General features: G+C 63.5%; 46 protein-coding genes and 1 riboswitch (1 of these 47 running past the window's edge). Of the genes, 16 read left to right on the top strand and 30 right to left on the bottom strand.

From position 1 onward, the window contains the following. Positions 1-17 precede the first annotated feature (17 nt). The 3 genes from ABD884_RS17645 to ABD884_RS17655 all read left to right on the top strand — a co-directional run bounded on the left by ABD884_RS17645 (position 18) and on the right by ABD884_RS17655 (position 5,255). The gene (locus ABD884_RS17645; RefSeq protein WP_345048648.1) at positions 18-410 is read left to right on the top strand and encodes a GntR family transcriptional regulator; all 393 of its coding nucleotides are present in this window, start codon (positions 18-20) and stop codon (positions 408-410) included. After that, positions 407-1,492 carry a DUF1648 domain-containing protein gene (locus tag ABD884_RS17650; RefSeq protein ID WP_345048651.1) on the top strand — a complete coding sequence of 362 codons (1,086 nt, stop codon included), beginning with the start codon at positions 407-409 and terminating at the stop codon, positions 1,490-1,492. The genes ABD884_RS17645 and ABD884_RS17650 overlap by 4 nt, the downstream gene beginning before the upstream one ends. A gap of 76 nt (positions 1,493-1,568) precedes the next feature. Continuing rightward, positions 1,569-5,255, top strand: coding sequence for a TM0106 family RecB-like putative nuclease (locus tag ABD884_RS17655; protein WP_345054999.1), 3,687 nt, complete (start codon positions 1,569-1,571; stop codon positions 5,253-5,255). 46 nt (positions 5,256-5,301) lie between these two features. Here ABD884_RS17655 and ABD884_RS17660 read toward each other — a convergent pair whose 3' ends face one another. From ABD884_RS17660 to ABD884_RS17675, 4 genes are all read right to left on the bottom strand, one after another. Next, entirely contained in the window at positions 5,302-7,035 is a 1,734-nt protein-coding gene (locus tag ABD884_RS17660; RefSeq protein ID WP_345048654.1) for an MFS transporter, read from the bottom strand. Positions 7,036-7,357: 322 nt separating this feature from the next. After that, positions 7,358-8,428, bottom strand: a complete 1,071-nt coding sequence (locus ABD884_RS17665) for an alkene reductase (RefSeq protein ID WP_345048656.1) — start codon at positions 8,426-8,428, stop codon at positions 7,358-7,360. Between the two features lie 169 nt (positions 8,429-8,597). Then, entirely contained in the window at positions 8,598-9,533 is a 936-nt protein-coding gene (locus tag ABD884_RS17670; protein WP_345048658.1) for a hypothetical protein, read from the bottom strand. A 6-nt stretch (positions 9,534-9,539) separates the two neighbouring features. Continuing rightward, on the bottom strand, positions 9,540-10,169 hold the full coding sequence (locus ABD884_RS17675; protein WP_345048660.1) for a DUF6318 family protein: 630 nt from the start codon (positions 10,167-10,169) through the stop codon (positions 9,540-9,542). A gap of 299 nt (positions 10,170-10,468) precedes the next feature. On the opposite strand from ABD884_RS17675, the gene bioB reads away from it, so the two are divergent. The 6 genes from bioB to ABD884_RS17700 all read left to right on the top strand — a co-directional run bounded on the left by bioB (position 10,469) and on the right by ABD884_RS17700 (position 15,992). Continuing rightward, positions 10,469-11,497 (top strand): biotin synthase BioB, encoded by a 1,029-nt coding sequence (gene bioB / locus ABD884_RS17680; protein ID WP_345048662.1) that lies wholly within the window; start codon positions 10,469-10,471, stop codon positions 11,495-11,497. A 140-nt stretch (positions 11,498-11,637) separates the two neighbouring features. Further along, positions 11,638-11,745 (top strand): biotin synthase auxiliary protein BsaP, encoded by a 108-nt coding sequence (bsaP, locus tag ABD884_RS26350; protein ID WP_486303894.1) that lies wholly within the window; start codon positions 11,638-11,640, stop codon positions 11,743-11,745. Further along, a complete protein-coding gene (locus tag ABD884_RS17685; RefSeq protein ID WP_345048664.1) occupies positions 11,742-13,052 on the top strand; it encodes an adenosylmethionine--8-amino-7-oxononanoate transaminase in 1,311 nt (436 codons plus the stop codon). Before bsaP ends, ABD884_RS17685 begins: the two co-directional genes overlap by 4 nt. Before the next feature lie 8 nt (positions 13,053-13,060). Then, positions 13,061-14,227: an 8-amino-7-oxononanoate synthase gene (locus ABD884_RS17690; protein ID WP_376953409.1), complete on the top strand. Its 1,167-nt coding sequence runs from the start codon at positions 13,061-13,063 to the stop codon at positions 14,225-14,227. After that, entirely contained in the window at positions 14,224-14,904 is a 681-nt protein-coding gene (gene bioD, locus ABD884_RS17695) for a dethiobiotin synthase (RefSeq protein ID WP_345048671.1), read from the top strand. The genes ABD884_RS17690 and bioD overlap by 4 nt, the downstream gene beginning before the upstream one ends. Beyond that, positions 14,901-15,992, top strand: coding sequence for a cytochrome P450 (locus ABD884_RS17700; protein ID WP_345048674.1), 1,092 nt, complete (start codon positions 14,901-14,903; stop codon positions 15,990-15,992). Before bioD ends, ABD884_RS17700 begins: the two co-directional genes overlap by 4 nt. On the opposite strand, the gene ABD884_RS17705 is transcribed toward ABD884_RS17700, so the two are convergent. Then, positions 15,976-16,233, bottom strand: coding sequence for a hypothetical protein (locus ABD884_RS17705; protein ID WP_345048676.1), 258 nt, complete (start codon positions 16,231-16,233; stop codon positions 15,976-15,978). The genes ABD884_RS17700 and ABD884_RS17705 overlap by 17 nt on opposite strands. A gap of 2 nt (positions 16,234-16,235) precedes the next feature. Continuing rightward, entirely contained in the window at positions 16,236-17,642 is a 1,407-nt protein-coding gene (locus tag ABD884_RS17710) for a glycosyltransferase family 2 protein (RefSeq protein ID WP_345048677.1), read from the bottom strand. 234 nt (positions 17,643-17,876) lie between these two features. Between ABD884_RS17710 and ABD884_RS17715 the strand changes: the two genes are divergently transcribed. Continuing rightward, on the top strand, positions 17,877-18,344 hold the full coding sequence (locus ABD884_RS17715) for a very short patch repair endonuclease (RefSeq protein ID WP_345048679.1): 468 nt from the start codon (positions 17,877-17,879) through the stop codon (positions 18,342-18,344). Here ABD884_RS17715 and ABD884_RS17720 read toward each other — a convergent pair. The 13 genes from ABD884_RS17720 to ABD884_RS17780 form a co-directional block, all read right to left on the bottom strand. After that, the gene (locus ABD884_RS17720) at positions 18,286-18,519 is read right to left on the bottom strand and encodes a PLDc N-terminal domain-containing protein (RefSeq protein ID WP_028266259.1); all 234 of its coding nucleotides are present in this window, start codon (positions 18,517-18,519) and stop codon (positions 18,286-18,288) included. The two genes, ABD884_RS17715 and ABD884_RS17720, sit on opposite strands and share 59 nt — an antisense overlap. A gap of 62 nt (positions 18,520-18,581) precedes the next feature. Next, positions 18,582-19,772, bottom strand: a complete 1,191-nt coding sequence (locus tag ABD884_RS17725; RefSeq protein WP_345055000.1) for an McrC family protein — start codon at positions 19,770-19,772, stop codon at positions 18,582-18,584. A gap of 91 nt (positions 19,773-19,863) precedes the next feature. Next, positions 19,864-22,095 carry an McrB family protein gene (locus tag ABD884_RS17730; protein ID WP_345048683.1) on the bottom strand — a complete coding sequence of 744 codons (2,232 nt, stop codon included), beginning with the start codon at positions 22,093-22,095 and terminating at the stop codon, positions 19,864-19,866. A gap of 56 nt (positions 22,096-22,151) precedes the next feature. Beyond that, on the bottom strand, positions 22,152-24,083 hold the full coding sequence (locus tag ABD884_RS17735; protein WP_345048686.1) for a DUF5107 domain-containing protein: 1,932 nt from the start codon (positions 24,081-24,083) through the stop codon (positions 22,152-22,154). A 152-nt stretch (positions 24,084-24,235) separates the two neighbouring features. Then, entirely contained in the window at positions 24,236-24,973 is a 738-nt protein-coding gene (locus ABD884_RS17740; protein WP_345048690.1) for a copper homeostasis protein CutC, read from the bottom strand. A 51-nt stretch (positions 24,974-25,024) separates the two neighbouring features. Then, positions 25,025-25,441, bottom strand: coding sequence for an acyl-CoA thioesterase (locus ABD884_RS17745; protein WP_345055002.1), 417 nt, complete (start codon positions 25,439-25,441; stop codon positions 25,025-25,027). A gap of 95 nt (positions 25,442-25,536) precedes the next feature. Continuing rightward, positions 25,537-27,642, bottom strand: coding sequence for an ABC transporter ATP-binding protein (locus ABD884_RS17750; protein WP_345048692.1), 2,106 nt, complete (start codon positions 27,640-27,642; stop codon positions 25,537-25,539). Next, entirely contained in the window at positions 27,639-29,372 is a 1,734-nt protein-coding gene (locus ABD884_RS17755) for an ABC transporter ATP-binding protein (RefSeq protein ID WP_345048695.1), read from the bottom strand. The genes ABD884_RS17750 and ABD884_RS17755 overlap by 4 nt, the downstream gene beginning before the upstream one ends. Positions 29,373-29,554: 182 nt before the next feature. Then, entirely contained in the window at positions 29,555-31,594 is a 2,040-nt protein-coding gene (locus ABD884_RS17760) for an MFS transporter (protein WP_345048698.1), read from the bottom strand. A gap of 11 nt (positions 31,595-31,605) precedes the next feature. Continuing rightward, positions 31,606-32,088, bottom strand: coding sequence for a MarR family winged helix-turn-helix transcriptional regulator (locus ABD884_RS17765; protein ID WP_345048700.1), 483 nt, complete (start codon positions 32,086-32,088; stop codon positions 31,606-31,608). Positions 32,089-32,285: 197 nt separating this feature from the next. Then, entirely contained in the window at positions 32,286-33,938 is a 1,653-nt protein-coding gene (locus ABD884_RS17770) for a thiamine pyrophosphate-binding protein (protein ID WP_345048703.1), read from the bottom strand. Further along, positions 33,935-34,999 carry an agmatinase gene (speB, locus tag ABD884_RS17775; RefSeq protein WP_345048706.1) on the bottom strand — a complete coding sequence of 355 codons (1,065 nt, stop codon included), beginning with the start codon at positions 34,997-34,999 and terminating at the stop codon, positions 33,935-33,937. The genes ABD884_RS17770 and speB overlap by 4 nt, the downstream gene beginning before the upstream one ends. 184 nt (positions 35,000-35,183) lie before the next feature. After that, a complete protein-coding gene (locus ABD884_RS17780; protein ID WP_345048708.1) occupies positions 35,184-37,916 on the bottom strand; it encodes an exo-alpha-sialidase in 2,733 nt (910 codons plus the stop codon). Between the two features lie 218 nt (positions 37,917-38,134). Here ABD884_RS17780 and ABD884_RS17785 point away from each other — a divergent pair, with 218 nt between their 5' ends. Then, positions 38,135-40,108 (top strand): APC family permease, encoded by a 1,974-nt coding sequence (locus ABD884_RS17785; protein WP_345048711.1) that lies wholly within the window; start codon positions 38,135-38,137, stop codon positions 40,106-40,108. A 101-nt stretch (positions 40,109-40,209) separates the two neighbouring features. Here the strand turns inward: ABD884_RS17785 and ABD884_RS17790 are convergent, their stop codons facing one another. The 3 genes from ABD884_RS17790 to ABD884_RS17800 form a co-directional block, all read right to left on the bottom strand. Beyond that, positions 40,210-40,551, bottom strand: coding sequence for a P-II family nitrogen regulator (locus ABD884_RS17790; RefSeq protein ID WP_028266245.1), 342 nt, complete (start codon positions 40,549-40,551; stop codon positions 40,210-40,212). Then, positions 40,548-41,960 (bottom strand): ammonium transporter, encoded by a 1,413-nt coding sequence (locus ABD884_RS17795; RefSeq protein ID WP_345048714.1) that lies wholly within the window; start codon positions 41,958-41,960, stop codon positions 40,548-40,550. The genes ABD884_RS17790 and ABD884_RS17795 overlap by 4 nt, the downstream gene beginning before the upstream one ends. A 248-nt stretch (positions 41,961-42,208) precedes the next feature. After that, a complete protein-coding gene (locus ABD884_RS17800; RefSeq protein WP_345048716.1) occupies positions 42,209-42,784 on the bottom strand; it encodes a helix-turn-helix domain-containing protein in 576 nt (191 codons plus the stop codon). A 293-nt stretch (positions 42,785-43,077) separates the two neighbouring features. On the opposite strand from ABD884_RS17800, the gene ABD884_RS17805 reads away from it, so the two are divergent. After that, the gene (locus ABD884_RS17805) at positions 43,078-44,448 is read left to right on the top strand and encodes a sodium:solute symporter family transporter (RefSeq protein ID WP_345048719.1); all 1,371 of its coding nucleotides are present in this window, start codon (positions 43,078-43,080) and stop codon (positions 44,446-44,448) included. Between the two features lie 158 nt (positions 44,449-44,606). Beyond that, positions 44,607-44,726, top strand: a riboswitch (SAM riboswitch). Between the two features lie 15 nt (positions 44,727-44,741). After that, positions 44,742-45,065 (top strand): hypothetical protein, encoded by a 324-nt coding sequence (locus tag ABD884_RS17810; protein ID WP_051423103.1) that lies wholly within the window; start codon positions 44,742-44,744, stop codon positions 45,063-45,065. 57 nt (positions 45,066-45,122) lie between these two features. On the opposite strand, the gene ABD884_RS17815 is transcribed toward ABD884_RS17810, so the two are convergent. After that, positions 45,123-45,377 (bottom strand): hypothetical protein, encoded by a 255-nt coding sequence (locus ABD884_RS17815; RefSeq protein WP_345048723.1) that lies wholly within the window; start codon positions 45,375-45,377, stop codon positions 45,123-45,125. A 203-nt stretch (positions 45,378-45,580) separates the two neighbouring features. Here ABD884_RS17815 and ABD884_RS17820 point away from each other — a divergent pair, with 203 nt between their 5' ends. Further along, complete coding sequence (locus ABD884_RS17820) at positions 45,581-46,744, top strand: VIT1/CCC1 transporter family protein (protein ID WP_345048725.1); 1,164 nt, start codon at positions 45,581-45,583, stop codon at positions 46,742-46,744. A gap of 47 nt (positions 46,745-46,791) precedes the next feature. Then, positions 46,792-47,706: a matrixin family metalloprotease gene (locus ABD884_RS17825; RefSeq protein ID WP_376953385.1), complete on the top strand. Its 915-nt coding sequence runs from the start codon at positions 46,792-46,794 to the stop codon at positions 47,704-47,706. 302 nt (positions 47,707-48,008) lie between these two features. On the opposite strand, the gene ABD884_RS17830 is transcribed toward ABD884_RS17825, so the two are convergent. Beyond that, a complete protein-coding gene (locus ABD884_RS17830) occupies positions 48,009-49,535 on the bottom strand; it encodes a purine-cytosine permease family protein (protein WP_345048727.1) in 1,527 nt (508 codons plus the stop codon). A 108-nt stretch (positions 49,536-49,643) separates the two neighbouring features. Here ABD884_RS17830 and ABD884_RS17835 point away from each other — a divergent pair, with 108 nt between their 5' ends. Beyond that, positions 49,644-51,164, top strand: coding sequence for a PucR family transcriptional regulator (locus tag ABD884_RS17835; protein WP_345048729.1), 1,521 nt, complete (start codon positions 49,644-49,646; stop codon positions 51,162-51,164). A 168-nt stretch (positions 51,165-51,332) separates the two neighbouring features. Here ABD884_RS17835 and purU read toward each other — a convergent pair whose 3' ends face one another. The 6 genes in view from purU to ABD884_RS17865 are tightly spaced (at most 24 nt apart) and all read right to left on the bottom strand, a layout consistent with a single transcriptional unit that may run on beyond the window. Then, positions 51,333-52,232, bottom strand: coding sequence for a formyltetrahydrofolate deformylase (purU, locus tag ABD884_RS17840; RefSeq protein WP_345048731.1), 900 nt, complete (start codon positions 52,230-52,232; stop codon positions 51,333-51,335). 2 nt (positions 52,233-52,234) lie between these two features. Further along, positions 52,235-53,626: an L-serine ammonia-lyase gene (locus ABD884_RS17845; protein ID WP_345048733.1), complete on the bottom strand. Its 1,392-nt coding sequence runs from the start codon at positions 53,624-53,626 to the stop codon at positions 52,235-52,237. Continuing rightward, positions 53,626-54,270, bottom strand: a complete 645-nt coding sequence (locus ABD884_RS17850; RefSeq protein WP_345048735.1) for a sarcosine oxidase subunit gamma — start codon at positions 54,268-54,270, stop codon at positions 53,626-53,628. Before ABD884_RS17850 ends, ABD884_RS17845 begins: the two co-directional genes overlap by 1 nt. Then, positions 54,263-57,220, bottom strand: coding sequence for an FAD-dependent oxidoreductase (locus tag ABD884_RS17855; protein WP_345048739.1), 2,958 nt, complete (start codon positions 57,218-57,220; stop codon positions 54,263-54,265). The genes ABD884_RS17850 and ABD884_RS17855 overlap by 8 nt, the downstream gene beginning before the upstream one ends. Next, positions 57,217-57,531: a sarcosine oxidase subunit delta gene (locus ABD884_RS17860; protein WP_028266232.1), complete on the bottom strand. Its 315-nt coding sequence runs from the start codon at positions 57,529-57,531 to the stop codon at positions 57,217-57,219. The genes ABD884_RS17855 and ABD884_RS17860 overlap by 4 nt, the downstream gene beginning before the upstream one ends. A gap of 24 nt (positions 57,532-57,555) precedes the next feature. Beyond that, positions 57,556-57,671 carry the 3' portion of a sarcosine oxidase subunit beta family protein gene (locus ABD884_RS17865; protein ID WP_345048741.1) on the bottom strand. Its footprint extends 1,105 nt past the window's final position, so the window shows 116 of its 1,221 coding nt (coding positions 1,106-1,221); the start codon falls outside the window, past its right edge; the stop codon is at positions 57,556-57,558.

Raw genomic sequence — 57,671 nt, forward strand, 5'->3', positions numbered from 1 at the left:
GACAGGAGGTGGGAGAGATGATCCTCAACGTCGACCTGGCCAGCGAGGTGCCGATCTACCAGCAGCTTCGCGATCAAATCGTGGAAGCGATCGCCGAGGGCGAGCTGACCGAGGGCAGCTCGTTGCCGGCCACCAGGACGCTCGCTGCGGACTTCGGGATCAACTTCCACACCGTGAACAAAGCCTATGACCTCCTGCGCCAGCAGGGCCTGATCCGACTCAACCGAAAAACCGGCGCGGTAGTGACCCCGGTGGTCGCGCATCCGCCGTTTCCCGCGGAGTGGACCGCAAGGGCACGGACCCTCCTGGCCGAGGCCGTCGCCAGGGGATTGCCGGCCGACGAGGTTCTCAAAAGCTGCCAATCAATACTCGATTCATTCAAAACTACGCAGCCGGAAGACATGCCATGACCCTTGCAATCGCCCTGAGCTCCGCGTTGGCGGCACTAGTGCTCGCCATCGCCCTGATGCTGCCCTCGATCAACAGCCCGACCGTGCCTTTCGGGGTTCGGGTACCGGCGCAGTTTGCCGAGGACCCGGCGATCGTCAAGCAGACCCGTATCTACCGATGGCGGGTCCTCTTCAGTGGGATCGTCGCCGCCGGAGTCTGCCTTGTCATGTACAGCCTGACCGGTGAAACGCTGCTCCTGCCGTTGTCGGTAATGCTGCTCGTCGGCTTCTGGTACGGCTGCTTCTTTCTGGCCAACCACGAGATCCGGTCCGCCAAGGCTGCCGGGGGCTGGTTCCAAGGCCTGCATCAAGGCATCGCGGTGGACACAGGGCTGCGAACCGATCCGCCGCGGTTTCCCTGGCTCTGGCTGGCGCCGGCATCGATCGTCACGGCCGCCACCGTGGTGATCGGCGTCATCATCTACCCGTCAATGCCCGAGGTACTTGCGGTGCACTACGGTGCGAAGGGCATGCCTGACCGATTGGCCGCCAAAACGGTCGGCACCGCCTTCTCCCTGGTGTTCCTTCAGATCGGCGTGACCGCACTTCTCGTGGGTATCGCGGCGGCCGTCTTCTTCGGCAGCAAGCCCGACATCGACCCGGCGCACCCGGTAGCTTCGGCGCGCTGGCACCGCCGGTACATGTCATTGGGTGCCAAAGCATTGCTCGGACTGGCCGCGATGATTGACCTGGCGATGCTGGGATCATCACTGCTGATGTGGTCCGGGACTGTCACTTCGTGGGCGCCGTTGGTGATCGTGCTCCCGATCCTGGCAGCCGTCGCGGTAACCGTCGTTGTCCTGGCCAGGAACAACCGCGAGCGGGACGCAGGCGAAGAGGACACCGGCCTGACCCACCGAGAGGACGACAAGTACTGGCGAGGCGGCCTCTTCTACATCAACCGCGAAGACCACGCGTTGCTGGTCCCGCGTCGCTTCGGTCTGGGGTGGACCCTCAATTTCGGCAATCCCCGGGCAGCGATGCTCCTTGCCGGCGTGATTGCGCTGCTAGGCCTGGTGATCACGCTGCGTTTCGGCGGCTGACCCCAGCTGCGCGGCTGCTATCTTGTCGGGCCCCACTGATAGCTTGGCTTCATCAGCTCAACGGTCTGGGGGCACGGTGTTTTTTCTCGATTCAGAACATGCAGGGCATGCGCAGGACCTGGTGTTTTCCGCCAGCGACCTCGTCACCGCCTCCACCTGCGAGTACCAGTTGCTGCGCACCTTGGACGAGAAGCTGGGCCGCTCATCGAAACCCGCCTTCGAGGTCGACGAAATGCTGGAGCGCACCGCCGTACTGGGCGATATCCACGAGCACAGGGTGCTCGACCGTTTCGTGGCGGAGTTCGGGTGGTGGGACCCGCTTGCGGGCACCGGAGTGTACGACGTCGTTCCCGCCAAAGCGATGGATCGCGCCACCTTGCAAGCCAAGCATGCGGAGTCCATCGAGGCGTTGCGCTCCGGCGCCGAGGTGGTTTTCCAGGCGGCGTTCTTCGATGGTCAGTTTCACGGGCGCTCGGATTTTCTCGTCAAGCAACCCGACGGGAGATATGCGGTTTTCGACACCAAGCTCGCCCGCCATGCCAAGGTCACGGCCCTGCTGCAACTGGCTGCCTACGGCGAGCAACTACTCAAAGCGGGGATTACTCCGGCCCCGGATCTGGCCCTTGTCCTTGGGGCCACCATTCAGCGGGACGCTGCGGGAACGGACGGCCATGGCGGCTTCGACTACGTGCACAGCAACCACCGACTCTCCGATGTGCTGCCGGTGTTCCGCGAACGCCGCGACCGTTTCCTGGCTCTGACGAACGCCCACCGATCGCAGCCTGAGCCCATCCAATGGGGTGCGCCCGGGATGACGGCCTGCGGCCGCTGCGACTACTGCAAGGAACAAGTGCGCCTGCACCGGGACCTGCTGATGGTGGCCGGAATGCGGATCACCCGCCGCAAGAAGCTCATGGACAACGGCATCTTCACCATCGACGCCCTCGCGGGGATGCCCGACGCCGCCGATTCCGCGACGCGACGCCTGCAGGAACAGGCCCGTCTCCAAATTGGAACGGCCACACCCTCCGGCACCGTCAACTACACCGACAAGACCGGCACAGCCAAGAGCATCAGCTATTCCGTCCTGGAGTCCAATTCCCTAGCCCGGCTCCCCCGGCCCGATGCCGGAGACATCTTCTTCGATTTCGAAGGAGATCCCCTGTGGCAAGACCCTGTGACCGGCCGCGGGGGCCTGGAGTACTTGTTCGGCGTGGTCGAAAATCCCACGGAACCGGGCAGACAGCCTGTATTCAAACCGTTCTGGGCGCACTCCCGGGCTGAGGAACGGCAAGCGTTCATCGACTTCCTTGACTACGTGGAAGAACGGCGAATGAAATATCCGGACATGCGGATCTACCACTACGCCGCCTACGAGAAGACCGCGCTGCGCAATCTCTCGGTCATACACACCGTGGGCGAAGCCGCCGTGGACAACCTCCTTCGCGAAGGGGTGCTGGTGGACCTCTACGACACCGTGCGGCACAGCATCCGGATCTCCGAAGACTCCTACAGCATCAAGAAACTCGAACCTCTGTATATGGGCGAGCACTTGCGCTCGGGTGACGTGACCGACGCCGGAGCCTCCGTGGTTGCCTACGCCAACTACTGCACGGCCCGGGACGCGAGCCGGGAGAATGAAGCGGAAACAATCCTCGCGGGCATTTCCGACTACAACGAATACGACTGCCTTTCCACGCTTGAACTGCGGAATTGGCTTTTGGGCCTCGCCGCGGAGCGCTCCATTGAACCCGGTCTTCCCGCTGTTTCAGATCCCGAACTACCGGCCGAGACCGAACCGGCCAAGTACCAGGCTGCGCCCGAAGAAACAGCACTCCTGGATTACCTTGCACAATTGCCGGACGAGGCACTTCGCAGCGATGACAATCGGGCGGTGGCCATGGTGGCGGCCGCTGTCGGCTTTCATCGACGGGAAGACAAGCAATTCTGGTGGGGACACTTCGACCGCCTGGACCGCCCCGTCTCCGAATGGGAAGACGCTAGGGACTGCTTCATCGTGGAAGGCGGTGAAGTGCTGCAGGACTGGGCCAAGCCAACGCCACGCAGCAATCCCGCACGCAAGGTGATGCTCTTCGGGCACGCTGCCGACGGCTCAGGCTTCGCGCCCGGCAAGAAGTATTTCCGGATGTACGGGCCTCCACTCCCCGACGCCTTCCTCGGCAAGAACGAAAGCACCCTCGGCAGATCGGGAATGTCCGGCACGGAGGTGATCGAAGCCGGCGATCTCGACGCCCTGGATGAAGGCCTCAACCCAGCGGATTCCGGCGACGGTGCCTTGGAGGGGGCTGATGTGGTGACCATCTCGGAGCGGTTGCCCAAGGGAGCATCCGAATACTCCCAGCTGCCCATGGCCCTGACGCCCGATGCTCCCATCAACACGGATGGGCAAAGAAAAGCCTTGAGCGAGCTCGCGCTCAGGGTGCGTTCCAGCCTGCCAGGGTGGCCGAAGGATCCAGCCTTGGACCTGCTGCGCCGGGTGCCGCCGAGGCTTGCGACACTCACGGAACTGCCCGCCGTCGAACCCGGCGACGACGGATATATTGACGCCATTACGGCGGCCGTTCGGGATCTGGACCAGTCGTACCTCGCCGTCCAGGGGCCTCCCGGGACCGGCAAGACCCACGTGGGCTCGCACGTTGTCGCGCGGCTGGTGCGCGAGGGGTGGAAGGTGGGCGTTGTTGCACAATCCCACGCCGTGGTGGAGAACCTGCTCCAAGCTGCAGTGAAAGCCGGGGTGGACCCCGCGCTCATCGCCAAGGAAATGAAGCACGGGGATCCCGTCCCGTGGGCCCAGCAAAGCAAGGACGACATTGAGCGGCTGATTGGATCCCCTGCAGGTTGCCTGATTGGCGGTACCGCGTGGACCATGACCGGGCGGACCGTTGCAGCCGGGTCACTGGACCTGCTGGTTCTCGATGAAGCCGGTCAGTTCTCCCTCGCCAATACCCTCGCCGTGAGCCGGGCAACAAAGAGGCTCCTGCTCCTCGGCGACCCCCAGCAACTACCCCAAGTCACCCAAGGCAAGCACCCGGAACCGGTGGATGAATCTGCCATCGGCTGGCTCGCCCACGGCCAGCACACACTGCCCCCGCATCTCGGGTACTTCCTGGCGACCTCGTGGCGGATGCACCCGGATTTGTGCGCCGCAGTGTCCGAGCTGTCCTACGATGGCCGCTTGCACTCAGCGCCGGCCGCCTCCACGCGCCGGCTGTCAGGAGTTCGCGCCGGCGTCGAATGCGTCTACGTTCCCCACAGCGGCAACTCCACCAGGTCGCCCGAAGAAGCAGCAGAGGTAGTCCGGCAGGTCAAGGAACACCTCGGTTTGGAGTGGCTGGACCCGAGGGAATCACCTGAGGGGCGGCCGTTGCTCGAAAAAGGCATCCTCGTGGTCGCGGCCTATAACGCCCAGGTCCAGCTCATCCAGCGCGAACTGAAGGCTGCTGGACTTCGAGCCGTTCGAGTGGGAACAGTGGACAAGTTCCAAGGCCAGGAAGCTCCCGTGGTGATCGTCTCCATGGCGGCGTCCGCTGCCGCGGACGTACCGCGCGGCATGGAGTTCCTGCTCTCCCGCAACCGGATCAACGTGGCGGTGTCGCGCGGTCAGTGGCGTGCCGTCGTCGTGCGCTCACCGGAGCTGAGCAACTACCTGCCCACCCGGCCGGAAGGGCTGGAGCAATTGGGCGGTTTTGTGGGCTTGTGCCACCGTCCCCGCCCAACTAGCTCGCATTTGTTGTCGTTATAAGGGCTCAGAACGACAACAAATGCGAGTCAGTTGGGCAACCTGGGCTTCATTCGGGACCACCCCGACGTTCCGTGTACTCATACTTCCCGCCACGCAGTGCCGAGGCAAAGGCGGCCACCAGACAGGCGGCAATGGCAAAGGCGAACGCCACGGCCAGCCCTTCGGCGAACGGCCCGGAGATCAGGCTTGGAAAGAAGGAACGGCCGGTGAGAAATGCCTGGTCCTTGGCCGGAAGAGCGCTGAGCACCTTGGGTCCGAGCAAGGCCTCCACGGGGTTGTATCCCAGCAATGAGGAGAAGAGCACAGATACCGGGGGCAATTGAGCGACCTTAGCGGCGTCTGCGGCGGCGACTCCGTGCGCCGTCAGGCCCGAACTCAACGTCTGCGGCAATGTCCGGGCAAGTCCGGCGATCATGAGCGAGAAGAAGATCCCGATCGAGAGCACCATGGCCGAGTTCTGGAAGGTGGTGCTCATGCCCGCGCCCACGCCTCGGCGGTTAGGCGGCAGCGCGTTCATGATTCCGGCCCGGTTGGGTGCGGCGAACAGCCCCATGCCCAGGCCGTTGACCAGCAGGGCCAGCGAGAATGGCAGGTAAGTGAAGTTCACCGGCAGCACCAGAAGCCACAGGAAGCTGGCTGCCGCCACCACCATGCCCAAGGTGGCCAGCAGCCTGGCTCCGTGGCGGTCGGAAAGCCATCCGGAAAGCGGTCCTGCGATCAGGAACCCCGCGGTAAGGGGCAGCATGTAGATGCCTGCCCAGAGCGGCGTGGTTTCAAAGCTATAGCCATGCTGGGGTAGCCAAATTCCTTGCAGCCAGATGATCAGGATGAACATCAGCCCGCCCCGCCCTATGCCGGACATCAGCGATGCCAGGTTTCCGGCAGTGAATGCCCGGACGCGGAACAGCGCCAGATGGAACATGGGCTCGTCCACTTTCCTCTCCACGAGGCAGAACACCACCAGCACCGCGGTGCCTCCGATCAGCGCCGCGAGGACCCACGGGTTGGTCCAGCCCATGGTGTGGCCGCCGTACGGTTGGATGCCGTAGGTGATACCTACCAGCACGGCCACCAGACCCACCGCAAATGTTCCGTTGCCCCACCAGTCGAGCTTGGCCGGCTGCCGGATCCCCGTGTCATGCAGGCTCAGGTACGCCCAGACAGTGCCGGCCAACCCCACTGGCACGGAGACAAGAAACACCAAACGCCAATCCAACGGAGCCAAAAGTCCTCCGATGATCAGGCCCAGGAATGATCCTGCAATGGCGGCCACCTGGTTCAGACCCAGGGCCAGACCGCGCTGGTCGACCTTGAAAACGTCGGTGATGATCGCGGCAGAATTTGCCATCAGCATGGCGCCGCCGACTCCCTGCAGGACGCGCATGATGATCAGCCAAAGGACACCCGAAGTCCCGGAGAGCCACGTTGCCGACAGCAGCACGGAGAACACCGTGAAGACGGCCAGACCGGCGTTGTACATCTTCACCCTGCCGTACATATCGCCCAGCCGGCCGAAGGTAACCACCAACACCGCGGTAACCATCATGTAACCCATGACAAGCCAGAGCAGCAGGCTCGTGTTGCCCGGAGCCAGGGGGTCGACCTGGATGCCGCGGAAGATGTCGGGCAGCGCGATCAACATGATCGAGGAGTTGATGGTCGCCATCAGCACACCCAGCGTGGTGTTAGTCAGAACTGTCCATTTGTAGTGCGGGCTGGCGACCGCATGCTCGATCCGGGCCTGGCGCTTGTCCCTGATGATTTGGGTCTTAGTCGCCACCACAACCACCCCTTCCCGGCACAAGGCCGCTTCGGGACTGTTACTTCACTAAAAACCTTAGACCCAGAGGCCGCCGAGAGAACTGCCCGGAGGCGAGTAGTTTGCGAGAGCGGTAGCTCATCGAGATTTCCCACGGGTTCGTGCGATATTTTGCTGGATCATTCCTCTCGCACGGCCTGGTTTGCCCGTGATTCCGGAGGCTTCGAAACGTGCCACCCCGAATGATCCAGCAGAATGCGACGCCACGGGGGAACTCCGTCCCCAGAGTTAAACGGCGACGGCGGCACCCTCCCCAGGTGCCGCCGTCGCCGTTTCAGGGGTTCTAGTTGGTGTAGAACGGGTAGTCGGTGTACCCCTCGGCGCCGTCAGCGTAGAACGTGGAGGGATCAGGCTCGTTGAGCGGGAGGCTCTCACGCCACCTGCGGGCAAGGTCCGGGTTGGCGATGGCTGCGCGGCCAACCACCACGGCATCGGCGAGTCCCTCGGCCACGAGTGCGGCGGCCTCGTCCCTAGTGGTGACCACGCCGAAGCCGGTGTTGACGAGGAACGTGCCGTTGAAGCGCTCGCGCAGGCCTTGGACAAGCTCACCCTTGGGATCATGGTGGAGGATGCTCAGGTAGGCGAGGTTGAGCGAGGCGATGGTGTCCACCAGAACTTCATAGGTGGAGCGAACATCGGCGGGGTTGGTCTCCGCGATTCCCTGGACAGAGTGCTCCGGCGAAATACGGATGCCTACCCGGTTAGCCCCCAAGGCTTCAACCACTGCGTTGACGGTCTCGATCACGAAGCGGGCCCGGTTTTCCGGGGAACCGCCGTAGCTGTCCGTGCGGACGTTGGAGTTAGGTGCCAGGAACTCGTGCAGCAGGTATCCATTGGCCGAGTGCAGTTCAACGCCATCGAACCCTGCTTCAATGGCGTTCCGGGACGCCGTGACGATGTCCTGGATCACGGCAGGAAGTTCATCGGCGCTCAGTTCGCGCGGCACCGGGTAGGGTTTCTTGCCGTTCGGCGTGCGGACTTCGCCGTCGATGGCGATTGCGCTGGGTGCCACGATCTCATGACCCCCGGTGATGTCCGGATGGGAAACGCGTCCCCCGTGCATGACCTGGGCGAAAATACGGCCACCCTCGGCATGGACAGCGTCGGTCACCTTCTTCCAGCCTGCGATCTGTTCGTCGGTAACGAGGCCGGGCTGCCCCACGTATGACTGGCCTGACGGCGTCGGGTAGGTGCCCTCGCTGACAATCAGTCCCAGGGAAGCCCGCTGCCCGTAGTGTTCCGCGACCAGCGAGCTGGGAATTCCTTCAGCTCCCGAACGGAGGCGGGTCAACGGCGCCATGACCAAACGATTAGGAAGTTCGAGTTCGCCGAGAGTCAGTGAGGAAAACAACATGGGCAATGCCTTTCAAAACGGGAACAGGTCCACTTGGGGTAACTGCCACGCGTTTGCAACTATTCCTCTTGAGACGCGGATCTCACGACGACGGCGGCACTCGCCTCCCGCGGAGGGGTCGGACGCCGCCGTCGAATGCTGCGTATCTTGCCGCAGACCGCCGCCGAAGCTAGGGGCCTCCCGGGCAACCCTCGCCCCGCGGATTCACGATGCAGTTGTCGGCATAGTTTCGCGTGATCGACCGCCAGACGCTCACTTTCTGCGACGGCGAGGCAAACTGTCCCGTGCCAGGAATCGGCAAGTTCGGGCCACCGTTCACGGAGTAGGTACCGCGGAAGGTGGTAGTCACGGACAACGGAAAGTCACCTGTCTGCTGGTAGACATAGCTTGTTCTCGTCTTTTGGCCCCATTCCTCCTGTGAAAGTGGGCCGCCAGCAACAGGCGTTGGTCCGAGGCTCTTGCCATCACCATAGGTGTATGTGTATTCCACCGGAGTTGCCTCTATATGGACCTGTTGACCAAGGATCGTCACGGCGAATTGCTGCTCAATGGCGTCAGCATAAATGTTGGTTTCAGCGCCTAGGAGTGTGTGGGGGCTTGGCTGGGCGGTCAAGTCCGCGGGCTTGATCGGAAGGGCGCGAAAGTCGTTGGTGATTCTCGCGGCGATTCTCGGCAGAAGATCTTCTGGCTTTTGCTCGTACAAGCATGACGGACCATTGTTGCCCGACTTCCAGTCAGTCCACGTAGGATTCGAAATCGACTTCGGGGCGACCTTCCAAATGACCGGAGTTCCGCTACTCCCGCCAGACTCACGGGGCGGACATTGAACCTGCCCTGGAAGGCACTTCTTGTCCAAGGCATCATCGTCAACCTGGCATTGGAGATCTGCTTTATATTGGTTCGGATCGTCGACGACATGGTTTGGAGGGGCTGGGACAATTTCGCCGGACTGAAGGTCCCGGATCCAATTGGCCGACACGTCAATTCCACTTTGTTGGTATCCCGCGGATACGCGTTCATCACTATTCGCCGCTGCGAACGTCGTGGGAGGAGTGAGCATGGCGGTCAACGCGATTGCAAAAATTGTCCATCTCCGCGTCTTCATTCGCCTCTACCGAATCAATCCGAGATCTTTAACCTTCCAAGAACCTGATTCGAAAGCTGCAATCATTATTGATGCGCTGTTCGATAGCGGCGTTGCAGGCTGCCCTATACTTCCATCGGCATCGTAGTAGTCGATCTGAGCTTGTATGGTCTGGAGAATCACTCGTTGCGACAGCGCCTCGGATTTGAAGGTTACTTCGACCAACGGAGTTGTCATTTTGCCACCGACAACCCATCTTCCTTTCAGGTATGCGGACTCTACGCCTTGTCTGATTCGAGTGCAGAACGTGCATTCCGCGGATGTCTTCGCAGACCAAATCGCCAGATCGCCAGTCTCATACGCATAACTCAGCACCTCAAACCAGTACTTGGCAAACGCCTCCACACCCTCCTTGCTATTGGCCTTCGCGGCTTCCGGTAACACGGGAACGGGCACGTTCTGTGCTTTCCCCTTGGCATCAGCCGGCTTGTAGGCAGCGGTCGGAGTCGGAGAGGCACTGGCAGAAACCGTGGGTGAGGCAGATTGTTCGGCCTGTGGCTGGCCACCGTTCCCGCAGGCAGTCAGCGTCAACGCTGCCGCAAGGGATGCAATAACGAAAAGCTTGGCACGGGCAAATATGAAAGTGCGTGGAGTCATGGTTCGCTATCCCCAAATAGTCGTCAAGACTGAACGTTTCCCAAAAGGCTAACCCAATTGTCGATACTGCAGGGAAAGTTATCCACAGGCCGCGACCCGCTCCGCCACGGCCTGGCCCTTATCGACGGGAAGGAACCACGAAGTCACCACGGTGTTTCCACGCTGTTACTTATCCAGCGAGTCAGCCGCCAAGATTGATGCTCCGGGTTTGTGGACGTCCAACAAAATCACGAGACCACGCGCCCATTACCGTCATGAAGGAAACGCACTAATCCTGCAAATAGCGGCCCAGGAGCACCATGATCACCCAGCCAAACCCATCGCACACCTCCAGCCATCCGATTCTGGAGACAGCCCGGGAGCAAGTACTCAGGAACGGCCAAGGCCTGGACGAATCCCAGTTGCTCGAGATTTTGGAGCTCCCGGACGAGGCCATCCCCGAAGCGCTCCAGCTCGCTCACGAAGTCCGCCTGGAACACTGCGGCGAGGACGTGGAAGTGGAGGGCATCATTTCCATCAAGACCGGAGGGTGCCCGGAAGACTGCCACTTCTGCAGCCAGTCTGGCCTCTTCGACAGCCCGGTCCGCGGCGTCTGGCTCGACATTCCCGAGCTCGTCAAGGCCGCCAAGGAAACCGCGGCCACGGGGGCCACGGAGTTCTGCATCGTCGCAGCCGTCCGCGGCCCGGACATCAAGCTCATGAACCAGATCAAGTTCGCGATCGACCGCATCAACCAAGAAGTGGACATCAATATCGCCTGTTCGTTGGGCATGCTCACCCAGCGCCAAGTGGACCAGCTCGCCGAATGGGGCGTCCACCGCTACAACCACAATCTGGAAACCGCGCGAAGCTACTTCCCCGAAGTCGTCACCACCCACAGCTACGAGGAACGTCTGGACACCTGCAACATGGTCAAGGCCGCCGGCATGGAACTGTGCTGCGGCGCCTTGATCGGAATGGGTGAAACCACCGCCCAACGCGCCGAGCTCGCCAGCCAACTCGCAGCCCTCGAACCCCACGAAGTCCCGCTCAACTTCCTCAACCCTCGGCCGGGTACACCCCTCGAAAACCAAGGAATCATGGACGGCAAGGACGCCCTCCGCGCGATCGCAGCGTTCCGTCTAGCCATGCCCCGGACCGTCCTGCGCTACGCCGGCGGACGGGAACTGACCCTGGGCGACCTCGGCACTCGCGAAGGGCTCATGGGCGGGATCAACGCGGTGATTGTCGGCAACTACCTCACCACTTTGGGCCGTCCTGCCGACGCCGATCTCAACCTCCTCGTGGAGCTGAACATGCCCATCAAGGAACTCCAGAAGTCGCTATGAACTCCGAAGCCACAGCGAACTTCTGCGGCCACTGCGGCGCGCCCGCACCACAAAGCCAGCCCGCACCGCAAAGCGCGCCCGCACCGCAAGGCGAGCGCCCGACGTCGGACGCTCACCAGGACTGCCAGCGTCGCCTCGCGATGGAACCGCCTCGCTATTGCGCTGTGTGCCGGCGCCGCATGAAGGTCCAAGTCACGCCGCTGGGCTGGACCGCTGAATGCTCGCGCCATGGACGGCTCGTGCCATGAACCTCATCCAACGAGACCGGGCAAGCCTCTGGCATCCGTACGCTCCGGCGTCGGGGACGCTGCCGTTGTGGGAAGTCGAAGATGCCGACGGCGTGACGCTGCGGCTCCGCGACGAAGCCGGCCGAAGCCATGAGGTTCTCGACGCCATGTCGTCCTGGTGGTCCGTCATCCACGGGTATCGGAACCCGCTCCTGGACGCCGCGGCGAAGCGCCAACTAGACACATTCAGCCACGTGATGTTCGGCGGCCTCACCCACGAGCCTGCCGTCGAACTAGCCGAAAAGCTCGTGGCGATGGCCCCTTCCGCCGCGGATCGGCCACGGTTGGAGCGGGTTTTCCTGGCGGATTCGGGATCGGTGTCAGTGGAGGTGGCCCTCAAGCTCGCGGTGCAATTCCAGACTGCTTCGGGCTTCCCCAAAAGACAACGCTTCCTCAGCATCCGCGGCGGCTACCACGGGGATACCTTCGCGGCGATGGGAGTCTGCGACCCTGTGGACGGCATGCATTCAGCCTTCCCCGGACTGCTCGCTGCCAATGTGTTTGCCGCGAAACCACCAGCGCCGGGCTCGCCGCCCGAGGAGATCGCGCAGTGGCAGGCACACGTCGAGAGCCTTGCGACGGAACACGCCAACGAACTGGCCGCGATCATCGTGGAGCCCGTGCTTCAAGGCGCCGGCGGCATGTTCGTCTACGCCGCCGAATGCCTGCGTATCCTCCGCGACATCGCCGACCGGCACGGGATCCTCCTGATCCTCGACGAGATCGCCACCGGTTTCGGCCGCACGGGCGAACTGTTTGCCGCACAGCATGCCGGCGTCGTTCCGGACATCATGTGCATCGGCAAGGCACTCACCGGCGGTTACCTCACGCTGGCGGCAATGCTGTGCACGGGCGAGGTCGCGGCACGGGTTTCGAGCGGCGACGCGGGCGCCTTGCTGCACGGGCCCACGTTCATGGGCAATCCCCTAGCTTGTTCCGTCGCCAACGCGAGTCTGGGAATCCTCGACGGCGGCGCGTGGCGCACGGACGTGGCACGGATCGGCTCGGGCCTGACGGCCGGCCTCGAGGCCGCCCTGGCGCTCGACGCCGTCAAGGAGGTCCGTACGATCGGCGCCGTGGGCGTCATCGAGTTGAACACGGAAGTGGACGTCGCCGCCGTGACGCGCGCCGCCGTCGGGCACGGAATATGGGTGCGCCCGTTCCGGAATCTCGTCTACGCGATGCCGCCCTATGTCAGCACCATCGAAGAGATTCGGCGGATGGCCGACGGCATGGTGGCTGCCGTGACCGAGGTGCACGGCCCATGAGCCGATCCATGAACGCGTGGCTGGAAAAGCAGGCCGCGGTCCGCGAGCGCCGGGGACTCGTCCGCACGCCCATGACCCGGAAGGCAGCAGATACCCCGGTGGACTTGGCGAGCAACGATTACCTGGGCCTCGCGACGGACCCGAGGTTGGCCGAGGCTGCCCGGGAGGCGATCGGCCGTTGGGGAACCGGCGCCACGTCCTCGCGGCTGGTTGCCGGTACCACGGCACTGCACCTGGAGCTCGAAGCCGGACTCGCGAACCTCACCGGGATGGAATCCGCATTGGTCTTCTCTTCCGGGTACCTGGCCAATCTCGGCGTCACGACGGCGCTCGGCGGCCCTGGAACCCTCATTGTGGCCGACGAACATTGTCACGCTTCCCTCGTTGACGGTTTCCGGTTGAGCCGTTCGAGGGTGGAAACGGTCCTGCACAACGGCCTTGCCGCAATCGAACAGCTCCTGCGTCACCGCACGGAACCGAGGGCCTTCATCACCGTCGAGTCCATCTACAGCGTCTTCGGTGACGCCGCCCCGCTCCCCCAGTTGCTGGCCTTGGCAGAAGAATACGACGCAGTGCTCCTCGTGGACGAAGCCCACAGCCTCGGGGTTGCGGGTCACGGCGCATTTCAAGGCCACGGTTCGGTGGCCGGAACAGATCTTTCCGGCCACCCCAACGTCGTACTGACGGCAACGCTTTCCAAGTCGCTGGGCAGCCAGGGTGGCGTGGTTTTGGGCAGCGCGCTGCTCCGCGAACACCTCATCAACAGGGCGCGCAGCTTCATCTTCGACACCGGGCTTGCCCCGTCGTCGGCCGCGGCAGCCTTGGCCGCCGTCGGAATCATCCGCGCGGAACCGTGGCGTGCTGCGGCAGTCCACCGGAACGCAGCCATCCTCACGGCGGGACTTGCGCCGGCGCTCCTGGGGCCGGGGACCGTCGTCGCGCACGTCGGGAAGCCGGCCGGTGCCGTGCAGTCCATTCCCATGCCGTCTGCCGCTGCTGCACTCGCGTCAAGCCAGGCAGCACACCGGGCGGGAGTCCGCGTGGGCTGCTTCCGGCCGCCATCAGTGCCCGACGGCGTCTCGCGCCTCCGGCTGACGGCGCGGGCCACCCTGACGGCCCACGACATCGACCACGCGTGCGCAACGTTGCGCCGCATCTTGGAGGAAACTCAGTGAAACTACCTCACATAGTGCTGGTCACCGGAACGGACACCGGCGTCGGCAAGACCGTCACGACGGCGGCACTCGCGTCCGCGCTGCAGGCGAAGGGCCGGTCGGTGGCCGTCTACAAGCCTTGCCAGAGCGGCGATGCGGCAGGCGACTCCGACTGCACCGAAATCACCCGCTTGGCCGGACCGCTCACGGCCGAGGCCGGCGTCGTGCTTCAAGAACCCCTTGCTCCGGTGCCCGCGGCCGCGCTGGACGGGGTCACGTTGCCGCCGCTGGCGGCACACGCTGCACGCGTCCGCGAACTTGCTAGCACCCACAACCACGTTCTGGTGGAGGGCGCGGGTGGACTTCTCGTGGAGTTGGACGCCGACGGCGGCACGCTGGCGGATCTGGGCAGGCACCTTGGACGGGATGCGACCTTTGTGGTGGTTGCCCGTCCCGCGTTGGGAACCCTGAACCACACCGCACTGACGCTCGAAGCCTTGGAACGCAGGGATCTGGCCATCCAGGGAGTGGTGCTGGGTTCGTGGCCGGATCAACCCGGCGCGCTGGAACACGGCAACCGGGCGAGCCTTGGCGCGTTGCGGCCCCTCCTTGGAGTGATCCCCGAGCACGCAGCGGACCTTCCCCCGGTGACTTTCCGTGAAGCAAGCGCGCACTGGTTGAGCGGAGTCTCCTCATGAACAACACCCGGACATGTCCCTACATGGTAGTGAGGGAGCCCGCGGCGGTGCGGGAGGTCCTGCACCGGCCTGAAGACTTCAGTCCGGCGAACGCCCTCATCGCGGTGACACCGTTGTCCGGACCATCCTTGCGGGTCCTGCAGCGTGCCCGCTTCGCCCTGCCGCCCGTGCTGGCCAGCAACCACACCGATTCCCATGCCGGCATCCGGAAGGTGGTGGCGGCGTTCTTCACTCCGGCAACGGTGGGCGCTTTTGAGCCGCGTATACGCGGGATTGCACGGGATGCCGCGCTTGCTGCAGTCAAAATTCTGGAGACGGCCGGGCAGGTGGATCTTGTGCAGGCCGTGGCAGCATACCCACCGGCAATCGTGATGCTGGAACTTCTGGGTCTCCCCGTTCGCGATCTTGAGGAGTTGAAGGCCTGGAGCCTGGACTCCTTGGAACTCTTTTGGGGCTGGCCGGATGCCGAGCGGCAACTAGAACTGGCCCACAGCGCGGCGGAGTTCTACGGCTGGCTGCGGGAACTCGTCCTCGAAGCGGTTGCGTCGCCTGGGCGGAACCTCTTCAGCTCCTTGGCCAAACACGGGCTTAGCACTCCCGAGATCTGTTCCCTGGGGTACTTCCTGTTGATCGCCGGTCAGGAAACCACCACGCAATTGATCAGCACGGCGTTGTTCCGGCTTGCCGAAGGATCCACAGGATTTGCCTGGAGGGATGCCGCCTCCGGCGCCACCTCCCGGGACCTCATCCGGCACGTCCTGGCCACAGAATCTTCCGTTCCCACCTGGCGCAGGATTGCTGCCCAGGACACCGTGCTCGACGGGAAACAGATACCCGCCGGAGCCGAGATCCTGCTGGAACTCACGGGAAACCACAAGTCATCGGGCCAAGGTCCAACTGCCTACGGACTGGCCTTCGGCTCAGGCATCCACCGCTGCCTCGGTGCGAAGCTCGCGGAACTGGAGGCCGCCGTCGTTGTGCAGGAAACCGTAGCGGCGCTGCAAGGCATCCGTTTGGCAGATACGAAACCCAAGTGGCTCCGCCTGCTGTCCTTCCAAGCTCCACGCACGGTCAGCGTCGAGCTTTAAGGAAGTCGGTGGCTTGGTTGACAGCCGGGGCGTCCGGGTGGATGCTGCGGGTCTCCGTTCGCTTGTTCCGGGTGCGAATCCAATCGCCGGGGTGCACTTTCGGCAAAATTTTTGCGATCGCCAACGCTGCATACATCAAGGTATTGATCGCAACAAAGGTCGCCAAAACCGCAAACCAATCGGAGTGCAAGATTTCCTCGGGAAGGAGGATGCCGGTAGGAAGAGAAGCGGAATTAGCCATGTTTAAGCCTTCGGGGATTCGCCGGGCTGTGCGCGGCTAAGGTGTTTCCATTTGGCCTGCCGGCCGAGGGAGATGTCAATGATCCCCTTGACATACACGACGTTGAGAAACATATCGAAAAACAACTCCGGAAAGAGGGTAACCGCCAAGATCCGGGCACGCCAGCCGCCTTTCCATGCCGTGACAACTCGCTCTGTCGAGAAGACAATCCCGATTCCCAGCCAGAACGGAAACCAAACCCAGTTATCCAGCGACAGCACCATCAAGACGATGAGCAGAAGGTAGGCGCTGAGGGCGATGACTCCGTAGCCAATGCCGAACTGCTGCGCCCAGTAGCGAAGTGTCTGGGGCGTGGCGCCGTACGCGCCAAGGTTTTCGAGGGCTCCCCGCTGCCAACGGAGTCTTTGTGACCACAAGGTGCGGAAGTTCGGCATAAGCTCGGTGACCACGGTGCACTGCATGGGTGAAATCATGAGTCCGCCGAGGGACTTCAAAGCGATCGTCAGCTCATTGTCTTCGGTGAGCGATGCCGTGTCGTAGACGTCTCCGTGAATTCCCGGGATCGATTCACCACGGCTCTGGGCAACTGTGCGCAGAGCCCGGGGACGGAAGATTGAGGCCGTACCTGTCAGCACGAAGACGCGGCCACGCCTGCGTCCGATTTCACGGGAGTACCGTATGTATTCGTTGCGTTGGAATTGGCCGATAATTCCGTACCCTTCCTCGCCATAGAAAAGGCCTCCGACGGCCATCAAGGCCCTGTCATTGCTCAGCCGCGCCACTGCGACTTCCAGGAATCCGTCGTCAAGACTGGTATCGGCGTCCATGACCATGACGACGTCGTTATCCCCTTGGCCTGGCAGCAGCCACTTCAGCGCCTGGTTGAGGGCGCCGGCCTTCTTCTTCGTGTTGTCCACGGATTCAAAGACCTCAACCCCGGCCTCACGGGCGAGGGCGACAGTTGCATCCGTACAGTTGTCGGCAACCACGATCACGCGTTCCGGGCGGTGCGACTGGGACAAAAGCGAAGCGATCGTCGCCGGCAGGGAAACTTCTTCGTTGTGCGCAGGGATCAGGACGGTCACCGTCACCGGGCCGGCATACACTCCGCGGCTTTCCGCCATGACAAGTTTTGGAGCCAACGGTGTCTGGGGATTCGCGGAGCGACGCGACCTGTTGGCAATGCGCCGCTCTAGCAAGGCAACGGCAACGGAAAGCAGAAGCGCGAAGGCGATGGCCGCGAGAATCACGCGGGGCTGCGGTGCCTCGGTGTCGTAGAGCACGCTCCAGACGCCAAGGACGATGCCCTCGGCCCGCGACGGAACGGCTGAGTTTCCCGTCGAGGCAATAGCGAACCATAGGAGGGCAGCCGCACCGCCGACAGTTACCGCTATAACAATGCCGACCATTCGCTGAAATAACCCTCGGCCCATGGGTCGAAATGCTAACAGCCCTTCGTCGCGGGTTGAACCTTACGTTTCTTCTTCAAGCAATAAGTTGACATTCCGGCCTCGGCCGCTTGACTCTCCCGCACTTTTAACCTCTATACCCGCATCGTTCCTTCTCCTGATGTGAGCGAGCGTCGGCGGAAAGACCCACATACGTGAGCGAGCGTCACGGGGTGCGCTGCGTAGACTGGGGACATGGGCGAGAGCCGCGATCTGCTGACGCCTGAGCAACGCAGCCGGAATATGTCCAAGATCCGGGGGAAGAACACGAAGCCCGAGCTCTTGGTCCGTCGGCTCCTGCACGCCAAGGGGTACCGGTACCGGCTCCATGGCGTGACCGCGGGCGGGAAGTTGCCCGGCAGCCCGGACCTCGTTTTCGCTGGCCGCCACAAAGTGATTTTTGTGAACGGTTGTTTTTGGCATTTCCACGACTGCAAGGCCGGACAGCACGCGCCAACGGCCAATGCGGACTTCTGGGAAGCCAAGCGAACCCGCACCCGGGAGCGCGACGCCGCGCAGCGGGACCTGCTGAGAGCCTCAGGTTGGGAGGTTCTCACCGTGTGGGAATGCGAGCTGCGGGACCGTTCGGCTTTGGCGGATCAGCTTATGCAGTTCCTCGACGGCGGCCGAACAGGAAGTAGCTCAGCGGCCCAAAGAAGTTGATGAAGCTTGCAGCCCGCCACAGGGCCTTGCTTCCCCTGATCTGGGCCTCCGGGGTCTTCGAGATGCTGCGTTGTGCCGCCACAAGCAACGCCATTTGTCCCGCGCCCACGATCATAACGCCTGCGCGTTGCCCAGGGGTCATGTCCTTCCAGGATTTCTTCTTCTTGCCGCTCATAGTGCCTCCATCTGCAAAAGACTGCCCTCTGAGCCTAACCCGGCTGCCGCCCCGAAGGAACATCACAGAAGCGCCTGTCGCACCACTTCTCCCCAGGACTGCTGGGCCAGGTCCGTGACGGCGGCAAGAATCTCCGCCGGTGGCTGCGACAAATCCAGGGGATACTCAACAATGTCGATGTCCGTATTGAGGATCCTCCGCAGTTTCATCTCTCCCTTGCCCGCGTAGACCAGCCACGCCGTGGGCACTTGAAGCGCGGTGCAGTAGGCCAGGAGCTGGTAGTGGTCAGCGTTCAGCGATGCCCCCGAATCCGTGGCTGCCTTGTATTTCGAGTCGTACACCACCACGGGCCTGCCTCCCAGGAAATGCACGGCGTCCGGGCGCACCGTGAGGCGGTCCGAATCCCGCACGGCTTCGTTGAGGGTGGCGCCGTATTGGAGCCGCATTTCCCCGGGATGTGCCCGCATGGCCTGACGTAAAGCCACGCCCACGAATTCCTCAAACACAGTGGACATGTCCACTACAAACGAGGCGGTCTGCTGTTTCCCCTCGCCCGCTTCGGCGGAGGCATTCCGCAGGATCAGCTCGGCCAAGCGGAGCACGGGGTGGTAGCGGAGATTCATGCGGTTGGCCTGCCACTTCGGGAGGGGCGCCCCGGACTGCAGCCGGGTAACGGCGTCGAGCTTTCCCTTGAGCTGCCGCAAGCGGCTGAGCACGTTCTGCCGCACGCCAGGGACCTTGCCCATCCGCTCAAGCGCCGCACGCAGGATGCGGTTTTCGGCAATGTCCTCGGTGAATTCGTCATACGAGACTTCCAGCGGAACCAGCATCCCGGGACGGCGCGAGATCTGGTCCGAGATCCGGATACGGCCCTTGACCGTCCGGAGAGACTCGTCCACGGTGAGGTACCCCTGCAGCGGGCCGCGGCTGAGGGCCCGCTCGGCCAGCTGGGCGAGGGATTCCGCGAGCGCACTCCACAAGTCCTGGTGCTCGACGGCGGCCACGGATTCCTCGCGGAAGCCTTGGTCCCCGGCGTAGCTGAGCAAGAAGAGCAGACGGCTCAAGCCCAGGCGGTCCTTCGGCCGTACCTCGAACTGGACGGTCGGCGTCCGCACGGACCCGATCTTGCCCACGGGCTCGATCCGGTAGATGCCCATGCCCATGGTCGAAGCCTTCGCGAGCCCGCTGGAGTTAATCAGCGCGGCGGTGTCCGGGTCAAGCTTGTCCACGATGCCGCAGGAGAGTTCGTCCATCACGATGTGGCGGACGGCCGGGACCTTCGTGGAGGCTCGGACCGCCGGCTTTCCGATGCCCGGGGCCCGGACCGGCCGCGGCGGAGCGGTCTTAGCGGGCCGCAAGTCGACCCAACAACTGGTCCAGACCGAAGCGCTCCTCCAACTGGGCCCGGTTCAATTGACCGTGGTAGTGCTCCTCCAAGAGCGGCATGAGCTCGTATTTCCAGATTCGGCGCAACCCGGCCGGGTTCTGGGCCGCGTTCTTCATGAAGTAGGAGGGGCCGATCATCAGGTCACGGTCCCAATCGTCAATGGAGTCGTTCAGGGCATCAAGCAAGTCCGCGTTGAGGGTGTCCAGGCCGCGTGCCGTGAGGAACCGCCGGAGCGAACCACGGATCGGTTCCACCTTCGGATGCAATTCCACGAACGCGAAGCGACGGCGGATCGCCGCGTCCATCATGGCGATGGAACGATCAGCCGTGTTCATGGTGCCGATAATGTAGAGGTTGTCCGGCAGGCTGAATGGTTCGTTGGGGCTGTATTGGAGGTAGATGCGGTCGTCGCGGTATTCGAGCAGGAAGTACAGCTCACCGAAGACCTTGGCCAGATTTGCCCGGTTCATCTCGTCGATGATCAGGAAGTAGGGCTTGTTGGAATTCCCGGGCTTCGCGGCTTCTTCAGCGAGGCGCCGCAGCGGTCCGGCCACGAGCTTGAAGGAAACCTGGCCGTCGTCGGTCTTGTCCGGCCGGTACCCCTCGAAGAAGTCCTCGTACGCGTAGGAGGGGTGGAACTGCACCAACTTCACCCGCTCATCGGTGCTGTCCCCTGCGAGCTCGGCAGCCAAATGCTTGGCGAGGTAGGTTTTGCCCGTGCCCGGAGGGCCGTAGAGCACCAGTTGACGGTTCTCCTCCAAGAGCTCGGCAATCTCCTTGAGCGGCTCAAGCTCCATGTGCAAGGACGCTGCGAACTCTTCCGTGAGGGGGCGGAACCCTTCAATCACGGGCTCGACGACGGTGTCCGGGGCGGCGGTCTCCTCGCCGTCGGATTCGGCTTCGGCCGGCAGGAGGGACTGCAGCGACTGGATGACCCTGGTGACGTCCACGACGATGCCCGAGGTGGAGAGCTGACGCTGGACGTGCCGGGGAGCTTCGGCAATCGGGTGCGTCTCGTCGAACCAGCGCACTTTGCGGCGGAGTCGGCGATTGTCCTCGTTGTGTTCCGGCTCGCCCAGGACCACACCGATCCTGATGGCTCCGGAGTTCTGGAACAGTGCGAGGTCGCCAGGCTTCATCACGGTCAAGAAGGCGAAAACTGCGGTCTTGGTGTCTTCCCGCTCGACGTAGCCGAGATGCTTGTAGTCCTCGTCCACGGCGTGCTGCACCACACCCGCTGTCACGCCGGGGGTGAGCTCGCGGAGGTGTTCGACGTCGAGCGTTGCCTTTTCCTCGTCCCTCCAAGCGGCGAGCAGCTCGGCGGAGTCCTGATGGGTGCGCAGCAGCCAGGCACGTCGGCCGGGATCTCCCACTTTGCGCCACTGGCTGACGAGCTGGCGATCGTACCAATCGATGCGCTGGCCGGCCTGTTCATCCAAGTGCAGCCGGATGCGGTGGACGTCCGCGGTGATGTCGGTTTCGCTTTCGCCGTGGGCACCGCCAACGAGCGAGGCGAAGGCGTCCCGAATTTCGCGCCGCTCGACGTCCGCCACCACAGGCTCGAAGTAGCTGGGCCACGCCAAGTATTCGATGCTCCGCCGTATGGCTGGCTGGTCCTCGGGTGTGGCCGCCGCGAGTTCGTGGAATTTCAGCGGGTCCTTGAGGGCTTTGTTGATGCTCGCGTTGGACTGGCCATCCACGTGCGCCACGAAGCGGCAGAGCCACGTGAGGTGGTCCCAGATGGTCCAGTTGAACTCCGCGGTGCGGTCACGGATGACGCCGTGATCGGTCATGCCCTGGTACAGCTCCTGGGGCAGCGCGAGCTCCGGATCGAGCCAGGACGCGGCCTCGGCAACGCGGGCGCGCTTGACCTTGAGCGACTTGACCTCATGCGCCAGCGGCAGGGACTGCAGGAAAAGGAGTTCAACGGCGAGCAACTTGGCCTCGCGGGATGCCCCTTCCAGGTTTTGGCGAAGATTTGTCATCATGGGCGCCTTGGAGTCTCCGACGCCGCGTTCCAGCCGTTCCAAGAGTTCGGCGGCGGCGTCCACGGTCCATGTGCGGGTAGCGGCGTCGAGCGCCGAAGCCTTGCCTTGCAGCCCCGGGCCCAACACAAACCACGCCGCATCTTCGATCTCCTTGGAGATACCGGGGGCACGGGTCAGTGGGGTTTTGGTGGAGGGAGTCACCCTGCCAACTTACATGGTTTGGCTGGATGCCTGCATCCGGAAAGTTGGCGCCCCCATCAGTGCATGGCGAAGCGGTACCCGGCAGGCACCGGCTCATCGGGGCATACTTGCTGCCACAAGGCGGCGATTCCGTCTTCACCTTCACGGATGTCCGGTATCTCGACGCCCGCCCGCAAAATCGCTGCCGCCTCCGGACTCCTGCCGACCCCCGCGAGGGCGAGCGCCGTCAGGAAGCGGACGCGTCCGACGTCGGACATTCCGGCAGGTGCCTCGCTCGCCAAGGCGAGTGCTTGGGCGGGGTTTCCGTGTCCGATGCTGAGGTTCATGGCTTCGCTGAGCAAGGGGAGGTTGGAGGGCTCCAGCCGGCTCGCCGTGGCAAGTTCAGCCAAACCTTCGTCAGTGTTGTCGGTGGCAAGGAGCGCAAGGGCCCTGCCCCGGTGGGCGAGGACCTTGGAACGTGGCGAGAGGGCGTCGGCAGCCAGGGCCGCGCCGTATCCGGCGATCGCACCGCCGAGGTCCTGGCGGGCGTGCTTCATCGTGGCCAGATGGAACTGGGCTTCCGCTCCCCCATCGTTTGCCAGGAGTTCTTCCCAATCGGCTCCGGCCACGAAGCTCCCGGCGCCTGTGAAGGTCCCGCCTTCCAACAGGCAATGCCACGGGCCTGTTTCCTCGACAGCTCCCAGCTTTACGTCATTGGCGAAAGGGGTGCCGATTTCGTCCACCCACGCTTTTCCTGAGTGCCGGCGTCGGGCGCTCTCCAAAGCACCCCAGGCGCCACCGCGCACCAACATCTCGTCCGGCGGCAGCGCGAAGTTCCGCGTGGCTTCGGCCAGCGCGTCTTCCAACTCCGCATCAGGGACAAGGTCTTCGAGCCGGGCGCCGGCATGTGCCACCGCCGCATCCCAATTCTGGCTATGGGAGGTTGCGGGATCGAGCCTGGCATTACCGTAGGCCTCCACCCAAGACCATTCGGCCCGGGCGGGCATGGCCAGATGCTCGAACTGGGTTTGCGCCAACCCTGCCTGGATTTCGGCGTAGGGCCCGGCTCCGGGGCTGAGCCATTCCTGCCAGCGCTTTCCGCCGTCGCCCTGGCCCCAGACGAACAGCTTCTTCCCCCGCAGGAGGCTTGTGGAGAGCATGGCGAGGCCGTCGCCGTCGTGGTCTACCGCGGCGATCCAATGCCGGTGCCCGGGCTGGATGTCGAAGAAGAAATCCGCTGCGTGCGGGCTGTTGACCAGCCATGTGGCATCCGTGCCCTGGTGTTCCGTGGGCCGGACACGGGAGATGTCCGTGGTGTAGTCGCTTCCGAAAGCCTCCGTCGCGGGGGCTATCACGCGAGTTTCGGTCGTTTCCGGAACGGCGGCATTGCTCCACCAGTACATCGGGACATCGTGGTCATGGGGGTTCCTGATCCGGACGGCGGTGAGGAGCACGTCCGAGTCCTCCGGAAGCCACATGTCCACTTGGAAGACCACCCCGCGGAGGCGCTCAAACTCCCACATCCTCAGGACCTCGTACCCCTCCGGCGTCTTGACGATGGCGGTGTGCACCGGATCGCACGTTGTGGGCGAGTGCCCGCGGGTGCCGATGTTCCATTCGAGGCCGCCGGCGAACCAGACCTTTCGCAGCGCGATATTGGCGAACTGCATGGTCCCGTGGGTGTGGAGGAGATGCTTTCCCGACGCCTTGTCGAAGAGCTCCCACAGCCGGCCGCCCAGGGTGGGAAGCACAACGGCACGCAGTTTGCTGTTCTCCAGCACGACCGCGGGAATCTCGCGGGCTGTCAGCTCCCGCGAGTACCCGTCCTGCATCAGGTACGGGAACATGTTCGGCACTTGCCCGTAGCGGGCCGCGGCCTGCAGCTCTTCGGGGACATCGTCGCCGATTCTGTATGGCTGGTCCAATTCCGCGATGACCGCCGGCAACGGGTTGCGAGAGCCCAACTCCGCCATGTTCAGGGTGATAGGGAAGAAGCTCAGGTTTTGCATCTTTATGACTCCTAGATGGCATTTTCAATCGCGATATTTCATCTATCTTTGACGCCAGCCGCCCCTGTGTAAAGGGACTCGCCCAACTAACTCGCACTTAATGTCGTTCTGGGCGCTCAAAACGACGTTAACTGCGAGTCAGTTGGGGGGTGTCACCCGGCGGCGATGCGTGCGGCCCTTACCAGCTCCCGGTTGGTGACCATGTACGCCGTCGGGTCTGGCTCTGGCGAATCGAGTGCACGATCGCTGTTCTTCCAGGTGGAAATCGTGGACTTGGCTGACAAGTGAACCGCACTTAGCCCTGAAGCGTGCAGTGCGGGGATATCGTCCAGGGCGAGTCCGCCGCCTGCCATGACCTCAATCCGCCCCGCTGCCCGCTGGACCATGCGCTCGAGGGTCACGATCCCTGCTCCCACGGTGGCGGCTCCCCCGGAGCTGAGCACCCTCGTGAATCCAAGTTCCACGAGCTGCTCGACGGCGGCCGCTGGGTCTGGTGTTTGATCGATGGCCCGGTGGAAGGTCAGTTGGGCATCGGGATTGGTCTCCAGCGCTGTCTCGACGAGTTTTCGGGTGGCCAGGACGTCGATTTCGCCGGCAGCCGTGAGGACTCCGATGACCACTCCGTGAGCCCCTTGGGTCAGCAAGCACCGGACCTCGCGGTTCATGGTGTCCATATCCGCGCCGGAGTACAGGAAATCCCCAGGCCTGCTACGAATCAACGCATGGATCTCCAGCCGTCCGCTGGCAGCTTCCTGCGCCGCTTCCATCAAGCCTTGGCTCGGGGTCAATCCCCCGAGCTCCAAGGCGCTGCAAAGTTCAATCCGGTCCGCCTCCTCATGGGCGGCAACGGCAGCGCCCTGGGCACCGACGGCGACGATCTCGAGTTTCATGGGGAAACTCTACGGCCACCGGGGTGCACAGGGCGCTGCTTCCACGCTTCGCTAGGCGCGATAGGGCTCCAGCTGCTGTTTTTGCTCCGGAGTGAGCCTGCGAACCCTACCCGTGGACTCATCCACAAAGGCTAAATGCGTGCTGGCTTTGACGCAGTCCTGGTCCGTCACCGGATCTTTGATGAGGTAATGGAGGTCAAAGCTGGCCCCCTTCAGGGCACCGACCCAGATTTCAACAACTGCCGGAATGTTCCGGTATTCCAAGGTGCGGACGTACCGGACCCTGTGCTCCACCACAAGGGTCATGACACCATCTTCGACATCGTTGAAGATCGAAACCGGTGGTTCCACCCCGGGCAATCCGGCACCACGGGGCGGACCGAAGGCCGCGATACGGGCCTCCTCGAGCATGCGCACGATCTGGACATTGTTGATGTGCCCGTAGGCGTCCATGTCGCCCCAACGCATGGGCACGAGCACCTTAAGGCGCTGGCCCGGGGCTGGCTCCCGCGTTTGCATAGCGCCCGGCTCCTGCGTCGTTGCTGCAACTCCGGAATCCGCGTTCAGCTGTGCACCGCCGTCGAATCATCCACAACGGCTTCCCCAGCATCCTCACCGGCAAACTGCGACATGTACAGGCGATAGTACGCGCCCTGCAATGCGAGCAGTTGGTTATGGTTGCCCTGCTCCACGATGCTGCCGTCTTCCATCACCAGGATAGTGTCGGCGTCGCGGATGGTGGACAAGCGGTGGGCGATGACAAAGCTGGTGCGGTCCGTGCGGAGAGCGGCCATGGCTTTCTGCAGCAGCAGTTCGGTTCGCGTATCAACGGAGCTCGTGGCCTCGTCGAGGATCAAGAGCGAGGGATCAGAAACGAAGGCCCGCGCAATGGTGATGAGCTGTTTCTCGCCCGCGCTGACGTTGTTGCCTTCCTCATCAATAATGGTCTGGTACCCATCCGGCAAGGCCCGTACGAAACGGTCCACATAGGTGGCCTTGGCCGCTTCCATAATCTGTTCCTCGGTGGCGTCGAGGTTGCCGTACTTGATGTTGTCGTAGATAGTGCCGCCAAACAGCCACGCGTCCTGGAGCACCATGCCCACCTTGGAGCGAAGCTCGGAACGGCTCAGCTCCTTGATGTCCACGCCGTCCAGGGTAATTCGGCCCGCGTTGAGTTCGTAGAACCGCATGACGAGGTTGACCAAGGTGGTCTTACCCGCGCCCGTGGGTCCGACGATCGCCACCGTGTGTCCTGGCTCAGCGCTGAGGGAGAGGTTCTCGATCAGCGGTTTGTCGGCAACATAGCTGAAGGAAACGTTCTCGAATTCAACGTGACCGTCCGTGCGCGGGGGCAAGTGACGGGCTGCGTTCTCCGGCATCTCCTCATCGGCATCGAGGAACTCGAAAACGCGTTCAGCCGAAGCCACACCGGACTGGAGCATGTTGGCCATGCCCGCGATCTGGCCGAGGGGCTGGGTGAATTCACGCGAGTACTGGATGAACGCCGTGGCATCGCCGAGGCTCATGGAACCGGAAGCCACACGCAAACCACCGACGACGGCGATGCCCACGTAGCTGAGGTAGGAGACGAAGTTCATGGCCGGGAAGATGATGCCGGAAACAAACTGTGCCCCGAACGAGGCCTTGTAGAGGGCTTCGTTGCGCTCGTCGAATCGTTCCAGCATGTCAGCATCGCGCCCGAAGACCTTGACGAGTTCGTGGCCCGAGAACGATTCCTCGATCTGGCCGTTGAGGGAACCGGTGTTCTTCCACTGGGCGGCGAAGAGCTTCTGGCTGCGCGAGCCAATCACGCCGGCAAGGACGCCCGAGAGTGGCAAGGCAACCAACGCGATCAGGGCCAGCTGCCAGGAAACAATGAACATCATGATGGTGATGCCGAAGACCGTCAGCACCGAGCTGACCAGCTGCGCGAACGCCTGCTGCAGTCCTTGCTGGACGTTGTCGACGTCGTTGGTCACGCGGGAGAGGATGTCGCCGCGCTGGCGGGTGTCGAAGTAGTTCAGGGGCAAGCGGTTGAGCTTGGCCTGAACGTCATTGCGGAGGCGGTTGATGACCTTCATGACGATCTTGTTCAGGATGAAGCCCTGGGCCCACAGGAAAATGTTGGCCACGAAGTACATCAAGAGCACGATCGAGATCAGAAACGTCAGCTTAGAGAAGTTGATCCCGTTGGTGAGCTCCATCTTGGAGACCATGTCCGCAAAGTTGTTCTGGCCAGCTTGGCGGAGGCCTTCTGCGAAGGCCTCTTGGCTCACGCCGGGGGGCAACTGCTTGCCCATGACCCCGCCGAAGATCACGTCCATGGCGCTGCCGAGGATCTTCGGAGCGATGACGTTCAGGACCACCGAGACCACCACGAGGCCGATGACAAAGACCACGCCCGCGGCCTCGGGCTTAAGCAGTCCCAGGAGCCGCTTGGCCGATGGCCCGAAAGCCTTGGCTTTCTTGGCCGGCAAGTTGCCGAACATGCCGCCGTCGGCCTCACCTGGCGTGTATTCGGTTTCTTCGACGTCGTCATCGTCTGCCACGATTACGGCACCGGCCGCGTCTGCGTCCTTCGCTTCCGCAGTTTCGCGCGCCGACCGTGCCGCTTTCGCTGCTTCGGCTTTCGCGGCCCGGCCACGCTTTTGCTGATTCTGTTCGCTCATGCCACTTCCTCCGCGCTCAGCTGGGATTCGACGATCTCCTGGTAGGTCGGTGACGTGTCCAGGAGCTCCTCGTGCGTGCCCCGGTCAACGATTCTCCCGTTGTCCAGGACCAGGATCTGGTCCGCATCCGCAATGGTGGAGACGCGCTGCGCCACGATGATCACCGTAGCGTCCTGCGTCTTTTCCTTCAGGGCCCGGCGAAGGCGGGCATCCGTAGCCACATCCAGGGCCGAGAAGGAATCGTCAAACAGGTATACCTTGGGCTGCGTCACCAGGGCCCGGGCGATGCAGAGGCGCTGCCTCTGGCCACCGGAGACGTTGGTGCCGCCCTGAGCTACCCTGCGGTTGAGCCCGGAAGACTTCTCCATGACGAAGTCCTTGGCCTGGGCTGTTTCCAAGGCATCCCAGAGTTCCTGGTCCGTGGCATCAGTCTTGCCAAAGCGTAGATTGTGCTCGATGGTTCCGGAAAACAAGTACGGTTTCTGCGGCACTGTGGCCACCCGGCTGGTGATTTCCTCGCGGTCCAGGCTGGTGACCGGAACGCCGTCGAGCAGGACGTCGCCGGACGCGACGTCGTACAGGCGCGGCAACAGCGACACCAGGGTGGTCTTCCCGGCGCCGGTGGAACCGATGATCGCAAGGGTCTGGCCCGGCTCCGCGGTGAAGGAAATGTTGCTCAACACGGGCGCCTCAGCGCCCGGGTATTTGAAGGTGACATCGCGGAATTCGACGCGACCCTTCTTCTCCGCCGGCGCTACTGGCGCCTCGGGATCGTGAATGGAGGGTTCGACGTCGAGGACCTCGCCGATGCGGTCCGCACACACGGAAGCGCGCGGGATCATCATGGCCATGAAAGTACCCATCATGACTGCCATGAGGATTTGCAGGAGGTACTGCAGGAAGGCAGTCAGGGAACCCACCTGCATGTTGCCCGCATCCACCCTTTGGCCGCCGAACCACAGCACTGCTGCCGTGGAAAGGTGCAGGATCATTCCGATCGCCGGGAACATCAAGACGAACAAGTTACCGATCTTGACCGAAACCAAGGTGAGGTCCTTGTTGGCGTCACCGAAGCGCTTGGCCTCGTACGGTTCGCGGACGAAAGCCCGCACCACACGGATGCCGATGATCTGTTCCCGCAAGACGCCGTTGATGGCGTCGATCTTCTTCTGCATCGAGCGGAAGAGCGGCATGAGCCTGACCACCAGGTAACCGACCACGGCCACGAGGACCGGAACTGAGACCCAGACGAGCCAAGACAGGCTGAGGTCCTCGCGCAAGGCCATGATGATGCCACCGACACACATGATGGGTGTGGAAACCATGAAGTTCAGGCCCATCAGCATGAGCATCTGCACCTGCTGAACGTCATTGGTGCCGCGGGTAATCAACGTGGGTGCGCCGAAGCTGTTGACGTCCTTAGCGGAGAAGCTGCTGACCTTTCGGAAGACGTCCCTGCGCAAGTCGCGGCCCATGGCCATGGCTACGCGGGAGCCGAAATAGACCCCCGCGATCGCCGCAATAACCTGGCCGAGGGCGACGGCGAGCATCAGGGCACCGGTCTGCCAGATGTAGTTGGTATCCCCCCGGGATACCCCTTCATCGATGATCTTGGCGTTAAGGCTTGGAAGGTACAGAGTCGCAATGGTGGAGGCCAGCTGGAAGATAATGACGGCCGTTATCTGCGGCAAATACGGCTTGGAGTAGCGCCGTATCAGGGTGACAAGCATGCCCACGGATCCTTAATGAGAGAGTGCGCGAATGGGTTGAGAACCTATGAGTAATACAGATACCAGCAGGCGCTGACAGTATCAGTCCCCCAACTCTACGAAATCCGTTGACTCAACAAAATATCGATAGTCAAATATCATCCCTGCGACGTACGTGGCCTGTATGGTGCGCGATACCCCCGTTAGCCCGCGTGCCGCCCGGTTTCCGCTGACCTCAAGGCATCCCCGGCAAGCAGCAGCAGGGCTGCCCTTTCTTGGCGGCGACGCTCGCGCTTGAGCTCTCTGCGCAACGCGGCCAGCTCTTCGGCGGTCCGTGCCTGTTGTTCAGCGGTGGCAAGTTGTTCGTGCACCCGCGCCTGGAGCTCCCGCTGTGCCTTGCTCAGCTGAAGCTGTTGCTCGGCAAGCAGCCGCTGGGTCCGGGCGAGCTGGTCCTGGACTTCGCGCAGGCCAGCGGCAGGGTCCGGCCGTTCCTGCGTCAGGATCCGGGCGAACTCAAGATCCAGGTCGTCGTGCTCCTTCTCGGCCGCAGCACGGGCACGGCTGGCACCCAAGGGGCTGCCGCCGTCGTCGGCTGCTTGGGAAAGGTCCGTGGATTCGACAATCGGCATCGCAGAGGTGTCCAGTGTCATGGCGGCCTCGCCGGAAGCGTTCGCCAGCAGTTCTTTCGAAGGTGTTGCGTCCACGGTCTTCCGCAACGGGACTTCCTTGATGAACAGCACGGCAATGAACGCGACCAGGGCAATGACTGCCGAGATCATGAAGATCTGGGCGGTCGCATCGCCATAGGCGGCTCGCATGATGTCCCGGATCGGGGCGGGCAAGTCCGTCAGATCCATGCTTGCATCGCTGGAGCCGCCGCTCACCGGGATGTGGGCTGCGGCGAATCCCTGGGTGGCAAGGTCCTTGACGTGGGTGGCCATGATGGCACCGAGCACCGACACGCCGATCGCGCCGCCCACGGAGCGGAAGAACGCGACGGATGCGCTGGCCGTGCCGATGTCCTGGGCCCGGACGGTGTTCTGGACCGCGAGGACCAGGTTCTGCATCAGGAGGCCAAGTCCCAGGCCGAAGATGGCGGTGTAGCAGCAGGTGATCCAGAGCGCAGTGGTGTGGTCGATAGTGCCCGTGAAGGCAAGGCCGCCGGCGAGCAGCACGGTGCCCGCCAGGAGGAAGCGCTTCCATTTCCCGAAGCGGCTGATCAGCTGGCCGGACGCCACCGAACCCAAGAGGTTGCCTGCAATCATGGGCAGCGTCAGAAGGCCGGCCTCGGTGGGCGTGGCGCCGCGGGCCACCTGGAAGTACTGGCCAAGGAACGTGGAGGAGCTGAACATTGCGATACCAACGGCTACGGAAGCCAGGATCGCCAAAGCGGTGGTGCGCTGCGAGATGATCTTCAGCGGGATGATGGGCTGGGCCACCTTGGATTCGACCAGCACCAGCAGGGCCAGCAGAAGTACGCCGCCGCCTACCATGAGGGCGGACTGCCAGGAGATCCAGTCGTAGTAGTCCGGGTTGCCGGCGAAGGAAACCCAGATCAGCAGCAGGCTGACGCCCGAGGTCAGCAGAATGGAACCAAGCCAGTCGATCTTCGCCGGGCGCTTAATGTGCTGGATCTTGAGGGTCACCTGGAGCAGGATGAGCGCGACGACGGCGAGCGGCACGCAGACGAAGAAGGTCCAGCGCCAGCCGAGCGGGCTATCGACGATGAATCCACCGAGCAGCGGTCCGCCTGCGGTACCGACCGCCATGACGGCGCCCATGTAGCCCGAGTACTTGCCACGGTCACGCGGCGGAATCATGGTGCCGATGATGGCCTGGGCAAGTGCGGTGAGGCCGCCCAAGGCGATGCCCTGGATAACGCGGGCGGTCAGCAGGAAGGGAATGCTCTGGGAGAAGCCAGCCATGACGGAGCCGGCCACGAAGATCACGATGCTCAGCTGGACAAGCAGCTTCTTGTCGAAGAGGTCGGCGAGCTTGCCCCAGATGGGCGTGGTGGCCGCGTTGGCCAGAAGCGCAGCGGTGATGACCCACGCGAAGTCCGTTTGTGTGCCGTGGAGATCGGACATGATGGTCGGCAGGGCGTTGGCCACGATGGTGCTGCTCAGGATGGCGGTAAAGAAGGCCGCGAGGAGGCCTGTCAGGGCTTCCATGATCTGGCGGTGCGTCATGGGCGCGGCTGACGCCGGCACCGCCGTCGAACGTTCTTGTATTCGGGTTGCCATTGCTGCTGCTCCTAAGCTGTGTGGTTCAAGTGGTGGGAGCCGGCCGCCGTTGCCCGGACTGAGTGGTTGAGCGAAGTGGTGAGTTTCGCCAGGACCTGCCCTGCCTCCAAGGCGTCTTCCTCGCTCCACTCCGCGAGGTAGGCCCGCAAGTTGAGGCTGCGCTGTTCTTCGAAGTCCCTGACCTTTTCGATGCCGGCTTCGGACAGAGCCACCAACTGGGCCCGGCCGTCTGCCGGATCGGGGCGCCGGACCACCAGACCGAGTTCCTCGAGCTCGGCGATGTGCCGGCTGAGGACGGGCGGGCTGACGCCGAGACGCGAGGCGAGTTTCGTGGCCCTGGACTCTCCCTCCCCGATGAAGCGCATTACCCCTTGCAGGGCGAACCCGACGTCGGCATCCTTCGCGATGTTTGCGGTCACGATGCAACGCAGGACCCGCTGGAGATCGAAGATCTGATGGACGAGTTCGGTTGCCGTGCTGGATGCGACAGCCATGAAAGACACCTCACTTTTGCTTGCCTAAAGCAACTATACGTCAATTTGGTTGCTTTGGGAAACTAATGAAGTGTGAGATGGGTTAAACCCCAAGCGCGAGCTGGCAGCTAATGCCCTCTTTTTTCGAAAAAAGGGTCATTATCTGCCAGCTCGCGCTGGAAGGTGGAGCGTCAGGAGCGTCTGGAGTGTCTGGAGCGTCAGTCTCCCAGGTGCGTTGGGCCGAACATCTTCAGAAGGGTTTCAACCACGACGACGTTGGGTCCGTCCGCGGCGAAGCCCTCCCGAAGCGCGTCCCCGACGTCCTCCGGGGCCACTCTGCGGGCCGGCACCCCGAAGGCCTCGGCGAGCTTGACGAAGTCCGGGCGGGCGAGCTCGGTAGCCGTCGCCTTGCCGAACGCGCCCACCATGTATTCGCGCAGGATGCCGTAGCCGCCGTCGTCCACGATCAGCCACGTGACCGGGATGTTGTGCTGCTTGGCTGTGGCCAGCTCGGAGATCGAGTACATGGCGGAACCATCACCGGAGACGGCCAGCACACGGCTTGGTTTGGCGGTGGTTTCCAGACCGACGGCACCGCCGATGGCTGCGGGGAAGCCGAAACCGAGACCGCCGGCACCTTGGGCTGAGTGGAACTGGCCTTCGCGGGAATCCCAGCAACTCCATCCCCAGTAGGCGGAGATGGTCATGTCCCAGAAGGTCTGCATGTCGGCCGGAACGGCTTCGCGGATATCGGCCATGAACTTCAGTTCCTTGCCCAGGTCCTGCGATTCAAGGCGTGCCATGACTTTGACCAACGACTCCTTGACCAGGTTCTCGGGCGTGGTGCCGTGCCAGTCCGGTATCGCAGCGGTCGGAGACAGGGCCTCATCCAGGGCAACAAGAGCCTGCCCGGCGTCAGCACGGATGCCCAGCCCGGGCCGGTTGGATTCCAGGACCCGGGGTTCGGCGTCGATCTGGATGATCCGCCCGCGGGGCTCGAAGGTGAAGTAGTTGGACGTGACCTCGCCTAGGGAGGACCCGATGACTATCAGCACGTCAGCGTCCTCAAGGACGTCCGTCATGTGACGGTCTTCGATCCAGGACTGCAGGGACAGCTCGTGGTTCCAGGGGAACGCTCCGTTGCCGCCCGGGGTGCAGATGACCGGTGCACGGAGTTTCTCCGCGATCGACAGGAGCGACTTCTCGGCCCGGCCGCGGCGCGTGCCGCCGCCGGCGATGATCGCCGGTCGCTCCGCCGTCGAGAGCCACTTCACGGCTTCGCGGATCAACTCCACGCGCGGCGGGTTATCGGCAGCCTCGGCGAGGGCGTCCTCCACCGGCGGCACCATGATGGGGTCCAGGAGCACGTTCTGCGGAATCTCGATCCACACCGGGCCCTGCGGGGACGAAATGGCCTCGGTCCAGGCATCCTGGATAGCCGAGGGAATCCCGGAAGCATGTTGGATGAGGCGCTGGCTCTTGGTGACGTTCGCGGCCGAGGCCTTCTGGTCATCGAGCTGGTGCAGCATGCCTTTCCGGCGCGCTCCCAAACCCTCCAAGGGGATCTGGCTCGCCACGACCACCATCGGCACGCCGGTGGCATACGCTTCCTGAAGGCCGGCCAGGGACGTCAACGCGCCCGGACCGGTGGACAGGAACAGCACCCCGACCTCGCCCGTGGCACGGGAATACCCGTCCGCGGCGAAGGCCGAGTTGTTCTCCACGCGGGAGGACACGAAATGGAGGTTGCCGCGGCCCATCGCATCGAACAGTCCCAGGGCGTGCTGGCCCGGGATCCCGAAGACCGTCTTTGCGCCGAGCGCTTCAAGGGTCTCGACGACGAGGTCCCCGCCGTTGCGCTGGTCCGTCACTTCGTGACCGCCGGGGCGAAACCGGCCGGGCGCCGGGATTCCTGGCCCAAGGCCTGGGCGGCGTAGCCGTTAAGGGCGCCGTGCCGGTTGCCTTCGACGGCGTTGTCGGCCATGAGGGTGACGAGTTCGTAGGCAACGTGGCTGCCCGCGACGCCGGTGATTTCAGCGTGGTCGTACGCCGGCGCGACCTCGACGATGTCCGCGCCCACGAGGTTCATGCCACGGAAGCCGCGGATGATTTCGAGGAGTTCGCGGCTGGTGATGCCGCCGGCTTCAGGCGTGCCGGTACCCGGAGCGTGGGCCGGATCCAGGACGTCGATGTCCACGGAAATGTACAGCGGGCGGCTGCCGATGCGGTCGCGGATCTTGGCCACGGTTTCCAGGACGCCCTGGTAGTAGACGTCCGCGGAGGTGACGATACCGAAGCCGAAGCGGTGATCGTCGTCGAGGTCCTTTTTGCCGTAAAGCGGGCCGCGGGTACCAACGTGGCTGATGGCCTCGGTATCCAGGATCCCTTCTTCGACGGCGCGGCGGAACGGCGTGCCGTGCGTGTATTCGGCGCCGAAGTAGGTGTCCCAGGTGTCCAGGTGGGCGTCGAAGTGCAGCATGGCAACGGGCTCACCGGCGCGTTCGGCGGCAGCGCGGAGCAGCGGCAGGGCAATGGTGTGGTCACCACCGAGCGTCACGAGCCTGCTTCCGTTGGCGGTCAGATCCAGCGCGTTCTGCTGGATGGTCTCAATAGCCTCGTTGATATTGAACGGGTTCACCGCCATGTCCCCGGCGTCGGCAACCTGGATGTTCTCAAAGGGACTAACGTCCCAGGCCGGGTTATACGGGCGTAGCAGACGGCTGGCTTCACGCACGTGGTTGGCACCGAAACGGGCACCGGGACGATAGGAAACACCGGAGTCGAAGGGGACGCCGACCACCGTGACATCGGCCTTGGACACCTGGTCCAGCCGGGGCAAGCGGGCATAGGTGGCAGCACCGGCGTAGCGCGGGATTCGGGCCGAATCTATGGGACCAAGATTGCCGTTGGCCTCAATGCGAAGCTCTTCCAAAATGCGCCACTCCTTTAGTGAGTAGGTGAGATGGGGTAGTGACCGTGACACCAATCATACACTCAAAGTTGCCTTATATGCATCACTTGTTTACGTCTGCATCATGCATCCGAATCCGCTCAGCAAGACTGGGCCGGGCTCCCCAGAGCCCGGCCCAGCTTCTCACTTCATCTCCCCTCCCGGGCTACTTACTCCCGAAGGGAGTTACCTGGAAGTCTCCGAATGACACCTGGCGGCCTTCCGCGTCCAGCACCACGAGGCTGTCCAGCCCGTTCTTCACGTCGTCCGGCAGCACGAAGGAAAGGGTGTTTTGCTGGGTCGGGAAGAACCAGCCCAGACGGTAGCTCCGTTTGTTCAGGTAGACGTAGTACCACTGCCCGTACTCGACATTGTGGACCGTCACGGTCTGTCCGGTGCGGTATTTGTCCGTTCCGAGCCCCAGGTCCAGCGTCGGATTCTTGCCGAGCAGCTCCTGGGAAGCCAAGACGGGATCCGATGTGGGCTTGGCAGGCTTGACCTTCAGCGCGACCGCCTCCCTGACCAGCTGGAGGGAAGCAGCCTTGGAGCCGTTGCCCGCGCTGACCGGGATAGTCGCTGCCTGGATCTGCTTGGCCGCGATATCGGCGTCCGCCAGAATGTAGCTCGAGGTGAAGCTGACGGACTCTCCCGCGGCGAGCGCCGAGCGGTACAGTCCAATGGCCGGAGCCGAAAGGTTCGTCAACGCCACATTGCCGGTGTTAGTCACGGTATAGCCGAACGTCACCGTATCGCCGGGACCGGCAAACGCATCCCCGTCAACGTCATTGAAGCTCGACACCACCGATCCGCCCAGCTGGGGATTGCGGACCAGCAGGTCCACCTCGTCCCCCGTGACGGTGTAATTCTGGGTGGCGGCCCCGGTGCCCGTTACCTGCCAAACACTGCTGGGCACGAAGAATCCTTGGGCCACTTCATCTGCCGTTGCGGTGTGCTGTGGCGTGCCGCAGAGGAAATTGCCCCACACTCCCAGGGCGCTAAACCGGCAGTTCCCGGAGCCTGGCGGCAGGAACGGCTGGAAATTGCCGGACTGCGGAACAACGGACTCCGTGACGTTGCCCGTGCTGTACACCCGGAACTTGTAGGGTACTGCGCTGCCTACCGCATACGGGTGGCTTGCGAGGTCCCTTCCGGCGTCATTGCGAGCGCCGAAAATATAGGCACCAACCACGTTGCCAGCGGAACCACCCGTCACCGTCACAGAGACGGGTGCGGTCATCGATGATCCACCGGCGTTCAACCTGGCGGTCAAGGGAACCGTACCTGCTTTGGCGTACGACGGCGCCGTGACACTCAGCTGGACAGTCGCCGAGGCGCCCGGATCGAGAGCGGCGAGGTCCGCCGTCGTCGACGTCCAGTCCTGCAAGGCATCAAGGCCGACAGTGGCAGCCGGAAGCGGCAAGCTGTCGTTATTGGTGACCGTCACATTCAATTGGGCGGTTCCACCGTTCGCGACCGTGGCGCTCCCCGGGACAAGGACTGCCGCGATCGGGTTAAGCCAAGCCCTGTCAAACTTCCCGAAGGTGATGGTGTTGTTGTCGCCTTCGTAGAGGACGCCGAAAGTGCCGTCCGACAGGGGACTCAGGGTGGAGTAGGACATGCTTCCGGGTTTGAAGATCCGCGAGGAACCCCAGGTCTTGCCGTCGTCAGCCGAATAGCGGATGGTGCCGTCCACGCGCGCCCCGCCGGCAGTCGGAGTGGGCGAGTTGGAGAACAGCAGCTTCTTGGCATCGGCCGATCCCGCCGGCGCATCCGGGTACATCCGCGTGATGGAGCCGTTGTTCCGCGGATCCGGAAGCTGGCTCTCCGCGACCGGGGTGCTGTAGGTGACGCCGCCATCCAAGGAATAGGCCACCTTGCGGAAGTGCGGGTTGGCGCCGGAACTGTCCCTTGAGTTCAACATGACGCGGCCATCGGACAGCTCGACCGTCTTGTTCTCATCCATGCCCGTTCCAGTAGGCGTGCCCATCTTCCAGCTCTTGCCATGGTCATCGGAATAGACGCTGTAGGCCTGGATCTGGCGGCTGCCGTCAGGCTGGACAACGGTTCCGGCGAACTGCTGGATGAGTCGTCCGGCGTGGGCTCCGTAGTTGAGCTGGATTCCCTCGCCGGAGGAGGCGAACATGCTGACGACACCACCGACATTGGGAACGCCATTGACGGTATTGCCGTTTGGCTTGACGGCGTTGGTGATCAGCGGACCCGCAAAAGCGGAGTAGGCCGAACCGGCAGGATAGCTGGACGGGACCGGCAGGCTCGGCTGGTTAGCCGGATCCGTGGACCAGGTGAGTCCGCGGTCGGTGGAGACGGATACCTGCGAGCTGATCACGTTGGCGTCGGTATCGTCGTTGCCGAGCACGCTTCCCCCGAACCCTTGGTTCTTGGAGTACACGTGGAAGTTGAACACCGTCCCGGTGACTTTGTCCACGACGTAGCTGGGGTCGCTGAAACCGTATTTCTGCACGCTCGCGGAGCCCATTTGCCCCCGCGCGATGAAAGTGGGACTCCCCCAGGTCTTCCCGCCGTCAATGCTGCGCCGCTGGACGATGGAGTTGGCGGAAGGAGAATCGCCCCCATCGGGGCGGCCATCGTAGGAGGCCAGGAGGACTCCGTCACCCAAGTCCGCCAACGCAACTATCCGGTAGTACTTGCCCAGGACAGGGTCGATGGCGTTGTCGCCGTTGGAAGCAAGGACCTGCTCGGTGTAGCTTCCCGGGGGATTTGAAGGAACGTTGGGATTCGGGAACGGTTCCAAGGCGGCATATGCCGGCATAACCGTCGACGCCATGAGAACTGCTGCGGCTGCCGCGGAGACGGCAACTCTTCCCTGCGTCCATCGCGGCCTCCTCCTGGCCCTGTCCCTGAGTAGCGGGTCATTCATGCGTAGCCCTTTCGTATTCTTCGTCACATCCAACATAGGACGTTCTATATGCTACGTGATGCCGCTCACATGCCAAATGCTGAAATGCTGAAATGCGACGCAGGTGTAGGTGACACCGCTCACAGCCGGCGTAAAGATTCCATAAAAACGGCCAACTGGCCCTTCGGAGCACCCGTACGCTCCATCTGGAGCAGCAACCCGCTGCACGAAAGGACCATGTGACAACGCTGACCCGGCCGCCTGCCGACCCCTCAGACCAGCGCAAACCCGCGGGCGAGTTCAAACGCTGGCTGCTCGACGGCATGCCGGAGACCTCCGGAAAGCGCCAAGGCCCCCATGGCAAGCCCGACGAGGACCACACTCCCCAGTCCTGGTGGAAGGTCATGTGCCTCACCGGCGTCGACTACTTCTCCACCCTCGGCTACCAGCCCGCCATCGCGGCACTCGCTGCCGGGATCGTCTCACCACTCGCCACGATCGTGCTGGTCGCCGTGACGCTGCTCGGCGCGCTGCCGGTCTACCGCCGGGTCGCTTCCGAAAGCGCGCACGGCGAAGGCTCGATCGCAATGCTCGAACGGCTCCTCCCCCGCTGGGGCGGCAAGCTCTTCGTGCTCGCCTTGCTGGGATTCGCCGCCACCGACTTCATGATCACCATGACCCTCTCTGCCGCCGATGCAAGCGCCCACGCGATCGAAAACCCCTTTGCCCCGGAATGGCTCCACGGGCAGGAAATCACCATTACCCTGGCGCTCATCGCCGGACTTGGCGTGGTGTTCCTCAGGGGATTCAAGGAGGCCATCAACGTCGCCGTCGTCCTGGTGGGCGTCTATCTGGTGCTGAACGCCGTCGTCGTCGCAGTCGGCTTGGTGCACGTGGTGACCGAGGCACACGTGGTGACCGACTGGTGGGCGGCTTTGAACCAGCAGCACGGCAACCCGCTCATCATGGTGGGCATCGCGCTCCTGGTCTTCCCGAAGCTTGCCCTGGGCCTCTCAGGATTCGAGACCGGCGTCGCGGTCATGCCACAGATCAAGGGCAGCCCCAGCGACACGGAAGAAAATCCGGCGGGCCGCATCCGCGGCACCCACAAACTGCTCACGACGGCGGCGCTCATCATGAGCGCGTTCCTGGTGGCCTCGAGCTTCATCACCACCTTCTTGATTCCGGCCGCGGAATTCCAGCCGGACGGGAAGGCCAACGGGCGCGCCCTGGCTTTCCTGGCCCACCAATTCCTGGGCGACGGATTCGGCACGGTCTATGACATCAGCACCATCGCGATCCTTTGGTTTGCCGGCGCCTCCGCCATGGCCGGCCTGCTGAACCTCGTGCCGCGCTACTTGCCCCGCTTCGGCATGGCACCCGCATGGACCAAGGCCGTCCGCCCCCTGGTCCTGGTCTTCACCGCCATTGCCTTCATCATCACGCTGGTCTTCGAGGCAAACGTGGAAGCCCAAGGCGGCGCCTATGCCACCGGTGTGCTGGTCCTCATGACTTCGGCCTCGATCGCTGTCACGCTGTCGGCCCGGAGGAAGCAGCAAAAACGCAAGACGATCGCTTTCGGCGTTGTCGCGGTCGTCTTCGCCTACACCACCGTGGCCAATGTGGTGGAACGCCCGGACGGAATCAGGATCGCCGCGCTTTTCATCCTCGGCATCGTCCTGGTGAGCTTCGCCTCGCGGGTACGCCGTTCCTTCGAACTACGCGCCACGCATATCAAGATGGACCAGATGGCGCTCGAATTCACGGCCGCCAATGAGGAAGGCCCCATCCGGATCATCGCCCACGAGCCCAAGCGGCTCAGCGCCGACCGGTACCAGTTGAAGTTGCAGCATGCCCAGCAGGCCAACCACTTGCCGGTAGACAGCGACGCTCTCTTCATTGAAATCATTGTGGACGACAGCTCCGACTTCGAGCAGGAACTCCTCGTGGAAGGCAAACGCCGCCACGGCTTCAAGATCCTGGAGATCCACAGCAACAACGTGCCGAACACGCTGGCCGCAGTGCTCCTCCACATCCGAGACGTCACGGGGCTCATGCCGCACATCTATTTCCGCTGGACCGAGGGCAATCCGATCGCCAACCTGAGCAAGTTCCTGTTCTTCGGCGAAGGCGAGATTGCCCCGGTGACCCGTGAAGTGCTGCGTGAAGCCGAACCGGACATCACGCGCAGGCCATGGGTGCACGTGGGCTGAACATGACAGTGTTGGTGCCGCTCGCCGAGCGGCACCAACACGGGAAGCGGCACCAACACTGTCTTTCTAGTCGGCACTGTCCTTCTGGCCAATTTCGGAGGCTAGCTAATGGCGGAGGCGCCACGTTCTCCGGTCCGGACGCGAACCGCCTGGGACACCTCAACGGTCCAGATCTTGCCGTCCCCGAACTGGCCGGTACTGGCGCCGGAGATGATGGCTGCCACTATTCCGTCCACCAGATCGTCGGTAGCCAGGACCTCAACCCGGATTTTAGGGAGGAGATCGGAGCTGTATTCCGCGCCCCGATACACCTCCACGTGTCCCCGCTGCTGGCCGTAGCCGTTGGCCTGACTCACAGTCATCCCGTTGATTCCAAAACCTTCCAGTGATTCCCGGACCTCATCGATCCGCTCCGGCCGGACTATGGCCGTGACCAGCTTCATGTCGTGGCCTTGCTGCGGATCCGTCCTGTCTTCCCGTTGACGCTTGCTTCTTGCTCACCGCTGGACGTCGGCGGCGTTTTGCCGCTCTGATCACCTGGATGGAACGTTCCGCCAACCATCGCCAGCTCGTAGGCTGTTTCGGCGTGCTCCGTGATATCGATTCCGGCCAGTTCTTCGTGCTCCTTGACGCGCATGCCCACAGTCTTGTGGATGGCCAACCCAATCAGCGTGGTCATCACCGCCGTCCAGACCGTGACGATCAGCGCCGTCAATATCTGGGGCCAGAACTGGGTCAGGCCGCCACCGTACAGCAGGCCGCCTTCAGTCTTTGAGGAGGGGACAGCGAAGAATCCGAGGGACAAGGTCCCCCACAGGCCACCGACAAAGTGAACAGCAACCACGTCCAGGGAGTCGTCCAATCCGATCTTGAACTTCAGCCCGATGGCCAATGCGCAGACGGCCCCCGCGAGGACACCAATGAGGATCGCGCCCACAGGGTCCACGAATCCACACGCCGGGGTGATTGCCACCAAGCCCGCGACCGCGCCGGATGCCGCGCCGAGGGAGGTCGCGTGGCCGTCCCGGAGCCTTTCAATGAGCAGCCAGCCCAGGAGCGCGGCGCTGGTCGCCAAGAGGGTGTTTGTCCAGGCAAGGGCTGCAATTCCGTCAGCAGCCAGTTCCGAACCGGCGTTGAATCCGAACCAGCCGAACCACAGCAAACCGGCCCCAAGCATCACGAAGGGGAGGTTGTGCGGCCGAATGTTGGGGTCTTTCATGAATCCGAGCCGTTTGCCCAGCACTACTGCAAGCATGAGCCCTGCCATGCCCGCATTCATATGGACTACCGTGCCACCAGCAAAGTCGAGAGCTGAGATCTTGCTGCCGATGATGCCTGTGGATCCAAAGAGGCCGCCACCCCAGACCCAGTGCGCAATAGGCGCATACACGATGGTGACCCAAAGGCCGGCAAACAGCAGCCATGGGCCAAAACGGACACGTTCGGCTACGGCTCCACTGATCAGGGCAACCGTAATGATGGCGAAGGTGGCTTGGAATCCTATGAAGACCATGTCCGGCAGCCCGGGGGCTTTCCCGCCGATGACGGTGGCCAAGCCGTTGAGTCCGAAGTTCGCGAAGGGGTCACCGATGAAGCCGCCGAGGGTATCCGGGCCGAACGCGAGCCCGTAGCCCCACAGGGCCCAGACGACCGCGACCACGCCCATGGCGCCAAAGCTCATCATCATGATGTTGAGGACGGATTTCATCCGGACCAGGCCGCCGTAGAAGAACGCCAAACCTGGCGTCATGAGGAGGACGAGGGCAGATGCTGCAAGCATCCAGGCCGTGGAGCCGGGATCGAGGGTCTGGGGATTGACATCCAGCCCTACGCTAAAAAATGCTGGGTTCATTTCGGGAGCCTTCCTGCATATACGGCGCTCCATGGCGCCCGCACGGCGAGACCATTGTTAAAACGAACAGGTCCTGGTAGCCCACGGGATACCGACCTTGACGAGTTGCCTTGACTCGAAGGTACAGTCGCCCTGTTTCAGCATTCGGCACAATTCATTTCGCGCAAGTAACACGCCGGACCCGTGGGTTAAATCCTGAAGTCGCTCACGTTTCCGATGTGTTAAGCGCCGCGTGGCCGCGGCCAACGTCAGCGGCTGGCTGCGGGCACCAGGATCCAGAGCACCTCAACGGGCTCGTCCGTGGGATTGACCCAGGTGTGGGGTTCGCGGCCCGGGAAGGACAGTGTGTCGCCCTCCTCGAGCTCGTATTCCTCGTTGGTGAGGATCAACTTGATGCGTCCCTTGACGACATGCAGGACATCGACGTCGCAATCAACGGCGTAAAGCTCGGATTCTCCCCGACCGCGGGGCTCGATGGATGCCTGCAGAATCTGCAACCGCCGTTCGGAGCGGGCGGTCAGGAGCCGCTCCACGATCCCCTGGCCACCAAGCGAGATCCGCGGACCATCATCACGGCGGGTCAGGTGCGTCTCGGGAGCCGCGAAAAGATCGCCAATGGACACGGAAAGGACTTGGCAAAGCGTTACCAGGGATGCGACCGAGGGCGACGTCAGGTCCCGCTCCACGCGGCTTAGGAACCCCTTGGTGAGGCCCGTGGCGTCCGCAACCTGCTCGATGGTGAGCCGCTGCGACTGGCGGGCGGCGCGGATTCTGGAACCGATGGCAACGGGTACGTTGCTCGGTTCAACGGGGAGAGCCTTCATTCACGAACCTTTCAGGCCGTTTCTGCGGCCCTGTCATTGCAGCAATAGTATCCGGAGCGGCCACCCAATTGGCCTTCCGGGGCGCCGGAGCGTCCCTCCGCGGCAGCGACATCTTGACTGTTACTCGCATCACTAAGTATCCTCATAGGCAACAAATGTTGTTTGCGTGTTACAAATCGCAGGCCGCTTTCCCCAATCACTAGCGCAGGGACCTTCTGCAAGCCGCGAGGAAATCCAGCGGAACCGCCGTCGGAATCCCTGGAAGCCCTGCGCATCACCCTCAGGAACCAATCGTGGACTCTTCGTTCATCAATATTGCGATCGTGGTGGTGTACCTGCTTGCCATGCTGGCCTTCGGCTGGTGGGGCAAATCGCGCACCAAGAACAACAGCGACTTCCTGGTGGCCGGACGCCGCCTCGGTCCGATGCTCTACACCGGCATCATGGCCGCAGTCGTCCTCGGTGGTGCATCAACCGTTGGCGGCGTCGGCCTCGGCTACAAGTTCGGCATCTCCGGGATGTGGCTGGTAGTGGCCATCGGTTCGGGCGTGCTCCTCCTGGGCCTGCTCTTCGCCGGCACCATCCAGCGTCTGAAGATCTACACCGTCTCCCAAATGCTGAGCCTGCGTTACGGCCAGCGCGCCACCCAGACGTCCGGCATCGTCATGCTGGCCTACACCCTCATGCTGTGCGCCACGTCCACGGGCGCCTACGCCACCATCTTCGTTGTCCTCTTCGGCTGGGAGCGTTGGCTCGCCATCGCCGTCGGCGGCGCAATCGTCCTGGTCTACTCCACCATTGGCGGCATGTGGTCCATCACCCTCGCCGACCAAGTGCAGTTCATCATCAAGACGGTTGGCATCTTCTTCCTCATGCTGCCGTTCGTCCTCAACGCCGCAGGCGGCTTCGACGGGATCCGCGCCCGCGTTGACGCCAGCTTCTTCCAACTGGACGGCATCGGAGCCCAGACCATCATCACGTACTTCGTGGTCTACACCCTTGGCTTGCTGATCGGTCAGGACATCTGGCAGCGCGTCTTCACGGCCAAGACCGCCACCGTGGCCCGTTGGGGCGGTGCCACCGCAGGCATCTATTGCGTCCTGTACGGCGTCGCCGGCGCCGTGATCGGCCTGGCCGCCCGGGTGGCCCGCGCCGACGTTGTGCCGTTTGTGGCCAGCTGGTTCGGCAAGACAATCAACACGAACGACAGCGAAAACCCCGAGCACGACGTCAAGGCCAACCGCTACTGGGTCCTTGGATTGGGTGTCGTGGCCGTGTTGATCTCCATGGCGGCGCAAGACGTCGTGGTGGCCCTGACCATCGCCTACGACATCCTGGTGGGTGGCCTGCTGGTGGCTATCCTGGGCGGCTTGATCTGGAAGCGCGGCACCGGCATCGCCGCAGCGTGGTCCATGGCAGTCGGCTCCGTCCTGACCCTGGCCTTGCTGATCGCCTACGCCACGGGAATCATCCCCAGCGAAGACGGCGTCTACGCCAACGATCCCATCTACTGGGGCCTCGGCGCCTCGCTGGTCATCTACGTCGTCGTCTCCGTGCTGACCCCTCCCACGGACCCCGAAGTCCGCGCAGCATGGGACCGTCGCGTTGCAGGAGCGGCCGCGGAAGAACTCCCCTTGGAAGCCCACCCGGTAGCCATCCACTAAGGATCACAGAGTTAAGCACGACGGCGGTGCCGCACCTTCTCGGCGGAGGATGCGGTGCCGCTGTTGCGTTTGGAGCCCTGAGTGCGGGGCCGCTGCCTATACCGGTGCGTATGCAGCAGTCATGCCTGTACGGAGTCATGCCTGTACAGTAGGAAGAGCTTCAAGAGATGTGGCGCCAAGCTCCGACTTGCCACACGCCAACCCCATGTTCACGGGTGGTTCGGATGAAGAAGCGGCCCGATCCGGACCAGAGACAACCGAACGGGCAAGAGCAACTCCACCAGGAGAAGGCAATGCCTTTGGAAACCGGCGGCGCTACCGCCACAGTCAGCCACACCACACAGCCAAGCCCCGTGCGCGTCCCGCGCGTCCGTCGGGTGGACGAGTTCGTCCGCGTGATTCCCGGCGTCGACCTCTCCCAAGGCTCCATCACGTTCGTGGTGGATGGCCATCTTGAACGCCATTGGCATCACGAGCCGCGACTCATCACCGAAGCACTCTCACAAGCAGTCCAGCCTGCACGCTGGTTCCCGGCCACGCGGAAACTCACCCTCACGGTGGCGGCGACCGGTCACCGGGCAGGCGTGCAACGGCACTTCATCCTGAGCGCGTTTTAGCCCCTCCAACTGGGCTAGCTGGCGTGGGCTAGCTGGCGCCCACGGGCCTCCTCGGGCCTATCCGAACTCTTCATCCTCGCGGTGTTCGTCGGCGTCGAGCGGGACCACCCGTTCGTCGTCGTCGAGGACCTCGGGTTGTTCCTCCAGGTCCTCGTCCACCTCCAGGTCCTCGCTGTAGTCGTAGCCGGGATCGGCCTCGACCGTGGGACGATCCGGGTGTCGGGCGTGGGTCTCGGTGCCGTCCATGGTGCAACCTCCGTTCGACGTGCCGCTGAGCCCATCGCGCAAGCGGATCAGGCAGCCAGTCACCACGCCGCCGGCGCCCCTTCGTGGACCCTGTCCATCCATCCCAGCACTGCCCCATCCGGTGGTCAAGGCTTCGCTGAAGCCTCTCCGTTTTTGAGGCGCACCTAAAATATCCGCTGAGGATCACCAGCCGAAAAACCGCGAAGATTGGCGATAAAGTGGACATGCAATGAGGCGATGAAGCCCGCCCCAGCAACCCAGGAGTCCCGGTGCATCCGCACGCAAAAACCCCGCATTCAGACAGTCCGGCAGACTCAAGCAGTCCATCGCAAGACGCAGAAGCCACCACGACGCAACCTTCGTCGTCGGACATCAAGCGGTGGCGCCAATACTTGGCGGACGAACGCGCAGAGGCTGCCGTGTACCGCCAGCTGGCACAGCGCCGGGATGGCGAGGAACGCGAGATTCTTCTGGCCCTTGCAGAGGCCGAGGGACGCCACGAGGCACACTGGCTCAAGCTCCTCGGTGACCATGCCGGCATGCCAAAGGCGGCTTCCACCCGCAGCCAGATGCTTGGATTCCTGGCCCGGAACTTCGGATCAGTGTTCGTTTTGGCCCTCGCCCAACGCGCTGAAGGCCGCTCGCCTTACGCGAAGGATCCCGCGGCAACCCGCGCGATGGCCGCTGACGAACAAATCCACGAAGAAGTGGTGCGCGGACTGGCAACGCGCGGCCGCAACAGGCTTTCCGGCACCTTCCGCGCCGCAGTCTTCGGCGCCAACGACGGCTTGGTCAGCAACCTCTCCCTCGTGATGGGCATGGCGGCCACCGGTGTGCCCGCCACCGTGGTCCTCTTCAGCGGCATCGCCGGCCTGTTGGCGGGCGCCCTGTCCATGGGTGCCGGCGAATACGTCTCGGTCCGCTCGCAACTGGAGCTCCTCAGGGCCACCCGTCCCACCCAAGCGACGTTGACCGCAGCTCCGGCCCTGGACATCGAACACAACGAGCTGGTCCTGGTGTACCTTGCCCGGGGCATGTCCCGCGAGGCCGCCGAACACCGCGCCGCCGAACGCATGGGCCTCTACAGCTGCGATTGCGATCCCAGCCTCTCGCTCCGCCCCGAAGCGGATGAACCCGTGAACGAGCACGAGGCCGTGGGCTCCGCTTGGGGTGCCGCCATCTCCAGCTTCTGCTTCTTCGCCTCCGGGGCCATTGTGCCGATCCTGCCGTTCATCTTCGGCATGACGGGCTTCGCTGCACTTGCCGTAGCCGGTACTCTGGTGGGCATCGCGCTTCTGTCGACCGGCGCCGTCGTCGGGCTGTTGTCCGGAACCTCGCCGCTGACCCGCGGCCTCCGGCAGCTCGCCATCGGACTCGCCGCGGCCACGGCCACATACGGGCTTGGGCTCGTCTTCGGCGCCGTGATGGGGTAGGAACACCGGCCCACTGGGGTGCCGGGAGCAGGGATTTGGGGGAACACGTGCATTCAAACTACGGGTACGACGGCGGTCCGCCACCCAGGCGTCTCAGTACCGCGCTGGCGCTCGTCCGGAACCTGATGCTGGTAGCGGTCGTTGCAGCCGTGGCCGTGCTGGTCAGCGGTTTCCTCCGGAGCGACCCTGGTATCACCGGCTTGCTTTCGAACCTGAGTCCTTCCGCCCACCCCGTAAATTCCAGGCAAGGCACGGATCCGGGGCAGGCGGCACAAAGAGCCGCCCGCGCCCCCGACACCCCGCCTCCCGGCTTGGAAGAAGCAGGCCACCCGCTTGGCTCCCCTGCCAAACCAGCTGTAGCCAGCAACTCCTACAAGTTCCTGGCGACGAATGCCGATGGCACGCCGGTGAGCTATTCTCCGTGCCGGCCTTTGCACTACGTGGTGAACGCAGCCCTCGCCCCGGCAGGCTCCGAGGGGCTCATCGCCGACGCCATCGCCAAGATCTCTGCGGCCACCGGCTTCAAATTCGTCGACGACGGCGCCAGCAAGGAAAGTCCTTCCGAGAAGCGCATGCCATACCAGCCTGCGCTCTATGGAGATCGTTGGGCACCCCTGCTGATTTCCTGGACCACCCCCGAGGCTGCCCCGGGATTGGCAGGATCGGTCATCGGCACTGGCGGAAGCACCATGTATAGCTTCGGCTCGGGTCTCAAGAGCTACGTGACGGGGAGTCTGGACCTGGACGCCCCGCAGATTATGGAACTCCTGGATGTCCCCGGCGGTGCCCGGTACGTGTCGGCCGTGGTGCAACACGAACTGGGCCATGTAGTTGGCCTTGACCACGTGGAGGATCCAATCCAGCTCATGTACCCGGAGATCGGCGCCCCCGATGGCTTGGCAGCCGGAGACTTGAACGGGCTCTACAAACTCCACTCCGCTCCCTGCCGCGCCGACCTTTAGCCAACCTTTAGCCAGCATCCCCCGCGCCCACCACTGGACATGCCCAGCCAATCCCCGCCGCGCCCACCACTGGACATGCCCGGCCAATCCCCCCGCGCCCACCACTGGACATGCCCAGCCCAAGGTTCAAGCAGTGGACATATGAGTACTATGTCCACTGCTCCTAGCCAAGGCTGGGCATGCTCATTGGGAATGCGCGCGTCAAGGCTGGACATGTCCCTAGTTGCGGGTGGTTTCCAACATCCGGGCAGGCTTGAAGTCAGCTCCTGCGCCTGGGTAGGACGTGGTCATCGGGTTTCCATTCAGTCGTTGACCAGATTGGTGACGGCGACTTCCGCAAGCGGACGCGACGCAGTTGCGGAAGGTGCGGCGGCCGGGGAAGCCACCGGGAGGTATCGGGCATGCACCCGGGGGCCCAGGGCGCCGTAGACGGTCGCGGCAACAAGTCCGCCCGCCAGCCAGGACAGGTCAATCCCGCCCATGGCCGTGGCGATGGGGCCCTGCATGATTGGCAGGACGCCGTACATAAACAGCCAAGTGGCGAAGATGCCCACCACTAGTGCGGTGAGTCCGGCCCAGTTGAAGGCCGGAAGCCGCCGGGTGCCAACAGGATCGAAGAGGCGCTCGACACCTACCGGATGACGCTTGTCCACCCACAGGTAGTGCACCAGCATGATGCCTCCCCATGCGGCCACCCAAGCCACGAGGCCGCCGAGCCACGTGCTCAGTGTCGAGGCGAAGTCCGACTGGACGATGAAGAACACGACGCCGATCAGGGCCAGGAATCCGACAAAGAGGTTCAGCGAACGGCGCTTGGCCTTGATGTCCAAGGCCTGCGCGGCTACGGAAAAGGTGTAGATGTTCAGGATGTTCGTTGCGATGGGACCGTGCAGCACCAGAAAGAGCACCGGGATGGCCAGGACACCGAAGTTGTCGACGATGAGGTGGCCGGGGTCGGCCGTACCGCTCTTCGTGGCAAGGCTGGCGCCAAGGATGCCGAGCCATACCACCGGCAGGAACTGGCCGAACACGGAAGCGAGGTAGACCTTGTGCTTCGGAACGGACTTGCTGACGAAGCGTGAATAGTCGGCCGCGTAGGTGAACCAGGTGATCCCCCAGCCGATGCCGATCACGGTCATCACGGTGGTCATGGCGGCGATTCGTGCGCCACCTTCAAGGACAGCACCGGGAGGGCCTGCGTAGCCCCAGTCGATGTTCATGCCGAACCAGGAGAAGGCGGACATGGCGATCAACACCACGATTGTTGGCGGGACAGTCCACTTTTCAAACGCCGCAATCGCCTTGTAGCCGAACCAGGCGATGGTGACCTGGGCTGCCATGATGACGAAGGCCACAATGATCTTTGGCCCCACGTTGGGCTGCTCCGGGTCGACCATGCCCAGCTTGCCGAGGAGGGCCATCACCAGGTCCAGGATGATCCAGGTGTTGACGGCGCACCAACCGATTCCGAGGAGGGCTTGGATAGCGCTCGGGAGGTAGTTGCCGCGACGGCCGAAGACAGCGCGGGCAAGGACCATGCCGGTGGCTCCGGTCCTTTGCCCCAAGAGGACAAAGATGCCAAAGAGTGCCATGCCGATCAGGTTTCCCACCACCAGGACGGTGACAGTATCGGCAAAACCCAATCCAAGCTGGACGCCGAGGGCCCCAAGGACCCAGTTGATGGGGGCAAGGTTCGCGCCGGCCCAGATCCAGAATTGCCCCGCTACGCTGCGGGTGCGGGCCGATTCGGGAATGGACTGCAGGTTCTGCTCGACGTCGGTCTGCGCCGTTGCAGCCCCTGGCGTCGCAGTGGACAAGTTCTCGTGCATTGGGGGATCCTCCATGTAGGAAAGGGATTACTTCAATGTATGTGCCCCACATCACAAAACCAAGATACGATGTGTACGATACTTGGCCACAATTAGTTACGGAGTGTCATGTCACTACTCCTTTTCGACGCCTTCGAACACGAGAGCCTGAAAGCAACTGAGCCCGTCCTGCGGACTGATGTGCCCGAGGCCCTGTCCCGGCAACTCCGCTGGGTCCATTCGAGCGAAGTGCTGGACATCGCTCCACTGCTGCGCGGCGGCGAGCTGCTACTGAGCGGCGGGCAGGCCCTCGCCCAGGCTTCCGAGGAACGGCGGGTGGACTACGTCCGGCAACTGGCCGCCCGCGGCATCACCGCGTTGGCCATCGAAACGGGCCCGCTCCTGCCCGCCATACCGGATTCCATGCTCGACGCCGGCCAGGACGCCGGGCTTCCGATTATCGAGTTGCGCAAGGTGGTCCCGTTCGTGGGCATCATGCAAGCCATCAACTCTCTCCTGGTTAGCGAATCGGTGGCCCAATTGCAGTTCGGAGACGAGACGAGCCATGCAATGGCAGCAGAACTCGCGCATGGAGGCGGACTGGACCAGCTCCTCGCCGTGCTGGCGAGCCGGTCAGGTGCCAGCGCCAGGCTGCTCTCGCCGTCGGGCATCACGTTGGGAAGCGCGACGGCGCAGGGCGCCGCACCGGAGACCACGTCACAGTCCTGCAGTGTCACCACAGTCGATGTCCCCGTCCGCGGCGTGCTGGCCGCCCGTCTGGAGTTGGAAGTGTCCGACGGCGGCGACACCAACCGGGCGCGGGTGGCCGGCGAGCGTTGCGTCGACATCCTCGGCTTGGCGTTACTGCAGCGCATGCCGCCCGGGCTCAAGGAGCTCGCGGGCATAGAACTCATGCGCGCCATCAGTTCGGGCACCCAGTCATGGCGCCTCCAACAACTGGGGCCTGCCTCCGGCTTTACCGCCAGCGGTCCGGTTGCCGCCGTCGTCGTGCGCTCACCGGCGGCAGGTCAACTCCGAACTGAGCTTGACAGCATCCTGCACGACGCAAGCCCGCAGAGCGCGAGCTATGCGGACAACTCCGAATTGATCGCATTGGCGGCGCTCCCCCCGTCCGAGGCAGTGGCTTCGCGTATGTCGCTCGTGCAGGCACTGAAAGCCTTGCCCGTCCCGGACGGCTCAATCATCGCCGTCGGTCCCTTGGCACAGGGAATCGGCGAGGCGCCTTGGTCGATGGCCGAGGCACGCCGGACGCTTGAGCTGATGTCGAGTGCAGCACTCGGACAGGGAGAGGGGGCAGGAACCGGAAGCGGCGTGGTCGATGCCGAGGACTTCGCGGTGGAGCGCTTGGCGGAAGGAAGCCTCGACCGGACCACGCGTGAGGGATTTGTGCGACGGCAGCTGGGGGCCGTCGTCGAGCATGATGAGCAACGCCGTTCGGAGCTGATGCGGACGTTGGCAGTGTGGCTCGATACAGGGTGCAATACGGCGCAGGCGGCACGGGAACTGCACTTGGAAAGGCAGTCGATGCATCACCGGCTCCAAAGGATTTTCGAGCTGTGTGGCGGGGACCCCCGGGGAACGGGCCGGCTGGCCGCCCTTCATTTGGCAACCCGCCTGGCCCGGCTCTAGACGGAGCTGACGGACTCCCCATTAGTTGAACGCGGAGTTCCCGGAAATGGGGGCCTTCATGCACGGGCGCATCACCCATGACGGCGTGGTCGATTACAGGAACACGAAAACGACTGAACGGCCCACCGTTTGGTGAGCCGTTCAGTCCCTACTTTTGTCGTTCAACCCCTACTTGAGCACCACGGTCCTGTTCCCCTGGAGGATGACGCGGCCTTCGCAGTGCCAGCGCACGGCATTGCTGAGTGCTTTGCATTCGGTGTCGCGACCGGCTGCCACCAGGTCGTCTGGACCGAAGGTGTGGTCCACTTCGACCACTTGCTGGGCGATGATCGGCCCTTCGTCCAATTCCCCATTGACATAGTGCGCGGTGGCACCCACGGTCTTGACGCCTCGCGCGTAGGCCTGGTGGTACGGCTTCGCGCCTTTGAAGCTGGGCAGGAACGAATGGTGGATGTTGATGGCCCGGCCGTCCAGCTTGCGGGCCAGGTCGTCGCTGAGGACCTGCATGTAGCGCGCCAGGACCACGAGTTCGACGTCCAGGCGATCGATGAGGTCAAGGAGCTGCCCCTCGGCCGCCGCCTTGGTGTCCCTGGTGACGGGCACGTGGAAGAACGGAATGCCGTGCCATTCGACGGTCCGCCGGTGGTCCGGGTGGTTGGAGACGACGCCGACAATGTCGACGGGCAGTTCCCCCACGCGGGCCCGGAACAAGAGGTCGTTGAGGCAGTGCTCGAACTTGGAGACCATGATGAGCACGCGCCGCTTGGCTCCGTGGCGGTTCAGCTCCCAGCGCATGCCGAACTTCTCGGCAACAGGAGCGAAGGCTTCCCGCAGCGAGCCAATCGTCGACTCGTCACCTTCCGATGCGAAATGGACCCGCATGAAGAAGTGGCGGTCCATTTGGGAGTCGAATTGCTTGCTGTCGATGATGTCGCAGCCGTGTTCCAGGAGGAAACCGGAGACAGCATGCACGATTCCGCGCGTTTCCGGGCAATCGAGCGTCAGGACATGTTCCACGGTGGTAGCCGGCAGTGTCGCCGCAACGGTTTCGTTTTGGGTCGCAGTCATGGCTAGCACTCCACCACGTTGACGGCGAGGCCTCCGCGGGAGGTCTCCTTGTACTTGCTCTTCATGTCCGCTCCTGTCTCTCGCATGGTTTTGATGGCTTTATCCAGGGATACTTTGTGACTGCCGTCGCCGTGCAAGGCAAGGCGGGCGGCATTGATCGCCTTGACGCTGGCGATCGCGTTGCGCTCGATGCACGGGATCTGCACCAGCCCGCCTACCGGATCGCACGTGAGGCCGAGATTGTGTTCGATGCCCACTTCCGCAGCATTCTCCACTTGCTCGGGAGTGCCTCCGAGGACCTCGCAGAGGCCGGCGGCGGCCATCGAACAAGCAGAACCCACCTCGCCTTGGCAGCCGACTTCGGCGCCGGAAATGGACGCGTTGATCTTGAACAGGATCCCGACGGCGGCCGCGGCGAGCAAGAAGCGGACCACGCCGTCGTCGTCGGCTCCTGGCACGAACTTCGCGTAGTAGTGCAGCACTGCGGGCACAATGCCGGCCGCCCCGTTGGTGGGTGCAGTGACGATGCGGCCGCCCGCGGCGTTTTCCTCGTTGACGGCCAGTGCGAACAGGTTCACCCATTCCATGGCGAGCAGCGGGTCGGCCGAGCTTGACCCTTGCAGACCGGCGTCGGTGGCAGCGAGGGTCTTGAACAACGACGGCGCCCGTCGCCTGACGTTCAAGCCTCCCGGGAGGATTCCTTCCGCAGCGCAGCCGTTGTCCACGCATTCGCGCATGACGGCCCAGATCTGTAGCAGCCGCTCGCGAAGTTCGGCTTCGCTGCGCCACACGAGCTCATTGGCAAGCATGACGTCGGAAATGGACATGTCCTCCCGTGCGCAAATCGCGAGGAGCTCGTCCGCGGTGGTGAAAGGGTACGGCAGCACGGTGTCGTCGGCGACGACTTTGTCGCTCCCGGAAGCATCACCGTCCACCACGAACCCGCCGCCAATCGAGTAGTAGCTGCGTTCGCGCAGCACTGCGCCAGTATGGTCGAGTGCCCGGAAAGTCATGCCATTGGGATGCGCGGGCAGGGATTTGCGCCGGTGCAGGACCACATCGTCGTCCCAGTTGAAGTCCACGCGGTGGTGTCCGCCGATCCGCAATTCGGCGTCAAGGGCGGCCTCGGCAACCTGGTCATCCGCGGTCTTCGTGTCGACCGTCTCCGGTACCTGGCCTTGCAGCCCGAGTACCACGGCCTTGTCCGAACCGTGGCCGCGGCCGGTGGCGCCCAGCGAGCCGAAAAGCTCTGCCTGGACGCGCACCGTTGCCGCGAGTTGACCGGAGGATTCCAGGCCATCGGTGAACTGCTTCGCCGCCCGCATCGGGCCGACCGTGTGCGAAGACGACGGCCCGATGCCAATGGAAAACAGGTCAAGCACACTCAGTGCCATCAGGGGACCTCAGGAGAGGCGAATTCCCTCATGCCATCAAGCAGCCAACGCCCCAGGAAGTCGGCGAACGAAGCCCGCGGGAAGATCAGGAAACTGTCTTCTCCGGTCTTCAGCAGCATCGCCGGGATGTTGCCGATTTCCGTCGCCAGAGCTGTTCCGGGGCGGAAGGCGCGGGGGTGCAGGTCCAGCGAGCAACCCTTTTCAAGGACGTCCCGGGCACGGATCCCGGACAGCTCGAACGTGGTGCGGTTGGCAGACAAGTCCACCACCTGGCCCGGGTCCTCGCCCAGTGCCTCCACCAAGGCCCGGACAAGGTCTCCGCCCAGGGAATCGTGCGCCATTTCCGGTGCCACCACCAGGAATTCTTCCGGGCCGAGCCACAAAGTCGTGGCCCTTTCGGTTCCGGTGATCTCACCGCACGCGGCCGGCAGGCCGCCGGTCACGGACGCGAGGCGAGCTCCGGCGTCGGACTCCCGGTTAACCCGGATACCCACCATGGTCTGGAACGGGATTTCCTTCAATGCCACCGTTCCGGCCACGGACCCGGACTCGAAAGCCGATGCCAAGTGCGATGCCGGGCTGCGGCGTGCCGCACGGAGTTTGTCAGTGTTTATGGTTTCTGCGGGTGTTGCTGTTTCAGCCATCTTTACGGGTCCCTTCAGCGTCGAAAAGTACGGTTTCGCCCACAACGACGTCCAGCAGCTGGTCGCCGACTGCGGCCACCAAAGTTTCGCCGATCCGGTTGCGGCCGTTGGTGATCAGTGCCAGGCCGAAAGAGCGGCCCAAGGCGGCACTGTGGTAGCTCGAGGTCACGAAGCCCTGCATCGGTACGGGGCCGTAGGCCGGGTTGACCGGAATGCCCTTTTCCACGAGCTGGGTACCTTCCGGAAGACGGAGCGAGTGGTCCGCCGGGAGGACACTGACCAGGTGCTTGCGGTCGGTACGGACGGCGTCCTCGCGGTTGTAGGAGCGCTTGCCGATGAAGTCCTTGGCCTTGGAAACGATCCACTCCATCCCTGCATCCTGCGGGGTCACGGTGCCGTCCGTGTCCTGACCGACGATCGGGTAGCCCTTCTCGGCACGCAGCACGTGCATGGTTTCGGTGCCGTAGGGCGTGATGTTGAACTCGGCTCCTGCCGCAGCAACGGATTCCCAGGTGCTGAGCCCGTACCAGGCAGGCACATTGATTTCGTAGGCCAATTCGCCCGAGAACGAAATCCGGCAAATCCGAGCCTGCACGCCGGATGCCAGCGTGGTTTCCCGGAACGTCATGAACGGGAACGCTTCGGCCTCCAGGCCGCCGTCGGCCGCCAACTGCGGCGCCACCTTGGCGAGTACCGCGCGGGATTTGGGTCCGACGACGGCAATCGTGGTCCACTGTTCGGTCACCGAGGTGCAGTGAAGGTCGAGTTCCGGCCATTCGGTCTGGTGCCACTCCTCGAGCCAGTCCAGGACCTTCGCTGCACCGCCGGTGGTGGTGGTCATGAAGTAACGTCCCTCGTCGAGGCGCAGGGTCACGCCGTCGTCGAAGATCATGCCGTCCGGGGTGCACATGACACCGTAGCGCGCCGAGCCGGGGGCAAGTTTCTTGAACGCGTTGGTGTAGATGCGGTTCAGGAATTCGCCGGTATCCTTGCCACGGATCTCGATCTTGCCCAGCGTGGTGGCGTCCATGAAGCCCACGGAATCCCTGACCGCGGCGCATTCACGGAGCACGGCTGCGTCCATGTCCTCGCCTGCTTGCGGGTAGTACCACGGCCGCTTCCACTGGCCGACGTCCTCGAAGAGCGCACCCTGGGCAACGTGCCAAGGGTGGACGGAGGTGACGCGGGCGGGATCGAACAGCTCGCCGCGCTGGCGTCCGGCCAACGCTGCGAAGGCCACCGGGGTGAACGGGGCCCGGTACGTAGTGGTTCCGATCTCGCCGATACTCCGGCTGCCTTCGGCGGGTGCCTCGCCAGCCTGATTGAGGGCCGCGGCGATGACGCCGATGGCGTTGACGCCGGAGGTCTTGCCCTGATCGTTGGCGGTGCTGATGGAGGTGTACCGCTTGACGTGTTCCACCGAGCGCATGCCGGCCCCGGTGGAACGGAGCACGTCAGCCACGGACTGGTCGCGCTGGAAATCAACGAAGTGGTGGTGCCACTCCCCTGCGTTTCCACTCTGGCCGGGAACGAGCCACAACTGGCGGGTGGGGGCGGAGGCAACCGGTGCCTTCGGCACGACGGGAACCGTCTGGGTGCTGAATCCTGCGGCGATGGCTGCAGCTGCACCGGCGGAGACGCCTTCGCCGAGGCAATCCTCCAGTTCGTAGCTTCCACGACCGGCGCCGACGACCTGCTGGTCCCTGACCACCGAGCTCGGTACGAATCCAGCCAGGTCGTCGTCCCAGCGCGCCTTGCCTTGGCGCTGGCTGTGGAGGTGGACCACGGGGCTCCAGCCACCGGAAACGGCCAGAAGATCGCAAGCGATGCGTTCGACGCCGGAGGTGACTTCGCCGTCGTCGTTGAGGCTGCGGACGGTGACGCCGTCGATCCTGCCGTGTTCCCCCGCACCGGACGTATCGGCGACAGCACTCCCGACAAGGATGCGAATCCCGCTTTCGGCAGCGGCTGCGGCCTTGTCGCTGAGCTTCGGACGGGCGTCGACGACGGCGGCGACCTTGACGCCTGCGGCCAGCAGATCGGCGGCGAGCAGGTAGGCCGAATCGTTGGTGGTGCCGATGACTACCCGGCGCCCGGCGGCGACGGCGTAGCGGTTGAGGTAGCTCCGGACGGCCGAGGCGAGCATAATGCCGGGGCGATCGTTGTTCTCAAACACAAGCGGACGTTCATGCGCGCCGGGAGCCAGGACAACCTGCTTGGCACGGATGTGCCAAATACGCTGGCGGGAGACGCCGTCGGCGGCCGGAGTGCCGAGGTGGTCCGTACGGTTCTGTGCCGCGATCACGTAGTTCGCGTCGTAGGAGCCGAAGGCGGTGGTGCGGTTGAGGACGGTGCATTCGGCGGCAGAGACAAGCTCGGCCTCCACGTCCGCGATCCATTCCAGGGCCGGCTTGCCCTCGATGACCTCGCCCAGTTCCGGGTCCGTGGAAACGGAGAGGAGCGAACCCCCGAGTTCGGGCTGGTCATCGATCAGGACGACGCGGGCGCCGGTGCGGACCGCTTCGCGGGCTGCTGCGAGACCGGAGACGCCGCCGCCGACCACCAGGACATCGGTGTGGACGTATTTCTTGTCGTACTCGGCGCGGTCCTCGTTGGGATCCAGCTTGCCGAGGCCGTTCAGGAACTCAGCGCTGAGCCCGTCCACGAGGGACACGGCGGTCGCGGGAAGCATCGACTCGGCGACGTGGCCCGGGAAGCGGGCGGCCACCTTGACCAGGGCGTTGGATTCTTCCACGCCAGCGGACATGATGCCGCGGGGGCGGCCCTCGTAGAGGGAGTTGCCGACGTTGATCCGGCCGTTGGCGAGCAGTGCCGAAGCAAGTGTGTCGCCCGGGTGTCCGGTGTATTCCTGGCCGTCAACGGTGAACCGCCAGGCGATGCTGCGGTCGATGCGGCCGCCAGTGGCGAGGCGGGCGTTCTGCGGGGTCACTTCTTCGCTCCTTCCGGAGTGGTGGCTGCGGTGGTGTTCACATCAGGGCGCGGTTCGCCCATTTTGTAGATGGCCTGGATGTCGTAGCTGACAGTGTCACGGAGCATGTTGAACCATTGACGGCAACCCGTGCTGTGGACCCAGCGTTCGGCGAAGGCACCTTTCGTGTTGTCGCGGTAGAACAAGTACTCGGCCCACTGGCGATCCGTCAGCGCATCCGGGCTTTCCGGATACGCCACGTGGGCCTGGCCGCCGTAGTGGAATTCGGTTTCGTCTCGTGGCCCGCAATTGGGGCAGCTGATGAGCAGCATTGTTGGTCTCCTAAAGGGCTGCGGCTAGTGGGCGACGGCGGCGGCGCCGTGTTCATCGATCAAGGCACCGGTCTCGAAGCGTTCCAGCGCGAAAGGCTTGTTGAGTTCATGCGGCGCACCGGTGGCGATGGTGTGGGCGA

Source organism: Arthrobacter methylotrophus, from assembly GCF_039539965.1.
Taxonomy (GTDB): domain Bacteria; phylum Actinomycetota; class Actinomycetes; order Actinomycetales; family Micrococcaceae; genus Arthrobacter; species Arthrobacter methylotrophus.

What these genes read in the sequence shown, in the direction of transcription:
- bioB (WP_345048662.1), top strand. Translation starts at nt 10,469, where the DNA reads ATGATCACCCAGCCAAACCCATCGCACACCTCCAGCCATCCGATTCTG.
- ABD884_RS17760 (WP_345048698.1), bottom strand. Translation starts at nt 31,594, where the DNA reads ATGGCAACCCGAATACAAGAACGTTCGACGGCGGTGCCGGCGTCAGCC.
- bsaP (WP_486303894.1), top strand. Translation starts at nt 11,638, where the DNA reads ATGGAACCGCCTCGCTATTGCGCTGTGTGCCGGCGCCGCATGAAGGTC.
- ABD884_RS17715 (WP_345048679.1), top strand. Translation starts at nt 17,877, where the DNA reads ATGGGCGAGAGCCGCGATCTGCTGACGCCTGAGCAACGCAGCCGGAAT.
- ABD884_RS17745 (WP_345055002.1), bottom strand. Translation starts at nt 25,441, where the DNA reads ATGCGTTGGGGCGACATGGACGCCTACGGGCACATCAACAATGTCCAG.
- ABD884_RS17810 (WP_051423103.1), top strand. Translation starts at nt 44,742, where the DNA reads ATGCCTTTGGAAACCGGCGGCGCTACCGCCACAGTCAGCCACACCACA.
- ABD884_RS17755 (WP_345048695.1), bottom strand. Translation starts at nt 29,372, where the DNA reads ATGCTTGTCACCCTGATACGGCGCTACTCCAAGCCGTATTTGCCGCAG.
- ABD884_RS17645 (WP_345048648.1), top strand. Translation starts at nt 18, where the DNA reads ATGATCCTCAACGTCGACCTGGCCAGCGAGGTGCCGATCTACCAGCAG.
- ABD884_RS17720 (WP_028266259.1), bottom strand. Translation starts at nt 18,519, where the DNA reads ATGAGCGGCAAGAAGAAGAAATCCTGGAAGGACATGACCCCTGGGCAA.
- ABD884_RS17700 (WP_345048674.1), top strand. Translation starts at nt 14,901, where the DNA reads ATGAACAACACCCGGACATGTCCCTACATGGTAGTGAGGGAGCCCGCG.
- ABD884_RS17830 (WP_345048727.1), bottom strand. Translation starts at nt 49,535, where the DNA reads ATGCACGAGAACTTGTCCACTGCGACGCCAGGGGCTGCAACGGCGCAG.
- ABD884_RS17750 (WP_345048692.1), bottom strand. Translation starts at nt 27,642, where the DNA reads ATGAGCGAACAGAATCAGCAAAAGCGTGGCCGGGCCGCGAAAGCCGAA.
- ABD884_RS17670 (WP_345048658.1), bottom strand. Translation starts at nt 9,533, where the DNA reads ATGAAGACGCGGAGATGGACAATTTTTGCAATCGCGTTGACCGCCATG.
- ABD884_RS17765 (WP_345048700.1), bottom strand. Translation starts at nt 32,088, where the DNA reads ATGGCTGTCGCATCCAGCACGGCAACCGAACTCGTCCATCAGATCTTC.
- ABD884_RS17690 (WP_376953409.1), top strand. Translation starts at nt 13,061, where the DNA reads ATGAACGCGTGGCTGGAAAAGCAGGCCGCGGTCCGCGAGCGCCGGGGA.
- ABD884_RS17845 (WP_345048733.1), bottom strand. Translation starts at nt 53,626, where the DNA reads ATGGCACTGAGTGTGCTTGACCTGTTTTCCATTGGCATCGGGCCGTCG.
- ABD884_RS17790 (WP_028266245.1), bottom strand. Translation starts at nt 40,551, where the DNA reads ATGAAGCTGGTCACGGCCATAGTCCGGCCGGAGCGGATCGATGAGGTC.
- ABD884_RS17850 (WP_345048735.1), bottom strand. Translation starts at nt 54,270, where the DNA reads ATGGCTGAAACAGCAACACCCGCAGAAACCATAAACACTGACAAACTC.
- ABD884_RS17740 (WP_345048690.1), bottom strand. Translation starts at nt 24,973, where the DNA reads ATGAAACTCGAGATCGTCGCCGTCGGTGCCCAGGGCGCTGCCGTTGCC.
- ABD884_RS17725 (WP_345055000.1), bottom strand. Translation starts at nt 19,772, where the DNA reads ATGGACGAACTCTCCTGCGGCATCGTGGACAAGCTTGACCCGGACACC.
- ABD884_RS17780 (WP_345048708.1), bottom strand. Translation starts at nt 37,916, where the DNA reads ATGAATGACCCGCTACTCAGGGACAGGGCCAGGAGGAGGCCGCGATGG.
- ABD884_RS17650 (WP_345048651.1), top strand. Translation starts at nt 407, where the DNA reads ATGACCCTTGCAATCGCCCTGAGCTCCGCGTTGGCGGCACTAGTGCTC.
- ABD884_RS17685 (WP_345048664.1), top strand. Translation starts at nt 11,742, where the DNA reads ATGAACCTCATCCAACGAGACCGGGCAAGCCTCTGGCATCCGTACGCT.
- ABD884_RS17705 (WP_345048676.1), bottom strand. Translation starts at nt 16,233, where the DNA reads ATGGCTAATTCCGCTTCTCTTCCTACCGGCATCCTCCTTCCCGAGGAA.
- ABD884_RS17710 (WP_345048677.1), bottom strand. Translation starts at nt 17,642, where the DNA reads ATGGTCGGCATTGTTATAGCGGTAACTGTCGGCGGTGCGGCTGCCCTC.
- ABD884_RS17665 (WP_345048656.1), bottom strand. Translation starts at nt 8,428, where the DNA reads ATGTTGTTTTCCTCACTGACTCTCGGCGAACTCGAACTTCCTAATCGT.
- ABD884_RS17735 (WP_345048686.1), bottom strand. Translation starts at nt 24,083, where the DNA reads ATGCAAAACCTGAGCTTCTTCCCTATCACCCTGAACATGGCGGAGTTG.
- ABD884_RS17800 (WP_345048716.1), bottom strand. Translation starts at nt 42,784, where the DNA reads ATGAAGGCTCTCCCCGTTGAACCGAGCAACGTACCCGTTGCCATCGGT.
- purU (WP_345048731.1), bottom strand. Translation starts at nt 52,232, where the DNA reads ATGACTGCGACCCAAAACGAAACCGTTGCGGCGACACTGCCGGCTACC.
- ABD884_RS17675 (WP_345048660.1), bottom strand. Translation starts at nt 10,169, where the DNA reads ATGACTCCACGCACTTTCATATTTGCCCGTGCCAAGCTTTTCGTTATT.
- ABD884_RS17795 (WP_345048714.1), bottom strand. Translation starts at nt 41,960, where the DNA reads ATGAACCCAGCATTTTTTAGCGTAGGGCTGGATGTCAATCCCCAGACC.
- ABD884_RS17860 (WP_028266232.1), bottom strand. Translation starts at nt 57,531, where the DNA reads ATGCTGCTCATCAGCTGCCCCAATTGCGGGCCACGAGACGAAACCGAA.
- ABD884_RS17835 (WP_345048729.1), top strand. Translation starts at nt 49,644, where the DNA reads ATGTCACTACTCCTTTTCGACGCCTTCGAACACGAGAGCCTGAAAGCA.